Raw genomic sequence first — 57,671 nt, forward strand, 5'->3', positions numbered from 1 at the left:
GGGGCGGGCGGGGCGGCGGCCTGCGCGGGGTGGGCAGGGATCGCGGGCACCTCGGAGCCGATCGAGCCGGCTCCGGCCTGGACGGTGATGATCGCGGTGCCGACGTCGACCGTCTGGCCCTCGTCGACGAGCACGTCGACCACGGTGCCGCTGAACGGCGAGGGGAGCTCGACGAGCGACTTGGCGGTCTCGATCTCGACGAGGACCTGGTTGACGGCCACCTCGTCGCCGACCTTGACCTTCCAGGCCACGATCTCGGCCTCGGTGAGGCCCTCGCCGACGTCGGGGAGGAGGAACTGCTCTGTCATCGGGGGGACTCCTGTGGGCTCGTGCGGGCGGATGTCGCGCGCGTCAGTACGCGAGCGAGCGGTCGACGGCCTCGAGCACGCGGTCGACGTCGGGGAGGAAGAGCTTCTCGACCTTGGCGGGCGGGAAGGGCGTGTCGAAGCCGGCGACCCGGAGGACCGGCGCCTCCAGCGAGAAGAAGGCGCGCTCGGTGACGGTCGCCGCGATCTCGGAGCCGAGGCTCACGTTCGCGGACGCCTCCTGCGCGACGACGAGCCGGCCGGTCCTGCGGACCGACGCGAGCAGCGGCTCCCAGTCGATCGGGGAGAGCGAGCGCAGGTCGACGACCTCGACGCTCGTGCCCTCCTCGCCCGCGAGCTCGGCGGCCTGGAGGAGGACGGCGACCATCGGGCCCCAGCCGACCAGCGTGACCTCGGTGCCCGGGCGGACGACGCGGCTGGCGTGCAGCGGCGCGGCGGAACCGCTGAGGTCGACGTCGCCCTTGGGCCAGTAGCGGCTCTTGGGCTCGAAGAACATGACGGGGTCGTCCGAGGCGATGGCCTCCTGGATCATCCAGTAGGCGTCGTTGGGAGTCGACGGGCTGACCGCGCGCAGGCCCGCGGTGTGCGCGAAGTACGCCTCGTTGCTCTCCTGGTGGTGCTCGACCGCTCCGATGTGCCCGCCGTAGGGCACGCGGATGACGACGGGCATGGTGATCGCGCCCTCGTGGCGATTGGTCATCTTGGCCAGCTGCGAGGTGATCTGGTCGAACGCCGGGTAGATGAACCCGTCGAACTGGATCTCGCAGACCGGGCGGAAGCCGCGCATCGCGAGCCCGATCGCAGTGCCGACGATGCCGGACTCGGCGAGCGGCGTGTCGAGCACGCGCTTCGCCCCGAACTCGGCGTGCAGGCCCTCGGTGATGCGGAAGACGCCGCCCAGGGGGCCGATGTCCTCGCCCATCAGGAGGACGCGGTCGTCCTGCGTCATCGCTCGGCGGAGGCCGGCGTTGAGCGCCTTGGCCATGGACATGGACTCGAGCTGCGACCCGGTGAGGGGCGGCTGCGCGGCCGTCGTGCTGGTGTCGATCGTCATCACTCGCCTCCGAACGATTCTTCGTAGCGCTGCAGCCACGCCTTCTGCTCCTCGACGAGCACGTGCGGCTCCGAGTAGACGTGGTCGAACATGACGCCCGTGGGTGGGACCTCGAGGGCGAGGAGGCGGCGGCGGATGTCGGACGCGAAGTCCTTCGCCTCCTCGTCGACCTCGTCGAAGAAGGACTGCTCCACGCCCTCGCTCCGCAGGAACGCGGCGAAGCGGGTGATCGGATCCTTCGCGACCCACGAGGCGAGCTCGTCGTCGGTGCGGTACTTCGTCGGGTCGTCGCTCGAGGTGTGCGCGCCGATCCGGTAGGTCAGCGCCTCGATGAACTGGGGACCGCCGCCGGAGCGCGCGTCCTGCAGGTGCTTGGCGGTGACCGCGTAGCTCGCGAGCACGTCGTTGCCGTCGATCTGCACGCCGGGGATGCCGAAGCCGGAGGAGCGGAGGTAGAGGGGGCTGCGCGACTGCGTGGCCACGGGGACCGAGATCGCGTAGTGGTTGTTCTGGAGGAAGAAGACCTCGGGAGCCTGGTAGCTCGCGGCGAAGACCATCGCCTCGCTGACGTCGCCCTGGCTGGAGGCGCCGTCGCCGAAGTAGACGACGACGGCCGCGTCCTTCTCGGGGTCGCCCGTGCCGGTCGCTCCGTCGAGGGTGAGGCCCATCGCGTAGCCGGTCGCGTGCAGGGCCTGCGAGCCGAGCACCAGCGTGTAGAGGTGGAAGTTCCCGTTGGTCGGGTCGGTCGGGTCCCAGCCGCCGTGCGTCGTGCCGCGCAGGAGCGCGAGGACGCCGAGCAGGTCGATGCCGCGGATCTTGCCGACGACGTGCTCGCGGTAGGAGGGGAACACGTGGTCCTGCGGGCGCATCGCGAACGCGGAGCCGACCTGCGCCGCCTCCTGGCCGTGGCTCGGGACCCACAGTCCGAGCTGGCCCTGGCGCTGCAGGTTCGCGGCCTCGGTGTCGAAGCGGCGGACCACCGCCATCTCGCGGTAGAAGGAGCGGTGCTGCGCCTCGTCCACCCCGTCGAGGTAGGAGGCGTACTGCTCGGCCGCGGGGGTCGGCGAGAACCGCCCGTCCGCGGAGAGGAACTGGACAGTCGGCGACTCCGTGCTGGTGGCTACCACCCGACTAACCTATCCGTCTCGCGGGGTGGCCCTCGGGGAGGGAAGCCACAATCTCGGCCGCCGCGCTGAGGAGCTTGTCGACAGAGCGCGCCTCGCCGACGGAGACTCGGATCCCCTCCGGCGGGAACGCGCGGACCACGACCCCGGCGCGCTCGAAGACCTCGGCGGCCCGCGCCGTGTCCTCGCGGGTGTCGAACCAGAGGAAGTTCGCCTGCGACTCCGGGATCGTCCAGCCCTGGTCGAGCAGCGCCCGCCAGAGGTCGTCGCGGAGGCGGGTGATGCGGTGGACGCGCTCGAGGAGCTCCTCGCGGTGCTCGAGGGAGGCGACCGCCGCGGTCTCGGCGAACCGGGTGACCGAGAGCGGGATGGCGGTGGAGCGGGCGGCGTCGAGGATCCGCGCGTGGCCGATCGCGTAGCCGACGCGGAGGCCGGCGAGGCCGTACGCCTTGGAGAAGGTGCGGGCGATCACGAGGTTCGGGTAGCGGCCGAGCAGGCGGGTGCCGTCCACGGCCCGCTCGTCGTCGACGAACTCGGCGTACGCCTCGTCGAGGAGCACGAGGACGTCTCCCGGGACGCGCTCGAGGAGCGCCTCGACGTCGTCGGCGGTGGCGACGGTGCCGGTGGGGTTGTTGGGGCTGCAGACGATCAGCAGGCGGGTGCGCTCGGTGACGGCCTGCGCCATGGCGTCGAGGTCGTGGGTGTCGTCGGCGCGGAGCGGCACGCGCACGCTGGTGGCGCCCGCGGTCGTGACGAGCGAGGGGTACGCCTCGAACGAGCGCCAGGCGTAGACGACCTCGTCGCCCGGGCCCGCCGCCGCGGTGATGAGCTGGGCGATGACCGCGACGGAGCCGGCTCCGACGATCACCTCCTCGATCGGGACGCCGTACTCCGCGGCGAGCGCTGTGCGCAGGACGGTCGCCGCCGCGTCCGGGTACCGGTTGAAGTCGTCCACCTCGCGGACCCGCGCGAGCACGGAGGGCAGCGGGTCGAACGGGTTCTCGTTGGAGGAGAGCTTGAAGGCGTCGGCGGCGGCCGCGCGGCCCTGCTTGTAGGCGGGGAGCGCCAGGATCTCGGGGCGGAGGCGGACGGGAGGCTCCTGCTGGTCGGTCACCCGCCCCATGCTAGGCGGCGCGGCGGCGGGCGCCTCGCCGTTCCGCGCGCGCCGTCCCCCGCCCTCGACGGGTGTGCGCCGGGCCCCCTTCCCACCGGTCGAGTGCCGTGGGTGCGGCCCGGAGGTGCGGCCGACCCGGGTCTCGGATGCGCGAACCGCCCCACTGACCGGCGCCCACGGCGGCCGTCCCCCGATTAGGGTGCAGTGATGCGGAGTCGAGGGCGAGCCGAGCGGCGCGGGGGTGCGCGCCCGCTCCTCCGGGGCGCCACGGCCGCGATCGCCCTGCTCGTCGCCGCCGGCGCGCTCACCGGATGCACGCCCTCCGCGGAGGGCACACAGGCGACCCCGACTCTCCGGGAGACGTCCATCGACGTCGCCGCTCCCCCGGCCTACACTGCCGCGCGCGAGGCCGGCCTCGCGCTGCGGGACGACTCGCTCGCGCTCCTCACCGCGACCGACGGCACCGTCGCGGGCGCGGCCCGCACCGATCTGCTGGTGGCGATCGGATCCCTGAACGCAGCGCTCGAGGGAGTCTCGGCCGACGCCATCATCACCGCGACGACCGCGGCCGGGGAGCAGCGGACGGCGCTGGCCGAGCGCGTGCTCGGCCTCGCCACGTCGACCCTCGCCTCCGGTCGCGGATCGACGTCCCGGCGGGCGGTGCTGACCGACGCGGTCGAGCAGCTCCGGAGCGCCCTCGCCTCGGGAGCCGCGGTCGCTCCGCTGGCCGTCGCCGTGATCGAGGCGCGCGAGCCGCTGGTCCCGGAGCCGGGCAGCGGATTCGCTCCTCCTCCGCGCCCCGCGCCTCCCGCCGCTCCCCGGCCGACCACGGCGCCCGCGCCCACCCAGGAGCCGACGCCCGATCCCCCGGCTCCGGAGCCGGCTCCCGCGCCCGCTCCCGAGCCGACCGTGGCCCCGCAGCCGACGGCCGAGCCCCTGCCGCAGCCCGAGCCCACCGCGGTGCTCCCTCCGCGGACCTGCGCCGACGACCCCCGCCTCTGCACTCCTGCGCCCGAGCCGACCATCGGCGGGCCCCTCACCTGAGCCCCGGCTCGCGGCCCGCCCCGCCTGCGGGGATAGTGGAGGCATGAGCAGACTCCTCCTCGGCCTCCTGACCAACGCCGTCGCGATCTGGCTCACGACCCTGGTCGTGGCGGGCGTGCGCGTGGACCCGTACGAGGAGGGCCCCGCCGCGGCGGTCCTCACGTACCTGCTGGTGGCGGTGATCTTCGGCGTCGTCAACGCCGTCGTCGGCGGAGTGGTGCGGGTGGTCGCGTTCCCCCTGTACGTGCTGACGCTCGGCCTGGTCTCGTTCCTCGTCAACGGCCTCCTGCTGCTCCTGACCGCCTGGATCAGCGGCCTCTTCGGCTTCGGCCTCGTCGTGGACGGCTTCTGGTGGGGCGTGCTCGGCGCCCTCGTGCTCGCCCTGGTGAACTGGTTCATCGGCCTCCTCCTGCGCCCCTTCCTCCGCCGCCGTCAGGGCTGACACCGCGGGCTCGGCAGTCAGCATCGGCCACGCCGCCGCCGCCCGGGAGGCGTCGCGCGCCATCGGTGGACGGCGGCCGCGATCGGCCTGCTGTGGAGGAGCCGCGGTGCGCCATGATGGGCGGGTGACCCCCGACTCCCCTGCGCCCTCGGCCTTCGCCGTGTGCTTCGTCTGCACCGGCAACATCTGCCGGTCGCCGATGGCCGAGGTGGTGCTGCGCTCCCTGGCGGAGCAGGCGGGGCTCGGCTCCGCGATCGAGATCAGCTCGGCCGGCACCGGCGAGTGGCACCTCGGCGAGCACGCCGACAGCCGCGCCCTCGCGGCGCTGGAGCGGCACGGCTTCGACGGGGGCCGCCACCGCGCCCAGCTCTTCGACCCGTCCCGCTTCGCCGAGTTCGACCTGGTCGTCGCGCTCGACCACGGGCACGAGCGCGCGCTGCGCTCCTGGGCGCGCACCGAGGTCGACCGGCAGAAGATCCGCCGCCTGCTCGACTTCGAGCCCGGCCTCTCCCCGCAGGGCGACGTCCCCGACCCCTACTATTCCGATGCGGCGGCGTTCGACTCGGTGCTCGCGCTCATCGAGCGCGCCTGCCGGGCCCTCTTCGCCCAGATCGAACCAGGACTGCGCGGCAACCGCTCGGTCCGCCCCGACTCCACCGACGCGCGCGCCGCCCTCGCGCAGGACACCTGAGAACCGGAAGGCACCACCGCATGACCTCGCTCCCCACCCAGCCGCTGAGCCCTCTCGACGGCCGCTACAGCGGTGCCGTCTCGTCGCTCGGCGAGTACCTCTCGGAGGCGGGGCTGAACCGCGCGCGGGTGCACGTCGAGGTCGAGTGGCTGCTGGCGCTGACCGACCGCCGCCTCTTCGGCTCCGAGCCCGTCGACGCGGCGACCGCCGAGGAGCTGCGCCGCCGCGCCCGCGACTTCGGCCAGCCCGAGATCGACGAGCTGGCCGCCCTCGAGGCCCGCACCCGCCACGACGTGAAGGCCGTGGAGTACCTCGTCCGCCAGTGGCTCGAGGAGCTGGGACTGCAGCGCATCGCCGAGCTCACCCACTTCGCCGCCACCAGCGAGGACATCAACAACCTCTCCTACGCGATCGTGGTCCGCCAGGCCGTCGGCGAGATCTGGCTGCCGAAGCTGCGCTCGGTCGTCGCGTCGCTCCGGGATCTGGCCGTCCGCTACCGCGACGAGTCGATGCTCAGCCGCACCCACGGCCAGCCCGCGACCCCGACCACGATGGGCAAGGAGTTCGCCGTCTACGCGTACCGGCTCGAGCGGGTCGTCGCGCAGATCGAGGCGACGGAGTACCTGGGCAAGTTCAGCGGAGCGACGGGCACGTTCGCCGCGCACCTCGCCGCCGACCCCGGCACCGACTGGCCCGCCCTCGCGGAGGAGTTCGTCACCTCCCTCGGCCTCGTCTTCAACCCGCTGACCACCCAGATCGAGTCGCACGACTGGCAGGCCGAGCTCTACGGCAGGGCCGCGCACGCGAACCGCATCCTGCACAACATCTGCACCGACGTCTGGACCTACATCTCGCTCGGCTACTTCCGGCAGATCCCCCAGGCCGGGGCGACCGGCTCGTCCACGATGCCGCACAAGATCAACCCGATCCGCTTCGAGAACGCCGAGGCGAACCTCGAGCTCTCCAGCGCCCTGCTCGACTCGCTCGCGCAGACCCTGGTCACCTCGCGCCTCCAGCGCGACCTCACCGACTCGACCACGCAGCGCAACATCGGCGTCGCGTTCGGCCACTCCCTCCTCGCCCTCGACAACATCGCCCGCGGCCTGCTCGAGATCGACCTCGACCCGACCGCCCTCGCCGCCGACCTCGACGGCAACTGGGAGGTGCTGGCCGAGGCGATCCAGACGGTGATCCGCGCAGAGGTGGCGGCCGGCCGCTCCTCGATCACCGACCCGTACGCGCTGCTGAAGGACCTGACCCGCGGCAAGCGCCTCGGTGCCGACGACCTCGCCGTCTTCGTGCAGGGTCTCGACATCGGCGACGCGGCGAAGGAGCGCCTGCTGGCGCTGACGCCGGGCGGCTACACGGGCCTCGCCTCGTCGCTGGTCGACCGCCTGAGCTGATCCGCCGGGCAGCGAGCGCGCGGGTGCCGCCGTCCTCGAGAGCGAGCACTCCGACTCCTGCGTGCTCGCGGCGGCGCGGTCGACGGCGGCGCGATGTCGGGGGTCGCACCTAGCGTCGGCGGCATGTCAGCGTGCGCGATCGGAGGGTGCGCCTCCTCGGCCGAGACGGGCGCCCCCCTCGCGCTCTGCGCGGCGCACCTCGAGCTCGCGCACGACTGGGTCGCCCGCGAGGACGGCGTGATCGACGCCCTGCCCTCGCCGTGCGCGGCGTGCGGGTCCCGCCTGGGCGTCCGGCTCCCCTCCGCCTGGCTCTGCGCCGCCTGCGAGTGGCGGCTCGGCGATGCTCCCGACGGCGAGCTCCCGCCGCCCCGGGTCGACGTCGTCTACTACATCCGCTTCGGCGAGCGGATCAAGATCGGCACCAGCGGCAATCCCCGGCAGCGCCTCCACCGGCTCCGGCACGAGGAGCTCCTCGCGTTCGAGCGCGGCGGGCGAGCACTCGAGCAGCACCGGCACGCCCAGTTCGCCGACGAGCGCCTGGAGCGCACCGAGTGGTTCGCGCGCAGCCCCGCGCTCGACGCCCACATCGAGACCGTGCGCGCCGGGGAGCCCGACCCCTGGGCCCTGCACCGCCGCTGGCGCAGCGAGGCGCTGGCCCTGCGGCTCTGACGCGTCGGCTGCGAGCGGGCGGCTGCGACTCGACCGCTCCGACTCGCCGGCTCCCACTCGACGGTTCCCGCTCGCCGGCACTGCATCCACGGGTCCCGCTCCGCCGAGCCGGACACCGGGACGGAGCGCCGGGGAGGGCGCGCCGGGGACGGGTCCCCCGAGGACCGTCCCGCAGCCGCCGCACGACGCGCTCAGCGCCCCCAGGCGTCGACGAGCAGCGGACCACGGACATCGCGGAGCCGGTCGACCAGACGGTCCGCCAGCGCGGCCGTGACTCCCGTGGCGACCAGGTCGTGGGGGCCGAGCGGCAGCAGCTTCCCCGTGCGGATGCGCACCACCTCCCACCCGGCGGAGCGGAGCGCGCGGTCCTTCCGCCGGTCGGCCTCCTCGCGGTGCCCGACGTGCTCGAGTCCGTGACGGCCGGTGGAGTCGTACTCGATCGCGACGCGCAGCTCGCCGAGCACCAGGTCGGGCCACGCCTCGCAGTGCTCGAAGAACGGCCGCTTCAGACGGACCGCCGTGTGCGCCGGGTCGAAGACGAGCCGCTCGGCGAGGAGAGCCCGGAGCCGCGCCTCGACGGCGGAGGCGGGAGGAGGCGCGCACCGGCTCGCGAAGGGCTCGCCGACGGGGAGGTCCGGCGTCTTCGGGCACACGCGGGCGGGCCGGGCTCGGGAGCGCGCCGGGCGGGCGGCGGGGCCGGCGGACGGGACCGCGGCCGGAACGGCGGAGGCGGCGGTACGAGGGGCGGGCGGGAGCGCGGCCCGAGCGGCGGCAGCTGGAGGGGTGGATCGAGCGGACGGAGGAGTCGACGACGCGGCGCGCGCGGATCCGCTCGGGTCGGCGGGTGACGCGGACCCGCGGCCGGTGGGTGACACGGACGTCGGGAGCCCTCGCGCGATCACGGCGGGTGGCGCCAGGAGGACGAAGGAGTCGTCGTCGGGGGCGGCCGTCGGCGCGAGCACCTCGGCGAGCCGGCCGCCGATCATCGGCGCGGCCCTGGGCAGGCGCGGCGAGGCGAGCTCGGCGCAGTCGGGGCACCAGGAGGAGCGGCGCCGCTCCCGGCCGGGACGGTGGCGTTGCTCCTCGGGGGTGGCGACGAAGACATGCCCGGCGTCGCAGAGCCAGCACAGGTACACGTCGGCCGCGGGCGGGATCTGGCTGAGCACGATGCCCTCGTTGTACTCGGGCCGGTACTGCCGCACCAGGACGGGGTAGGACGCCCACGCCTCCCGGTAGGTGCCGACCGCGTAGGGGACGTCGGCGCCGCGCGAGAACCGCCGCCGCTGCCACCACCGCCCGATCGCCTCCGCCACCCTCCGCACGCTACGCGCGACCACCGACGCGGAAGCGGCGCCCGCATGCGCAGGCGGGATCTCGAGACGCCCTCCGGGCTGCTCCATCAGCATGCGCGGCGGAAGGGACTATCCGCCCGCGCGGCGTGCTCCCGGCCGACTGGGAGCGGCGGAGCCGTCCCTCGCCTAGTGTGCGGAGTCCTGCTCGTCGATGTCCGCGATCTCGGCCTCGTCCGGCTTGAAGGTCAGCGAGAACATGGCGATCGCGACGAGCACGACGATGAAGGCGACGCCGAACGAGATGAGCGCGACGACCGGCTCGCGGGTCGAGAGCATGACGACCAGGCCGACGAAGGCCGCCATCACCGCGGAGAAGCCGATGAGCTCGAGCGGGCGCAGGCGGTCCTTACGGGTCGGCTGGAACGTGCGGGGCGTGAACTCGCCGGGGTCGCGCGCCGGGGCGGCGTCGGCCGCCGAGGCGCGGTCGGCGGGAGAGGCGGGGTCGGGCTGCTGGCCTTCGGCGGTCATCGGTCTCCTCCGGAGGTCGGTGTCGTGGGGGCGACGGGATCGTGTCCGGTGGCTGCGTCGGCGCCGGCGGCCCATTTGAGCGAGAACGCCGCGATGGCGAGGAACACGGCGACCATCACGGCGTAGGCGCCGAGGAGGCCGACGGTGACGACGGGGTGGGGCGGGAGGAGTCCGAAGGCGGCGCCGAGCAGCATCGTGCCGACACCGACGATCACGGAGTCGCGGGCGGCGAGGCCCTGACCGCGGCGGCCGCTCGAGAACTCGAGGAAGCCGGAGAGCAGCGCCCAGCCGGCGACGAGGGCGACGAAGGAGAGCAGGTTGGCGACCGGGAGCGCGACGAGCGCCGCGACTCCGGCGACCAGGGTGAGCACCGCGGAGCCGAGGGCGAGCGGGCGGGCCCGGCCGCTCCAGCTGCGGAGCCCGAGGGCGAGCGAGACGGCGCCGGTCGCGATCGCGAAGCCGCCGAAGACGGCGAGGCCGAAGGCGGGCCCGTGGTCGGGCGAGAAGGTGACGACGCAGCCGGCGACCGCCGCGATCACGGCGCGCGCGAGGGGCAGGGTCCACAGGCGGCGGTCGGAGTCGGCGGCGATGGCCACGGTCGAGCCTCTCTGGGATGGAGGGAGAAGGCGTCCGGGAGCGGACGGCTGGGCGCGCGACGGCACGGCGACGCGGACTCCAGCGATTTTACGCTCCCGCGGCTCCGCCCAGGCCCGGAGCGGGGCCCGGGGCGCGATCCGGGGCGAAGTCGCAGGCGGCTCAGCCGAGCCAGACCTCCTCGACCCGCGGGAACACGGCGTCGGCGGAGAAGCGCTCGCGGAAGCGCGCCCCGGCCTTCTCGACGACCTCGGCACGGGCGTCCTCGTCGGTGATGAGCTCGGTCAGCGCGGCGGCGAGGCCCTCCACGTCTCCGGGCGCGACCACGCGGCCGCAGCCGTCGCCGAGGACCTCGGGGATGCCGCCGACCGCGGTCGAGACGACGGCGGCGTCGCGGGCGAGGGCTTCGAGGATGAAGATCGGCATCGCCTCGTCGCGCGAGGGCAGGACGGCGATGGACGCCTCGTCGAGCAGGGCGAGCAGGCGGGCGTTCTCGAGCGAGCCGAGGAACTCGATCCCCGGGACGCCGCGGTCGACGACCTCCGGCTCGCGGATCGGACCGGCGACCAGCAGGCGCCAGCCCTCCTTGCCCTCGACCTGCGCCCACGCCTTCTGCAGCACGTCGACGCCCTTGCGGTGGCTGACGACGCCGCCGAAGACGACGGTGCGGGTCTTCTCGCGCGGGGTGCCCTGCTCGAGCGCGTTGGGCACGAGGTGCACGCGCTCGGCGGGGACGTAGCGGCGGCAGATCGCCGAGGTCTCCTCCGAGAGCGAGATGATCTCGTCCGCGCTGCGCAGCACGTCCTTCACCAGGCGCGGGTGCGCGGCGGTGAAGGCGGCGAACTCACTGCCGTGCAGGTGGGCGACCGTGCGCAGTCCGAGACGGTGCGCGAGGCGGAGGAGGGACCCCTCGCGGAGGAACGAGCCGCGCTCCGAGAGGTGGACGACGATCACGGCGCCGGGCTCCCGGCGCGCGATCGCGACGATGCGGGCGGCGGCGCCGGCGGCCAGGCGGGCCGCGGCGACGTGCTCGCCCGGAGCGGTCCGGGAGGAGATCACCCGGACGTCCGAGCGCTCGAACGGCCAGCGGAGGTACCCGTTGACGACCTGCGTCATGCCTCCGGGGACCTCTCCGCTGCGGCCGACGTGGTACACCCGCGTCTTCGGGCCGGCAGGGGCTGCCGCGGCGGCCGGGCGGCTGCGGGGCGGCACGGCGAGCAGCGCCTGGATGTCGTCGCGGACGCCGCGGAGGCGCCCGCGGGCGACGAGCAGCTTCTCGAGCAGCTCGCTCCGGCGGGCGACGACGGCGGAGAAGGTCTCGACGCCGGCGGCCGGGGTCGTCCGGGACATGTCGACCGTGACGTCGTGGATCCCGATGGTCTCGAAGTGGCGCGAGGCCTTCGTCGATCCGTCCATCTGCAGGCTCACCGGGGCCGCGCCCTCGGTGAACGCCATGATGATCACGTGCAGCCGGTCGCTCATCGCGACGCGGGCCGTGCGGTAGAGCTCGCGCAGCAGGATCTCGTGCTCGTCGTGGGTGTGCGCCGGATCCCAGTCGAGGATGTCCGCGTCGAGGTCGGCGGCGAGACGGCGGGAGCGCTCGGCGTCGACGGCGACCTGCGTGACCACGACGATGTCGAGGTCCTCGCGCTCGGCGAAGCCCTTGATCGCGGCCAGCCACTCCTGCTCGGGATAGGGGCGGGCGTCCACCTCGTGGTCCTCGCGGAGGGAGAGGACCAGAACGCGCCGCTCCTCGTCGGGCTGCGCGGCGAACGCGGTCAGCTCCGCGTCGCTCGAGCCCTCGCCGTAGCCGAGGTCGGGCATGGCGGCGCCGACGCGCATGTAGCCAGCCGTCTTGTCGTCGCGCCAGCGGGTGTAGCTCGAGAGCGCCATCGAGGGCCACATGATCGCGCGGGGCAGCGGGGCGAAGTTGCGGGTGCCCACGCCGGCGCGGATCACGCGGCCGCCGCCGAGGCGCACCAGGGCGATGCCCGGGAGCATCACGAGGTGCTCCTTCATCCCGATCAGGGTCAGCTGGATCTCTCCTGGCTTGAACACCGAGTTCGCCCGGCCGGCGAGGGCCTCGCGAGCGAGCGCCGCGTACCAGCGCAGGAGCGAGCGGTACACCGTGTCGTCCGGGCCCAGGCGCAGGCCGTCGTCGTAGCCCCACGGCGAGTGGCCCACGTAGACGTGGAGCGGACCCGACTCGCGGAGCCAGTCGAGGAGCTGGCGACGCAGGATGATGTCGCCGATGTTCTCGTACTGGCCGCGGCCGACGGCGAAGATCGATCGGGCAGGTGTCACGGGCGGGCCTTTCGGAGGGGTTCGCGTGGGGGTGACCGGTGCGGAGCGGGGAGCGTCGCGGGTCTCCCCGGTCGATCCTCCTGCCGCGCTGCCGTCGTGGGCCGGGCCGGCCGGGCTCCGCAGGAGCGGGCTCGGGGCCGATGGCGCCCCGGGCAGACTAGCGCAGGCGGGCTCGGCGGCTCGAGGAGGAGTGCTCGCGTCAACAGCCGTTGGTGACCAGGAAGGCCTTGAGGAACGCGCCCGTCTGGTAGACGTACTGGTTCACCAGGTAGTCCAGGCCCATCGGCTCCCCCGAGGGCACCATCGAGAGCTCGCCGGAGTAGCAGCGCTCGATGATCATCTCGGCGCGCACGAGGTGGGAGGCGTTGGTGATCACGATGACGTGGTCCCAGCCGTACTGCTCGGCCATGTCGCGCAGCTGCCGGGCCTCTCCCTGGGTCGTGAGCGGGTCGGCGGAGTAGCAGAGGACGTCGCCGCCGGGCTCGTTGCACTTCTTGTACTTCTTGGCCTCGTAGGGAGCGTTCATCTCGCCGGGGCCGACCGAGAGCACCATCGTGTCCGTCGCTCCGGAGGTGATGATCCGGCGGGCGAACTCGACGCGCGCCCTCGTGGACGGGCCGAGCACGAAGACCGCGTCCGCCTGCTCGGGGATCGGGTCGATCGGGGGCGTGACGTAGAGCGGGATCCCGGCGCCGAAGAGGGCGAGCACCACGAGGGGGACGAGCAGGAGCCGTCCGATCACGGTGCGAGCGCGGCTCCGGTGGCGTCTCGGGCGCTCCCGGGACGGCGGGGTGGACGGGCGGTCGCCGGTCGCGGTCGTGGCCGTGTCCATCGCGTCCTCCCTCTCGTCGGGACCGCCGCTCGCCCGCGGCGGGTGATCCGCGACGCGGGTGCGACGGCGATCACCAGTGGAGAGCCCATCATCGCAGTGTTTCGGCGCGGGGTCGGCCCGGTGAACGCCCGGTCAATTCTCTCGCCCAGCGGCCCGGCCCGGGGCCGTGTCCAGAGTCGCCGGATAGGGTCGCCGTTCCTCGACCGAGCAGCACTCCCCCCCGTCCACTCCGCGGACGGGCATCCCCGGAGTCCCCTCCCGATCCGACGTCCGCCCTCCGATCCGTCGTCGACAGCGCGTGTGACCGTTCCGTGTACACGCACGCGCGGCGGTTCGCCAGTCCTTCAGCGGAATCGCTGATACAAGCCCGACCACCACGCCCGAATGGGGCACTACAACCTGAATCCGTCTCATCCAGCCACCAGTCGCAAGGCCCGTCTATAGCGTCGGGAGGACCAGCACCACCCCCTTGAGCAGCCCCCTCGAACCGCCCCCGACGCCCCCTCGAAGACCCGGAGCCGATCGTGAATCCTCAGACGACGCCAGACCCGACCCGCCCTCGCCGACGACGCGCACGCCTCTCCCTCACCACCGCTCTGATCGCCGCTCTCGGCATCCTGGTCGCCCCCCTCACGGCGCCCGCCGCCTCCGCGGCCACTCTCGACCCGGGCGCCGGGCAGAGCACGCGGATCCAGGAGACGAACTCCTCGCTGACCTACAGCGGCTCGTGGCGCACGATGACGGGCGGCGACAGCGGCGGCGGGATCAAGTTCCTCAACAGCACCGGCTCCGTCTCGTTCAGCTTCCGCGGCACCGGCTTCAGCTGGGTCAGCCGCACCACCGCCTCCGCCGGCATCGCCACCGTCACGGTCGACGGCGCGAGCACCTCGGTCGACCGGTACACGAAGACCACGGCGTACCAGGTCCCGGTGTTCACGAAGAAGGACCTCGCCGACACCGTCCACACGGTCAAGATCGCCTGGAGCGGCACGGCCAACAGCTCCGCGAGCGACAAGAACCTCGTCATCGACGCGTTCGACATCACCCGCGCGACTCCCGCCACCGAGGAGCCGACCGACGAGACCGGCGGCGGCGAGGACGACGGCCCCGTGCTCGACCCCTCCGGAGCGACCAGCCTCCTCGTGCAGGAGACCGACCCCGCGCTTCAGTACACCGGCTCGTGGAGATCGATGGCGGGCGGCGACAGCGGCGGCGGGATGAAGTACCTGACCTCCGCCGGATCGGTGAAGTTCACCTTCGTCGGCACGTCGTGGCGCTGGATCAGCCGGAAGACCTCCTCCTCCGGCATCGCCGCGGTCTCGGTCGACGGCGGACCCGTCACCAAGGTCGACCGCTACAGCTCGACCGCGCAGTACCAGGTGCCGGTCTACGAGACGACCGACCTCGCCGAGGGCACGCACACCGTGACCATCTCCTACACGGGGACGAAGAACTCCCAGTCGACCGACAAGAACCTGATCATCGACGCGTTCGTCCTCGCCGAGGACGGCCTCGCGACCGACGCCGTGGAGCTCTCCCCCCTGACCGACGGCTACACCGTCGCCTGGGACGCGCCCTTCAGCTCCCGGGTCGTCTCGTACGACGTGCACCGCTCGAACGAGGACGGCTCCGGCGACACGGTCGTCGGCACCGTCGCCGACCCGGTGCGCCAGTACCGCGACGAGACCGCCGAGGCGGGACGCGCCTACACGTACACCGTCACGGCGACCGACGACGCCGGCCGCGACTCGCGGCTGAAGGAGTCGGCCACCACCACGGCCGACCTCCTCGCCTCCCGCGCCTCGCTGCTCGCGGCCTTCGACTGCCCCGCCGCCACCAAGACGGTGTCGACCTCGGCGCAGCTCGTCACGGCCCTGACCAACCCCTCCTCCGGCGACGTCATTCGCCTGGCCGACGGCGTCTACACCGGCAAGTTCGCCCTCCGCGGCACCGCCGCCCAGCCCGGGTCGATCTGGATCTGCGGCTCGCCCAACGCGGTCCTCACCTCCGGATCCACCTCGAGCGGCACCGCGCTCATCCTGAACACGGTGAGCGACGTGCACCTCGTGGGCTTCTCGGTCCGCAGCTCCTTCCAGGGCATCCAGGTGCTCGCCAGCAAGGGCGTCCAGATGGCCGGCCTGACGGTGAGCGAGATCGGCTACGAGGCGGTCCACTTCCGCAGCCAGACCACCGACTCCCTGATCGTCGGCAGCACCATCCGCCGCACCGGCCTCGTCTCCGCCAAGTACGGCGAGGGCGTCTACGTCGGCACCTCCGACCGCAACTGGTGCGAGTACAACAGCTGCAACCCTGACCGCACGGCCCGCATCGCGGTCGTGGACAACGCGATCAGCGACACCGGCGCCGAGCCGATCGAGGCCAAGGAGGGCACCCTCGACGGCGACATCATCGGGAACACGGTCCTCGGCGGATCGCGGCTCGCCTCGGACGTCGTCTCGCTGATCCTGGTCTCGGGCAACAGCTGGCTGGCCGCGGGCAACTCCGCCGCGGGCACCACCACCTACGGCTACCAGGTGATCACCCGCGCCGACGGCTCGGGCAACGACAACACCATCAGCGGCAACCTCGCGCTGAAGACCAGCAACGCGGTGGTCTACCTCCACCAGCCGTCCAACTGGTCCACCAGCGGCAACACGCTGAGCTGCTCCAACTCCGGGAAGGACCTGATCGGGAACGTGGCCTGCACGCCGTGACCTGACCCGCTCCCCGCGCGCAGAACCGCCGCCGTCGTCCCCTCGACGGCGGCGGTTCTGCGTGTGCCCGCCTCCCGCCGACCACGCGCGAGTCGGCGGAGTCGCGCGCCAGTACGGCGACTTCTGCGGACTCGCGGGGTGAGCGGGCTCCCGGGAGCCGGTGAGGCACCTGGTCCGGCCACGGCGGGCGCTGGAGAGGGCTGGACGGGCCGGGCAGGTCCCGGGGAGTCGAGCGGGCCCGGACGGCGACGCCGCCTCCTGTCGAGTCCGCGGAAGTGGGCGGAGTCGCGCGCGAGTACTGCGACTTGTGGGGGCTCGCGGGGTGAGCGGGCTCCCGGGAGCCGGTGAGGCACGTGATCAGGCCACGGCGGGCGCTGGAGACGCTGAGGAAGGACGGACGGGTGGGCCAGGCCCCGGAGAGCCCGCGGGCCCGGACGGTGACGCCGCCTCCTGCCGAGTCCGCGGAGGTGGGCGGAGTCGTGCGCGAGTACCGCGAGTTCTGCGGGCTCTCGGAGTGAGCGGGCTCGCGGAGGGGTGGAGGGGGCTGGAGTGCCGGCCAGGCGTCGGAGGGGCCGGCTGGGCCCGGAGAGAGGGCAAGCCGGGGCCCCGCCGGGCACCGCGCAGTCCCCGGACGCGGAAGAGCGCACCGCGGCCGGGGCCGGGGTGCGCTCTTCCGCAGCGTGCGAGGACGCGATCAGACGATCGCGGGGGCCTTCTGCAGCTTGTGGCGGGCCAGGACGACCGCGCCGACCACGGGGGTGCCGGCGGTCTCGATCCAGTGCACGTCGGCGGCGGCCTGGGGCGAGTCGACCTTGCCCTCGATCAGGACGAGGACGGCTCCGTCGGCCACGCCGCGGAAGGTCGGCGACTGCTCGGTCGCGCCGAGGGTGCCGGTGACGATCAGGACGATGTCGTAGACCTTCTCGAGCTCCTCGACCAGCGCGCGGAGGGCGTCGGTCGGCATCGGCGTGCCGGCCTGGGCGCCGCCCGCGGGGAGCAGGTCGACGCGGTCGGTCGAGCGCTTGATGATCGCGTCGTCGAGCGAGGCGGCTCCGGCGAGCACCTCGCGCAGGCCCGGGCGTCCGCCCGAGGCGGAAGCGAGAGCCGAGCCCTCGGCGGTGCCGTCCACGATCACGACGGACGAGCCGAGCACGGCCAGCGCCTTGGCGAGCAGCACCGCGCTGGCGGTGTGCGGGGTCTTCTCGGACGCCGGGGCGATCGCGAAGGAGGAGTACGAGCGGGTGCGCGCGATGGCGGAGAGCTCGAACGCCACGGCCGAGTAGCGGGCCGGGATCTCGGTCGAGTTCAGCATCTCGTCGAGCTTGGTGGCCTTGACCGGGACGATGCCCAGCAGCGGCCGGTCGATCGCGGAGCGGACGTCGTCGCCGCTGCGGAGGCGGCGGTCGAGGGCGGTCATCACGATCGCCACTCCCACGCCGACCACGGCGCCGCCGAGGATGCCGAGCGCGAGCAGGACGAGGATGCCACCGGTGACCGGCAGCTCCGGCGGGAGCGCCTGGCTGAGCACCTGGAGCTGGATCTGCGGGACGGCGACGCCGTTCGTGGTGGTCGTCGGGTCGGCCCCCTTCACGGCCGCGTCGAGCTGGGCGGCGACCGCGTTCGCGATGACCGCGGCCTGCTCGGGCGAGGGGTCGGTGGCCGAGATCGTGATGACCACGGACTCCGGCTCGGCGAGGACGGTCACGCGCTTGGCGAAGTCCTCGATGGGCTCGTCGATGCCGAGGCCGTCGATGACGCCCTGCAGGACGGTGTCCGAGGTGCCGAGGGCGACGGAGGTGACCGTGGCCTGGGAGGCGGCGCTGTTGGCCGCGACCCGGTCCGCGGTCGAGAGGACCCCGGACGAGGAGACCGCGACGTACACGCGTGCGTCCGCCTTGTACTGCGGGAGGAGGACGGCGTTGAGTACCAGGGCCGCCACGGCGCCGAGCAGAGCGAAGGCGACGATGTAGACCCACCTCCGGCCGATGCCGGCGAACAGTCCGTTCAAGGTCATGGTGTGTGGTGTCCCTTTCGTCGACTGCACCGGAGTGCAGGGGGTCTGACTGTAGCGTCGTGATGTGTCGTCCGCGTTGCGCGGAACCGGCCGCGAGGTTTCGCGCGGGAGCGGTGGATCAGAGGTGGGCCTGCAGGAAGGCGAGGATCGCCTTCTTGTTGTTCGGGGTGTTGTTCTGGAGCCCGTGGTGGCCGGAGCCGTCCACGCCGACCTCGGACGCCACTCCGGCGTCCTGCAGGGCGACCTGCATCGCGTCGGCCTGCTCGACCGGGACGAGCTCGTCCTCGGAGGTCAGCCAGATCTGCGGGGCGTCCGTGGAGTCGACCGAGGTGATCGGCGACGCGGGGATGCTCTGCGGGCAGGTCGTCGAGTCGATCTCGTCGCAGTCCAGGTAGGAGAGGATCTGCTCCTTCGCCTCGGGCACCGGCGTGCCCAGCGACATCCCGGTCTCGGTCATGTCGGCGACCGCCGAGAAGGCGACGACTGTCTTGACCCGCGAGCCCTCGGTGAGGGAGCCCTCGCCGAGCGTGCCCATGGTCGCTCCGATGATCGCTCCGGCGGAGCTGCCCATCACGCCGATGCGGGCGGGGTCGAGGCCGAAGCGCGTGACCTGCGCGGGCTCGCGCAGCCACTTCACGGCGGCCTGCGCGTCCTCGATCTGGCCGGGGTACCGGCTGTCCTGGAGGAGGCGGTAGTCGACGGAGACCGAGACGAAGCCGCGCTCGGCGTAGTACTCGCAGAGCTCGGTCATCCCGCCCTCGTCGCGGGCGCCGTCGACGAACCCTCCGCCGTGCAGCATCAGCAGCGCGGGGCGGTCGGTGCCGCCCGCGGTGGGGAGGCAGGCGTCGGCCTTCAGCGAGACGCCGTCGACCGAGCGGTACTCGATCGCCTTCTCCGTCGTGAAGCCGTCGGGCGTGCGGACGGGCTCGGGCTGCGAGGAGCAGCCGGCCAGCCCGAGGGCGACGGCCACGACGGCCGCCAGGACTCCGGCTCTGCGTGCTCGTGTCGTCTTCACTCGTGGGACTCCGCTCTCTTCTTCTCGTAACTGGGGGAGGTGCCGGGCTCATCGGCCGGGACCGCGACGGGATCGGAGACGACTCCGGGGCCGCGCGCAGGGACGGGCACGGGCTTGCGCCGCTTGCCGGGGCCGCCGAGGGCGGCCGGGGGGACGTAGATCCACTTGACCTTCGAGAGGTAGCGGGTCACGAAGAGCGAGAGGACGACCGCGAGCACCATCACGACCAGCAGCAGCGGCACCTCGAAGCCGCCGATCTCGGAGCGGTCCTCGGGGAGGATCACCCGCAGGATCGTGATGGCGATCACGATGAAGTAGAGGTGCAGCAGGTAGATGTGCAGGCTGCGCTCGCCGCAGATCGTGAAGAAGTTCAGGAATCGCACTCGGGAGAGGGCCCGCGACACGAGGATGCCCATCGCGACGGCGGCCATCTGGCCGGCGAGGGCGAGGAACGGCACCCAGCGGATCGGGAAGAGGAAGAGCACCGCGCTCAGCACGACGAAGACCGGAGTGACGTAGAGGAACGCGCGGCTCCCCTTCTGCTCGACGAAATCGATGATCCTCTTCGAGTAGAGCGTGCCCACCAGGAAGAAGACGAACAGGGCGCCGATGCGGTTCCAGCCCACGTTGGTCGTGTTGAGGAGACCGGTGGTGAACATCGTCCCCATCACCGCGGCGAGGGCGACCTGCACGCGGTGGTCGACCTTGCGCAGGAGCCACGCGCCGAGCGTGAAGAGCACGAGGCCGTAGATGAACCAGTAGCTGCTGCTGGGCCAGAAGAACAGCAGGAGCAGGTTGAGCGGGTCGGTCGCGGGGAGCTCGCCGAGTCCGCCGTTCGCGAGCGGCACGACCAGGTAGAAGGCCATGCGGATCACGGACCACACCACGTAGAGCCAGAGCAGCGGGTACAGCCTGCGGCGCCAGAGGTCGCCGAAGCTCCAGGTGCGGATGCGCGAGCCGAAGAGACCGGACACCAGGAAGAAGAGGGGCATCGGGAACAGCTCGAACACGACCTTGATGCGGCCGAGAGTGTTCTCGACCCCGATGTCACCGAGGTACAACGACGTGTGGTAGTACACGACCATCAGGATGGCGGCACCCTTGGCGAAATCCACCCATTCGCGTCGGGCCCCGCCCGCAGGCTTCAGCAGCTTCATTCTCTCCCCCTTGTGCCCGGTCGTACCGCTCGTGAATTCCATCCGAGGTGAACAAGGCTCAGAGAAGGACGCAGGCTCGGTCGCAGAATGCGACCGAGGATCAAGACTAAGCGTGTATCGTCCGCGCCGCACATTCGGCGGAATAGTGACGAGGACTCGATTGCCGGGAAGCGCACTCCGGCCTCTCCGCTCACCGGGGAGACGACGGTCACCGGCGTCCGTTCCCGGCGCTCATCGCCGCACGGTAGAGCGCGGGCGCCGCGGCGGCGAGCCCGAAGAGGACGGAGCGCTTGAGGTCGCGCCGGCGCACGAGCGCGACCAGGTGCCGGAGCCCCGCCTCGTCGTGCGCGGCCCGCCAGAGCCGGTCGGCCTCCTCGGGGCTGTGCGCGCCCGAAGTGGCGTCCTTGAAGCGGGAGAGCAGGGAGAAGCGCGCGCGGTAGTAGGAGTAGTCCTGCGAGTCGAGGATGCGCGGGTCGAGCCCGCGGGCCGTCCGCTCGATCACGGCGGCGAGTCCGGCGAGCGAGTCGGCGCGCTTCGCGCCCGAGCGGATGATCGAGCCGGAGCGGAGGCGGTACTCGTAGACGGAGTCGGGGACGACGACGACCTCGTCGGCCGCGGCGAGCAGCTGCGCGACCTGCGCCTGGTCCGAGTGCTGGCGGATCCGAGTGAAGTCGATGCCGTCGAAGAGCTCGCGGCGGAACAGCTTGTTCCAGAGGTGCCCGGTCAGCTCCCCGACCAGGAGCGCGGTGAAGGCGCCCCGGCCCGAGAGCGCGAGCGGGCCGCGCAGGGAGCCGACGGGCGTGGATCCGGTGGCGTCGACCGTGACCGCCTGGGCGACCACCACGTCGGCGCGGCCCGCCTCCCCCGCGGCGAGCATGGCCTCGACCGCGGTCTCCGGCCACTCGTCGTCGGCGTCGACCAGCCAGACCCATTCGCCGGCGGCCTCGCCGACGGCGCGCTCGCGAGCGGCGGCGACGCCCTGGTTCTCGTCCTGGCGGAGGTAGCGGATCCGCTCGTGCTCCTCGGCGAACGCGCGGCCGATCGCCTCGGTCCCGTCGGTCGAGGCGTCGTCGACCACGAGGATCTCGAGCTCGGCGTGGGTCTGCCGCAGCAGGCGCTCCAGGGCGGAGGCGAGGTGCGCCTCCTCCTGGTGCGCCGGGACCACCACCGAGACGAGGGTCACTTCTGCCCCACGACCCGGCGGAGCACCGTCTCGAGGTCGCGGCCGCTGGACTCCAGCGAGAAGCGGTCGAGCCAGCGGTCGATGCCGGTGATCTCGAGCTCGCTCGCGCGGATCAGCGCGTCGGCGAGGTCGGAGGCGGAGGGGGTGAGCGCGAGCTCGCCGGTCAGGCCGGGGACGATCGCGTCCGCGACTCCGAGCGCCCCGGACACGGCGACCGAGGGGACGCCGGCGGCGGCCGCCTCGACCAGCACGTTGCCGAAGCCCTCGCGCAGCGACGGGAGCAGCACGACGGCGTTCTCGTCGAAGTGGTGGAACCAGTCCTCGACCCAGCCCATGTCCTGGAAGTCCACGCCGCGCGCGGTCGCCTCCGCCTTCATGCTGCCGAGCAGCGGGCCGCCGCCGAAGGAGACGACCTTCGCGGGGATGCCGCGGCGCTCCAGCTCCTCGGCCGCGAGGATCGCGAGCTCGGGGCGCTTCTGGACGACGAGGCGGCAGGGCAGCACGATCTGCAGGCCCGCCGCAGTGCCGGGGGTGCGCGAGACCTGGCGGGAGCGGTCGACCTTGGCGGTCGCCGGGTTCGGCACGACGGTGCAGCGCTCGCCCGAGACGCCGAAGCCGGCGACGAGCTCGCCCGCGACGGGGTGCGAGATCGCGATGACGTGGTCGGCGCGGCGGTAGAGCGTCTTGGCGAGCCCGAGCTGCACCTTCTGGGTCCTCGAGAAGCCCGGGATGCCGAGCGAGACGAGGTTGCGCTCGCTCACGATGGTCTTCGGGCGGTCCGCCTTCGCGGTCATCTCGGCCGAGGCCAGGAGCACGATGTTCGGGTAGCCCTGCAGGGCGACCGCGACGTCGGGGGTGCGGCGGCGGAACAGCTCCTTGAGCATCCGCGCCTTGCCGACGTGGCCCTTGCCCTCGCCGATGCGGTGCAGCACCGCGCCCTCGGGGAGGTACTCGTCGGTGCCCTTCACCGAGGTGGTGACGACGTCGACGTGGTGGCCCTGCTCGAGGAGCCAGCCCATCCAGGTGCGGGCGACGAACTCGGCCCCGCCGCCGTGCAGCGACGTGACGACGAACATGATCCGCATGCGCGGTCCCTTCTCCTGCGCCGCGCTCATCGCACGACCTCCGCGCCGAGGCCGCGGGTGTTGAGCGCCGAGAGGCGGCGCACCTCGGGCATGGCCGCGTCGATGGTGGCGCGCACGCCGCCGTCGCCCGGCTCCGCGAGGATGCGGTCGATCACCGGGAGGACGCGGTCGGCGAAGCCGGGGACCGGCTCGACGCACAGCTGCGGCAGGCCGATGAGGCGCATGATGCCCTCGACCTTGCCCTGGGTGGCGAGGGTGATCGCGGGGACGCCGAGCGAGAGCGACATGATCGCGAGGTGCATGCGGCCGGTGACGGTCAGCAGGGCGTCCTCGGCGAGGCCGCGGATCTCGGCGGGCATGAGCACGCGGTCGACGACGGTGACGCCCTCGGATCCCACGCGCTCGGCGACCGCGCGGACGGCCACCTTGTCGTCGCCGATGGGGCGGGAGACGTGCGGGAGGAGCACGACGTGCACGCCGGCGGCGCGGAGGCGGTCGACGATGCGCTCGTACTCCGGCACCTGGTCGACCATGCCGGCGACGAGGGCGCTCGCGTTCACGAGCGCGAAGGGGACGCCCTCGGGCAGTCCCAGCCCCTCGCGGAAGCTGCGGTCGCGGGTGCGCGCCGAGAAGACGATGTCCGTGACCTCCTCGACGCGCTGCACGCCGATGCTCCGGGCGCGCTCCGCCGAGAGCGGATCGCGGAGCATCGGGACGACGCCGGCGCGTGAGGCGGCGATCAGGGAGCGGCGGGCGGCGAGGCGGGCCGCCGCGTTCCAGGAGAAGCCGAGGATGCGCGTGGGCACCCCTGCCTCGGCGGCCGCCTGCGCGAGCAGGGAGCGGCGGACCGAGCCGCGGAGGCTGTACTTGCCGTCCATCATGTCGGCGCCGACGACCGAGACCGAGCGGGCGCGGCGGATCAGCGCGGCGTAGGCGCGGAGGTCGGCGGCGTGCGCGTCGCCCACTCCGTAGACCAGGTGCGGGAGCTCGACGACCTCGACCCGGTCGGCCTGCTCCTCGGGGATCACGACGTCGCCGGCGTAGCGCTGGACGACCACGACAGGACCGGTGGTGTTCTCGAGGAACGCCTCCAGCATCGCCTGGTCGCCGATGTTGCCGCTGCCGGGAGCGGCGATCACGAGGTGCGACTCGGGCTCGGGTCGGAGGTCCGCGAGGGCGGCGCGGAGCACCGCCGCGTCGCGGCGGGCGGGCAGGCGGGTCGTCGTGACGAAGTCCTTCTTCCAGGACTTGACGACGCCGAGCTTGAGTTTCATCGATCTCTTTCGGTGGGGGGAACGGCGGCGGGAGGCCGCTCGGAGTCGGGGGTGCCGGCCGTGACGGCTCCGTCGACCAGCGCGCTGTCACCGGTGGGGCTGGTGGCGTCGACCGTGGCCGGGGCGGGAGCGGCGGCCGGGCGGCTGCGGCGGAAGTGGCGGCGCAGGTCGGCGAGGCCGAGGATCTGGCGGCGGAACGCGGGGAGGATCAGCATCCAGAGCCCGACCCCGACCAGGACGGCGGCACCGCCCACGAGGAGGCGGAGGACGGGCTGGTCGGCGGCGATCCAGACGGTGGAGAAGGAGGAGCCGACCGTGATCGAGCCGAACGCGATGCCGCTGCGGAGGCCGTTGGTGAACATCTCGCGGGCGGGGGCGTCGGAGGTGCGGCCGATCCAGATCAGCGCGATCGGCCAGGTGAGGGCGAGCGAGCCGGCGTACGCGACCGCGACGCCCGTCACTCCCCAGTTGGACCCGAGCAGGATCAGGACGACCATCAGCGGGCGGGTCGCCAGGCTGTACCAGACGCTCTGGCGCACGAGGCCCTTGGAGAGGAACACCCACCAGGAGCAGTACGCCGTGGCCTGGAAGAACCCGGCCACGAGCAGGATCTGGAAGATCGGGACCGAGGCGAGCCAGCGCTCCCCCAGCAGGATCCGGATGACCGAGTCGGACTGGGAGCCGAGGACGGCGAGCACGAGGCCCATCACCGTCAGCATCGCCGACTGGCCGAAGAGGATGAACGTGCGGAACCGCTCGCGCTCGTCCTGCAGCTTGGAGAGCACGGGCAGGGCGACGCGCTGCGCCGGGGCGTTGAGCTGCTGCAGCGGCAGCATCATCAGCTGGAACGCGCGGTTGTAGAGGCCCAGGTCGACCGGGCCGAAGCGCGCGCCGATGATGACGGAGTCGACGTTCTTGCTCGCGTAGGTCAGCGCCTGGGTCGCGAAGACGCCGCCTCCGTAGCGGAGGAAGTGGCCCATCGCCTCGCCGCGGCGGTAGCGGCCGGGACGCCAGCCCGTGATGAAGACCAGCATCAGCACGCCGATGAGCGGCTGCACGACCTGGCTCGCGGCCAGCGCCCAGTAGCCGGCGCCGCCGAGCGCCATCAGCACGCCGACCACGAGGCCCAGCACCTGGCCGACGATGTCGACCAGGGTGAGCTTCACGAAGCGGAGGTGCCGGGCGAGGTCGGCGCGGAACTGCGTCGAGATCCCGTTGAGGAGGAACGTCGAGGAGAGCACGACGGTCAGCAGCTGGAGCCGGTCGTCGCCGTAGAGGGCGGCGATCGGCCACGAGGCCGCGATGACCAGCAGGGTGAGGGTGAGGCCGATGCCCGCGTTCATCCAGAACAGGTTGCTCTTCTGGCCCGGCGTGATCTCCTTCGCCTGGATGGCGGCGGAGGAGAGGCCGAAGTCGCGGAAGATCTCGCCGATGCCGATGATCGCCGTGACCATCGCGAGCAGGCCGTAGTCGGCCGGCGCGAGCAGGCGCGCGAGGACGACGATGCTGCCCAGCTGGACGGCGATGCGGATCGCCTGCCCGCCGATCGTGACGGCGGCGCCGCGGCTCGCGGAGCGGCCGAGGCTCGGAGACGGCTTCTGCGTGGTCCCGGTCATCGGGTCGAGCCCTTCTTGGTGGCGATCGCGCCCTCGTAGGCCTTCTTGAGCTGGAGTCCGAGCACGTCCCAGTCGCGACCGGAGAGGGCGGGGAGCCCCTCCGGCGGACGGGTGCGCGTGCGCTCGAGGGCGGAGGTGATCAGCTCGGGCGTGAGATCGCCGTCGTACTCGATCACCCAGTCGCTGCCGACCTCCTCGGCCAGGGCCGTGTTCGTGGGCGTGCGCGGCACCAGGATCGGCCGGCCGAGCGAGAGGGCGACCAGGATCGAGCCGGAGTTGTGCATCTCGCGGTAGGGCAGGACGATCAGCTCGGCCCGGCCGATCTCGTCGACCATCTCGGCGTCGTCGACCCGGCGGAGCGTGGTGCGCACCCGGGTGTCGCGGGCGGCCCGCTCCTCGACCAGCTCGCGCTGGCCCGTGCTGGGGCTGCCGACCACGTGCAGGGAGAGGGAGTCGTCCTCCACGCCGCGGAACACATCCATCAGCTCGACGACGCCCTTGTACGGGCGGATGATGCCGAAGTAGAGGACGCGGCCGTGCTCGCGCTCGGGCAGCGGGTGCTGCGCGAACTGGTCGCGGTAGTGGCCGTGCAGCACGGTGACGGCGGGCGCCCGGCCGGGAGTGACGGTCGTGGGGTTCAGGCGGACGAACAGGTCGGTCGCGCGGTCGATCCGGGCCAGCGAGCGGCGCTCGGCGGCGGGACCGAGCTCGTGCGGGTGCAGGTTGTGCACCGTGCGCACGAGCGGGATGCGCTGGAGCGCCAGGCGCACCAGCAGCACGTCGAGGGCGCGGCGGCGCAGGAAGCGGTGCAGCGGGCTGCGGCCGCGGATCATCAGCTCGGGCCAGTGCACGTGCAGCACGTCGTAGTCGGCGAGCAGGGCGCTGCGCCAGGAGAAGAACAGCAGCTCGACGCCGGGCGCGAGGCCGTCGACGATCGAGTCGACGTACTGCGTGGTCGAGTCCGGCGGCGCGAGCGACTGCTGGACGACGAGCGCCGCCGGCGACGAGTCGTTCCTGCGCGAGCGGCGGCTCACCGCTCGCCCCGCATCCCGACGGCCATCGGCGCGTCGAAGATCCGCGCCCCGAGGGGCTGGCGCATCCGGATGCCCTTCGAGAAGTCGGGGACGTGCACCGGGTTCAGGCAGATGATGACGAGGAAGCCCAGGAGCAGGTGGCTGGGGCGGACCGCGTCGATGGCGTTGTAGCCGGCGAGGCAGACCATGAAGCCGAGCAGACCCGCCGCGGGGCCGACGTCGCGACGGCTGAGCGTGGCGCCGAACATCGCGGCCACCATGATCACGAAGAACAGCAGGCCGGGGATGCCGACGCTGATCAGCAGCTGCAGGAACGAGTTCTCGATGACCACGTCCGAGAACCGCCTGCCGCTGATCCCGGACGTCGCCGCTCCGGAGCCGAGCCAGTGCGTGAGCTCGGCCGCCTTCAGCGACACGGTCACCGCGAGGTCGCGGGCGCCGGCCGAGATGGAGGCGTCGAGGTTGTTGTTGCGGGCGGTGACGGGCTCGAAGTTCAGGACTCCGACGCCCGCGATGAGGCCGGCGATCAGGATCGAGCCGGGCCGGAGTAGCGAGCGGTCCGGGTTGAGGAAGCCGACGGCGACGAGCGCGACGACGACCGCGACGGCGATGGCCGCCATCGGTCCGCGCGAGACGGTCGCGACGACACCGCCCGAGGCCAGGATGCCCAGCAGCAGGTCCGACTTGCGGGAGCCCTGGAGCCAGGAGCCGAAGGCGAGCCCGGCGCCCACGGTGAGGAAGGTGCCGGCGAGCAGCGGGTGGCCGAAGGTGATCTCGGCGCGGTAGAGCGACCAGTGCTGGTCCTGCTCGTAGCCGAGGGCGCCGTAGACGGCACCGAGGATCGGGGAGCTCTGCGCGACCAGCTCGAGGGCGGCGTAGAGGGCGAGCAGCCCGGAGAGGATCACCCACGTCTTGCGCAGCAGCACGGCCTCGCGCTGGGCGTCGAAGACGAGCATCGGCACGCCCACGCAGATCGCGAAGCTGAACAGCCATGAGACGCCCTCGCTCGCGAAGGAGCTGCGCACCGTCGCCACGGCCGACCAGAGCATGAGGGCGATGAACGCGAGGATCACCACGGCCCGCCACGGGGAGAGCACGAGCTCGCGGGTCCACGCCTTGACGGGGGCGCGCCACAGCTCGGGAGCGAGCCCGCGCCGGATCGCCCAGATCACGAGGATGACCGCCCAGAGCGTCATGCGGAACGTCAGGGTCGAGGGGGTGAGCGGCGTCGGGACGAGCGCGAAGAACGCGAGCGCCATCGCCGGCAGCCAGTGCGCGGGGACCCGCAGCAGCACGTAGGCGCCGACGATGCCGCCGACTCCGGCGGCGATCACCAGGAGGCCGGTGGCCGGCTCCCGGGTCGAGAAGATGTACCCCATCCCGAGGACGATCACCAGGGCGACCGAGAAGAGCGCGCCGACGAGGAGTCGTCGCGGGAGGATGTCGATCACGTCAGGGAGTCCTTCTGGCGTCGGAGCGGAGTGGTGGAGGAGGGGGCGGGCGGTGCGGCGCTCACGGGAGTGGTCCCGTCGGCCTCGATGAGGATCGCGATGCCCTCGCGAGCCGCCTCTCGGCGGCTGGGACGCCTGCGATGCCGTGCCCTCCTCCTCCACTGCTCGACCCTGGCGCCGACCCCCGGGGAGGAGGGGTCGCGTCGGTCCTGCCGCGGATCAGGCGGGGCCCTCCTGGAGCCAGCGGCGGAAGGTCTCGACCGAGTCCTTGTTGGTGAAGGGCGGGACGGTGTGGCCACCCTTGAAGCCGTCGCTGCTGTGATACGCGATCGTCGCCTCCTTGGCGACGGGGAGCGCGAGGCGGCGGAGGCGTCCGCCGTGCAGCTCGGCAGGAGCGAGCTGGTCGGCCGTGCCGGCGCTGACGCGAAGACGCATGCCCTGCCAGGCGGACTGCGGCAGCCGGGCGGGGTTGGTCGCGCGCATCAGCGCCCGGTCTCCGCCGTACACCGCGAGGACGCGGTTCGGCTGGCTGTCGTCGCGCGCCGCGAGGTCCTCGACGTCGAAGACGCTGCTGGCGTGGTACGCCCCGTAGATGTTCGGCACCATCTTCTTCGCGTAGGCCCAGCACATCATCGCTCCGCCGCCGGAGTTCGAGCGGAGGAAGCTCCCGCGGACGTTCCAGAGACTCTGCACCCAGGCCGTGGCGGCCGTCTGCACGGCGAGCGCCGTGGGGTTGGTGTAGTTGCTCGGGCCGCCGAAGTTCGGGCAGATGCTGACGAAGCCCAGATCGACGAGCGGATCGGCCGAGTAGTTGTACGCATTGTAGAGCGCCGTGTAGGCGCTGCCACTGGCGTGGTAGAACCACGCCACCGGAACCGGGGAGCCGGATCCCGGCTTCGCCGAGTGCGGGACGAAGAGCTGAGTGAGGTCGTTGCCGATCTTCACGTCGATGACCTCGTACGGCTTCTTGCCGTTCCTCGAGAAATTGGTGGCGAGGCGCGAGACCTCGCCCGGGAGCCTCGGGATCACGCTGTAGTTCGGCGCGGCGAGCGCCGGGGTCGCCACCAGCGCGGAGGCGGTCGCGGCGGCTCCGACAGCGGAGGCGGCGAGCAGGAGGCGGCGCGAGAGGCCGCGCGGGGTGTCAGTCATATCGAGAATCCTTCGGAGCTTTCGCCATCAGTGTCGAGTCGGCCGACCATTCCGAATTCGACGCACATGAAGTGACGTCCGGCCCCCCAACCCATTCGAGAGTGTACGGGCCGCGGATGACGCGTGGATGTCGTTCTCATCACGTCTGGTCGCTCGGGCGGGGATCAGCGGGAGGAGGGGAAGAGTCGGCGGGAGAGGCCCGAGGACTTCTCGGCCGTCTCGTGCACCACGAAGGGCACGGCGGAATCGGCGGAGACGACCCGCCTCGCCGCGGCGAGTTCGAGCGTCTCGCGGGAGAGGCCCTCGATGTCGACGGTGACCGCGAGGCCGGAGTCGGCCAGGCGCGTGGCGATCTGCACCTGGTGGTCGTCGACGTGCTCGCCGAACGAGGCGCGGCGCGGAACCAGGATCGGCACCCGGCCCTGCTCGATGGCGCTGAGCGCGGTGCCCACTCCCCCGTGCGCGATGACGACGTCGGCCGCCTTCATCGCGGCGTTGAGCTCGTCGTGCGGCACGGAGTGGCGGCCGTCGATCCCGAGACCGGAGACGTCGTTCGCCCCGGTCTGCCAGAGCACCTCCACGCCCTCGAGCAGCGGCGCGAGCGCGGCGAAGAAGCGGGGGAACGGGTAGCCGTCCTGCGTGCCGACCGAGACCACGGCGCGGCGGATCGGCTGCGGGACGACGTCCTCGACGCGGTAGGTGTCGAAGATCGAGCCGCCGAAGCTCCAGCGGTCGTCGGCCCACGAGCGGTACTGGGTGTAGGTCGAGACGGCGGGGACCCGGGCGAGGATCCGACCGGTCATCGACGGGCCGAGCACGCGGGCGGCGCTCTCGATGTAGTGCGCGGGGATGCCGCGCGAGGCCGCGAGCGGCAGGAAGGAGAGGGCGGGGCTGGCGCCGGTGCTGAAGACGGCGTCGAAGGACCCGCGGGCCAGCAGGGAGCGGCCGATCATCGCGTTGCGGAGCACCGGCACCACGGCGCGGGGCGGCGGATCGGCGAGGTGGGTCACGCGCCGGTCGGCGAGGAGGGTGCGGCTGAGGGCGCTGTCGACGGTCGCCCAGTGCTGCTCCTCCGGGTCGACTCCGAGGAGCCCCGAGAGCGCGAACATCTCCTTGAGATGCCCGCCGCCGGAGCAGACGAAGAGATACGAAGCCATACGCGCCTTCACTGGTGATGATCGGGATAACAGGCGTGTGGATGATCGATCGTCCGCCGAGAACGACCCCCCGGTCCCTGGTGCAGAAGTCGCCCGATCATAGCAGGGAGGGTCTCCGAGGGGCACTTCTCTGAGAGAACTGTTCACCTCGCCGGAAAGCGATAGGGGCTCATTCGACAGGCGATATCCGCTCACTTCTCCGGAGGGTGGAAAGCGATATCCGCTCGACTCGGAGATGACCGGGAACGCCCATCGAGCGCTCGATACCGGACTGGCCGATTCCCGTCGATCACCTGCACCGCACGGGCCGCGCGCGTAGCGTCGGACCACCGGCGCAGAGGCCGGTCGACCCAGGAGGAGCGCCATGAGCGACAACGAGCAGAACAGCCCCGTGATGGACGGAGCCGAGGACGCCAGCAACGACGAGAAGCTCGGCGGCCTGATCGACCAGGTCGAGCACGACCACGGAGCCGAGGGCGCCGGCGCGATGGCCGACGCGCTCCGCGACCGCGCCGACGAGACCGACACCGAGATCACCGAGGAGTCGGACGCGTCCGGCCCGGTCGAGGACAGCGGCACCGCCCAGGTCTGAGCGACGGGGCCCGGAGGACGACTCCGGGCCCCGCTCCCTGATCGCTGGGGAGAGCGGTGGGCCCTCCGGATCGCTCGTCAGAGCGGCCCGGCGAGCGCCGCCCGATGTGCACCGGAGCGGCCCGGTGAGCGCCGCCCCACCCCCAAAGCCCTGTTTGACGGTGCGGGAGCCGCCGGTCACCATGGCCGCATGTCCTCTCTCGACGAGCTGCGCGCCACCGCGCATCCGATCCGCCTCCGCCTGCTGTCCCTGGTGACGGGAGCGGCGATGAGCGCCGCGGAGGCCGCCCGCGAGCTGCAGCTGTCGCAGGCGACGGCGAGCTACCACTTCCGCGTGCTGGAGCGCGCCGGGCTCGTGGCCGTCGTCGAGACCGTGCGCCTGCGGGGCGGCGAGGCGAAGAGGTACCGGCACGAGGCCTCCGGAAGGCCCTTCGACGTGACCGCGTCGGTGGACGCCGGGCCGGAGGAGGAGCGGGACCTGCACCTCGAGGCCCTGATCGAGGAGCTCCGGCGGCGCTCGTCGAGCCGGGCGGACGGTCCTCAGCTCTCGACGGACGCGGAGCTCTGGGTCGACCCCGAGGTCTGGCGGCGGGTGGTGCGGCACGTCGGGGAGGCGTCCGCGCTGCTGCACGCGGCGGCCCGGCCGCCGAGGACCCCCGGGACCGCGCCGGTGTCGATGACGACCGCGATGTTCCCGCTCCGCCGGCCGTGACCCGCGACGGGCGCGGGCCGCTGGCGTACGGTCCTCTCGCCCACGGCCCCTTCCGCTGGCTCCTCGCCGCCCGCACGACCGGCGTCCTCGGCAACGCCGTCGCTCCGATCGCCCTGGCCTTCGCCGTGCTGGACCTGACGGGCTCGCCGACGGACCTCGGACTCGTCGTCGCCGCGCGCTCCCTCGCCAACGTCGCCGTCCTGCTGCTCGGCGGCGTCCTCGCCGACCGGATCCCCCGCTCCGTGATCCTCGTAGGCACCTCGCTCGCGGCAGCAGCCACTCAGGCCGCGGTCGCCGTGACGGTGATCACGGGGACGGCGACCGTCGCGGCCCTGGTCGTGCTCAGCGTGCTCAACGGCGCCGTCGCGGCGATGAGCCTGCCCGCCGCGGCCGCCCTCGTCCCCGAGACGGTGCCGGTCGGCGAGCTCCGCCCGGCCAACGCCCTGCTCCGCCTGGGCCTGAACGCCGGGAGCATCGTCGGCGCCTCGGGCGGGGCCGCGCTCGTCGCACTGGTGGGTCCCGGGTGGGGGCTGGCGGTCGACGCCGCGGGCTTCGCCCTGGCCGCGGTCCTCTACTCCCGTGTGCGGCCGCCGCGGACGGTCCGCTCGGGCCAGGGCGCCTCCGCCCTCGCCGACCTCCGCGAGGGGTGGCGGGAGTTCACGAGCCGGCGCTGGGTGTGGATCGTCGTGGCGCAGTTCACCGCCGTCAACGCCGCGTTCGTCGGCGCGACCACGGTCCTCGGCCCGGTCGTCGCCGACCGGTCCTTCGGCCGAGCGGCATGGGGACTCGTGATCGCCGCGCAGACCGTCGGCCTGGTGATCGGGGCCGTGATCGCGCTGCGCTGGCGGCCCCGCCGTGCGCTGGGGGCGGGCGTCGCCCTCATGGCGGTGACGGCCGTCCCGGTCGCCGCCCTCGGGATCCTCCCGGCGCTCCCCGCCCTCCTCCTCGCCTTCGCCCTCGGCGGAGTCGCGCTCGAGATCTTCGCCATCGCCTGGGACCAGACGCTGCAGACCCACGTCCCCCGCGAGGCGCTCGCCCGGGTCTACTCCTACGACATGGTCGGCTCCTTCCTCGCCGTGCCGCTCGGGGAGGCGCTCGTGGGCCCGCTCGCCGACCTCGTCGGGCTCGACCGCACCCTGCTCGGCTGCGCCGCGGTCGTCCTCGTCGCCTCGCTCCTCGCGGCCTCCAGCAGGAGCGTCCGCGGGGTGGGCACGGACCGTCCGCGGCCGGAGACGCTCTAGCGCGTCACGGGAGGCGCGGGTGAGGGGACGACCGGTCGGAGGTGCCGAGGATCGCGGCCGCGACCGACCCGGGGGCCTCGCGCTGCACGAAGTGGCCGACGCCGTCGAGCTCGATCAGCTCCCGGCCTGCGGAGAAGTACCGGCCGTTCGCCCGTGCGAGGGCGGGCGTCTCGCAGCCGTCGGCCGTCCCGAGGAGGAAGGTCGTCGGCGCGTCGATGCGCGGCCAGGCGTCGAGGGCCTCCTGCGCGGCGCGGTACACGGCCCGGCCGGGCGCCTCCCCGGCGCCGTGCCGGTAGTAGTCGACGACCGTGTCGGCGAAGCCGCTGGTCGCCGTCGCCGCGAGGACCTCCTCCAGGGCCTCCGGCGGGAGGGAGCCCGGAGGCGACCACTCCCGCCAGGCCCAGCGGACGAGCTGCGCCGGGTCGCCCCGGAACGCCTCCGCTCCCGCGGCCGTGCAGAGCCAGTAGCGATACCAGGCCGCGGCGGCGTCGTCGAGGACCTCGCCGCCGCTCAGCTCGCTCGACGGTCCGTACGCGGTGGCGAGGGTGACCAGTGCGCCGACCCGCTCGGGCGCGAGCGCCGCGACGGCGTGAGCGGTCCGCGCTCCCCAGTCGTGGCCGACGAGCACGACAGGCCCGAGGTCGAGCGCCTCGAGGAGATCGAGCAGGTCGGTGGCCAGCGCGGCCACCTGCCCGGACCGCGCCCCGGGGTCGACGACACGGGTCCGCCCGCCCCCGCGCAGGAAGGGGCGCACCACCCGGAGCCCGGGGGGAAGCAGCTCCAGGACGCCGTCCCAGGTGGCGGGGACGTCGGGGAAGCCGTGCACGAGCACGAGCGGAGTGCCGTCCACCGGTCCCTCGTCGAGGGAGTGGACGTCGGTGAAGCGCGTGGACAGGACGCGCGCACCCGTCCCCTCCCGCTCCGGCCCGTCCGAACGGGAGTGCCGCGGCCCGCTCACGGGCGGTAGAGGGAGTCGACGGGGACCTCGCGGCTCGAGCCGTCCCGGGTGGTGATCGTGACCTGGTCCCTTCCCGGAGGTGTGCGGACGGAGTGCGCTCCCGCGTCAGTCGGCGAAGATCGCGCCGACCGGCTCGCGCTTCTCGGCCTGGAAGCGGTCCTCGGCGCGGCCGAGAGCCCAGTAGGCCGAGAGCGAGAGCGCCCGGCGCTCCACGCCCCACTCGTCCTGCAGGAGGGCGCGCAGCTGCTTCATCGCCGTGCGCTCGCCGTGCGCGAAGACCTCGAGCACGCCCTCGAGCCTCGGCTCGGCCCGCACGGCCACGACCAGCGCCCGGCCGGCCTCGAGACCGCCGCGGTGCAGCCAGCGCACCTCCACTCCGGCCGGAGCGGGAAGATCGAGCTCGTCGGCGGCCGAGTCCACCTCGATCAGGACGAGGCCGCGGGCGTGCGCGGGCATCCCTTCGAGGGCGGAGGCGATCGCCGGCAGAGCGGAGTCGTCGCCGAGCAGCAGGTGCACGACCTCGGGGTCGGCGCTCGGCGACCAGGCGCCGCCGGGCGCGGAGAGCGCGATCCGGTCACCGGGAGTCGCGGCGAGCGCCCACGGTCCCGCCACCCCTTCGTCGCCGTGCACGACGAAGTCGACGGCGATCGAGCGCCGCTCGAGGTCGACCGAGCGGACGGTGTAGGTGCGGCGCACGGGCAGCTGCTCGGGGGCGACGCTCGCCCGGAGCGCGTCGAGGTCGAAGGGCGGCTGGAGGTCGGAGCCGCGCGGCGGGAGCAGGAGCTTCACGTAGCGGTCGGTCGCGGCGAGGCGCTCGGGGTCGGACTCGGTGAGGAACGCGTCGAGCCCGTCGCCGCCGAGGTGCACGCGGACGAGGTGGCCGGTGAGGCGCTCGGTCCGCAGCACGGTGAGCACGTGCTGGCTGCGGGCACGGCGCGGGCGGTCGGGGGACGGGGCGGCGTCGGTCATCCGTCCAGCATGCCCGGTCGTGCTCGGTGCGGGCCGAGTGCAGGCCGCTCGCGGGCGGGCGGGCGTCGAGGGGTCACGATCGGTCGCTTCGGGAGGGCGGAAGGAGCCGTTCGTGACGCATCGGAGCAGGCCGGGACGTCGCGGCGGCGCCGAGCGCGAGGCGGCGGCGCGGGCGCGCGTGCGGACGAGCGGGCGTCGAAGGGTCACGAACGGTCGCTTCGGGAGGACGGAAGGAGCCGTTCGTGACGCATCGGAGCAGGCCGGGGCGAGGCCGGGGCATCGCGGCGGGGATCCGCGCGAGGCGGCGGCGCGGGTGGGCGCTGATCCGTCGCTCACGGCCCGCGGAGGAGCGCAGGACGGGCCGTTCGCGACGGATCGGCGCGGGCCGGGCGCGACTGGGCGCCGCATGCGGAGCGAGCGCGGGCCTGCCGGAGGGCGCCGGGCGTCGATCCGTCACGAACGGCCCGTGCGGGAGGACGGAACGGGCCGTTAGCGACGGATCGGAGCGGGCGGCCGGAGGCCGGGCCGACGGAGCGGAGCGGACAGCAGCGCACGTCGGCGGAGCGGGCGGCGCCGCGGCCGGTCAGCGACGGGTGGGAGCGGGCCGCCGGAGGCCCGGACCGACGGAGCGGAGCGGACAGCAGCGCACGTCGGCGGAGCGGGCGGCGCCGCGGCCGCCCGTGGGCGGGGCGGGCGGCGCCGCGGCCGGTCGGCCCGGCGGACGGCCGGTGGCGCGAGGTGCGCTCGCGCGGGGCGCGGCGGCGGGGGCGCGCCTACTCTCGCGGGATGACTGCGACGGCTCCGCGACTCCGGCACGACCGACTGGTCGCCCCCGACGTGCTGCGCGGAGTGGCGGTGGCGGCCATGCTCGTCGCGCACGCGATGCCGCTCGTGCCGAGCGCGCGCACGGGGGTCGTCGGGTTCCTGGCGTGGAACGTCAACGATCTCGCGTCGCCGCTGTTCGCGCTGGTGATGGGGATGTCGGCGGCCCTGGTGCTCGCGCGGCCCGGTGCCTCCCCCGGGCGGGTGCTGCTGCGGAACGCGATCCGCGGCGCGGTGCTCGTGGCGCTCGGCGTCTGGCTCGAGACCTGGGGCAGCTGGATCGCGATCGTGCTGCAGTACCTCGGCGTCGTGCTCGTGCTCGGCACGCCGCTGCTGCTCCTCCGCTCCCGGACGATCGCCGCGCTGGCCGCCGTGCTCGCGCTCGCCGCCGGGCCCGCGAACGCCGCGGTCGCCGCCGCCGCATCCGGCTCTCCGCTCGCCCTCTGGCTCTTCACCGGGCCGAGCTACCGCGCGACCAACCTGCTCCCCTTCTTCCTCCTCGGAGCCCTGCTGCTGCGGCACGGCGCGCAGCGCGACCGGCTGCTGCCGGCGCTCGCGGCGGTCGCGGTCGTCGCGTACCCGGTGCGGCCGCTGGTCGCGCTCCTGCTCGGCGTGGAGTCGCCCTCCGGCAGCCTCCCGGACACCCTGCACGACCTCGGGCTCGTGCTCCTGGCCTACGTCGCGGTGGTGCTGTCGACCACGTCGCGCTCCCCCGCTGTCCAGCGGCTGCTGGTGCCGCTCCGGGCGATCGGCACGCTCGCGCTCTCGGTCTACGTGCTGCAGGTGGCTCTCGTCGCAGCGCTCGCGCGGGCGGGCCTCGGCTACTCCGCCGACACTCCGCTCGCCGCTCTCGCCCTCGTGCTCGGTTCGTGCACGGCCGCCGTGCTGTGGTGGCGGTTCCTCGGTGCCGGCCCCGTCGAGCGGCTGACGGCGCGGCTCACCGGGCTCGTGCCGCGCTGAGCCGCCCGGCGGCCCGGACGAAGCCCGCGGCGAGGACCTGAATCCGCGGCGAGGACCTGAGCCCGCTGCGGCCCGCGGCGAGCTCGCCTGAGCTCTCAAGGTCCGCGGCGACCCCGGCTGATCCCTCAGAGCCCGGCAGCCCGCACACGAGCGCGGGCCGCCGGGCGTCCCCTCCCTCAGCGCGCGAGCGCCGACGCCTCCTTCGCGAGGGCCGGGCCGTGCGCCGCGAGCACCAGGTCGCGCACCGCGGTGGCCGGGAGCGACGCGGCTCCGGCCGGAAGCAGGTCCGCGTCCGAGGCCAGCACGAGCGGAGTGTCCGCCGACGAGGACGGCAGCCTCCCGTGCGTGCCGCGCACGAGCGACGCGTCCAGGGGCACCAGGTTCATCGCGTAGCGCAGCCCCAGCGCCTTCTTGGCGAGGTTGCCCGCCGCCTTCGCCTTCACCAGCGGGTCGGCCGGATCGAAGAAGAGCTCGGCCGGGTCGTAGCCGGGCTTGCGGTGGATGTCGACGCCGCGGGCGAAGTCGGGCGCGCGGTCGTCGTCGAGCCAGTAGTAGTAGGTGAACCACGCCCCCGGCCGGGCGACCACGACGAACTCCCCCGAGCGCTCGTGGTCGAGGCCGTAGCGGGCCTGCGCCTCCCGGTCGAGCACCTCGTCGACGCCGTCGAGCCCCTCGAGGATCGAGCGCACCCGCGGCAGGTCCGCCGCGTCCTGCACGTAGACGTGGGCGACCTGGTGGTCGGCGACGGCGAACGCGCGCGACGTCCACGGGTCCAGCTGCTCGCGGCCGTCCTGCACGTAGACCTCGAGCAGGCCCTCGCGGCGGAGCGCCCGGTTCACGTCGACCGGGGTGTCGGCGTCGGCGATCCCGTACTCGGCGACCACGATCACCGACGCGCCCAGCGCCTCCGCGTCGTCGAGCAGCGGAGCGAGCACCACGTCGAGCTCCGACGCGGCCCGGCGCGCCTCGGGCGAGTCCGGTCCGAAGCGCTGGAGGTCGTAGTCGAGGTGCGGCAGGTACGCCGTGGTCAGCTCGGGCGGGCCGGAGCCGTCGCCCGCCAGCACGTGCCGGGTCGCGTCGACCATCCACTGGGTCGAGCGGAGCGACGCGGTCGGCCCCCAGTACTGGAACAGCGGGAAGGCGCCGAAGCGCGAGACCAGCTCGTCGTGCAGCGCCGGCGGGCGCACGTACGCGTCCGGCGACTTGCGGCCGTCGGCGTGGTAGATCGGGCGCGGAGTGACGGTGACGTCGGTCGTCGCCCCCATCGCGTACCACCAGCCGATGTTGGCCGCGCGGTACGGCTCCCCGCTCAGCCGGCGTGCGGTCTCCCAGACCTTCTCCCCCGTGACCAGGCGGTTGTGCTGGCGCCACAGGTGCACCTCGCCGAGGTCGCGGAAGTACCAGCCGTTGCCGACGATCCCGTGCTGCGCGGGCATCGAGCCGGTGAGCATGGTCGACTGCACGCTGCAGGTGACCGCGGGCAGGACCGTGTCCAGCGGCAGGCGCCCGCCCCCGCGGGCCAGCCGCGAGAGGCGGGGCATGTCGGCGAGCGCCGTCGAGGTCAGCCCGACCACGTCGAGCAGCAGCACGGGCCTCACAGCGCCGCCGCCTGCGGGAGGAGGGGCGCCAGCAGCGCCTCTCGGGAGGCGGGCGTGAGCAGGTGCGCGGCCGCCCAGGCGAGCTCGGCGCCGATGCCCGTCGAGAGGTCGCTCGGGGCGTCGGCGAGCACCGACCAGGTGTAGGTCTCGACGTCGAGGTGGATCTCGTCGTACGGCCAGGCGGCGTCGACCGCCGAGACCGCCTCCGCCAGGACGGCCGTGGTCGCCGAGAGCGGCGCCTCCGGCCGGTGGTGCAGCGGCACGTGGAAGTGCACGCGCCACGGGCCGGTGCCGGGGAGCGTGTCCAGCGCCTCAGGCAGGTCGTCGACGCGGAGCACTCCGTCGATCCCGTTCTCGCGGGTCTGGTGCAGATAGCGCTTCTCGACGAACGGGGTGAGCGCGGCGCGGCCCGAGGGGTCCTCCAGGTGGAGCGCGGCCGAGGCCTGCACCTTGACCACGCGCAGGCCCGCGTCGCGGATGCGGCGGACGGCCGAGGCCGGGTCGGCGAAGGAGACGGCGAGGTGGCAGGTGTCGAGGCACACGCCCACGTACGCCGGGTCGACCACTCCGATCCGCGGGTGCAGCCAGTCGACGACGTCGTCCACGGTGTCGAGGATGCAGCCGGGCTCGGGCTCGATCGCCAGGCGGATCGCGTGGCCGGTGGAGCGGCGCAGGTCGCGCAGCTCCTCGACGAGCCGGGCGAGGTTGCGGCAGGCGGCCTCGTCCTGCTCCCGTCCCCAGCCCTCGCGCCAGCCCAGCGGCAGCGTCGAGATGCTGCCGTCGGCGCCGGCGGGCAGCAGGTCGGCCAGGATCCGCGCGCAGTCGATCGTGTACTGCAGGCGCTCCGGCGTGGTCCAGTCGGGGCGGTAGACGTCGAGCTTCACGACCTCGGCGTGGAACGCGGCGTACGGGAACGCGTTGAGCGTGCGCACCTCCAGGCCGTTGCGCTGCAGGGCCGCGCGGAGGACGGCGCGGTCCTCGGCGCTGGCGACCAGGCGGGCCGCGAGGTCGCGAGGGATCCACAGGCCGACTCCGACCAGGGCGAGCCCGGCGGCCACGCGCGCGGGTCCGGCGTAGACGTCGAGCTGGCGGACGACTCCGGCCAGGTCCTCGGCGGGATGGACGTTGGTGCAGTAGGAGAGGTGCATCACACGACCTCCGCCACGCGCGGGGCGCCCCGGAGCACGGAGTTGCCCTCGAAGGTGCGGCCGGCCGACTCCTGCACGTCGAAGCCCGCGACGGGCGAGAGGTCCAGGCGTCCGCTCTGCCCGTAGAACTCGACCGGGTTCTGCCAGAGCAGCCGGTCCACGTCGCCCGCGCTGAAGCCGGCGACGAGGAGGAGGCGGCCGGTCTTCGCGGTCGTGAGCGGGTCGGAGCGGCCCCAGTCGGCGGCGGAGTTGACCAGCACGCGGTCCAGCCCGATCCGCTCGACCAGCGTCACCAGGCGGGTCTCGTCCATCTTCGTGTCGGGGTAGATGGAGAAGCCCATCCAGCAGCCGGAGTCGCGGACCGCGTCGACGGTGACCTCGTTGAGGTGGTCGACGAGGACCCGCCCGGGCTCGAGCCCCGAGTCGGCGACGACCTCGAGGGTGCGGCGGGTGCCCGACTCCTTGTCGCGGTGCGGGGTGTGCACCATCGCGGGGAGGCCGTGCTCGCCGGCGAGCTCGAGCTGCTGGCGGAAGACCTGGTCCTCCTCGGGGGTGAGCGAGTCGTAGCCGGTCTCACCGACGGCGACGACGCCGTCCTTGGCGAGGTAGCGGTCGAGCTCGGGCAGGACGGCCCGGCAGCGCGGGTCGTTCGCCTCCTTCGGGTTGAGCCCGATGGTGCAGTGGTGGCGGATGCCGAACTGCGCGGCGCGGAAGCGCTCCCAGCCGATCAGGGCGTCGAAGTAGTCCGTGAACGAGCCGACGTTCGTGCGCGGCTGGCCGAGCCAGAAGGAGGGTTCGACGACCGCGCGGACGCCGGCGTCGAACATCGCCTGGTAGTCGTCGGTGGTGCGGGAGGTCATGTGGATGTGCGGGTCGAAGATGCGCATCGTCGCGCCTTTCTCATCGGTGGTGGTGCCCCGCGGTCGGGGCGGCGTTCGGGGGCGGTCAGCTCGGCAGGAGCACCGCCAGATCGTCCGGGAGCGGGCGCCCGGCCGCGCGGCGCTCGTCCGCGAAGCGGCCGGCCATCGCGCGCAGCTCGGCGTCGCTGCGCTCCTCCAGCCCGGCGACCGCCGCGAGCGGGACGCCGAGGAAGACGAGCTTGAGCACCCCGTGCCGCCAGGCGTGCGCGTCGAGGTGGCGGCGGGCGAAGGAGCCCATCGCCGCGGCGACGAGCCGGGTGTCGTTGGCGCGCAGGGCGTCGGCGGTCAGCTCGAGGCCGGCGAGGGTCGTCGCCGGTCCCGGGTCGACGAGGACGTTCAGTCCGGCCAGCACTCCGCGGCGCTCGGCGCCGTCCCCGCCGCGGTAGAGGCGGAGGAGGAGAGCGGCCAGGTCGTCGTCGCCGAGCGCCTCCGCGGCGGCCTGCACCAGGGCGGCGCGGGCCGCGTCGTCGTGCGTGCCGTGGACGAGGCCGTGCGGGTCCTCGGCGGGCCGGAGCGGCTCGCGTCCGGCCTCGCGGCCCGCGGCGGGGAAGAAGCGCTCGATCCGCGACGGGCACTCGAGGACGGCGGAGCGGGCGGCCGCGGTCCACGGGTGCTCGGCGTGCGAGGAGGCGCCGCCGAGCGCCTCCTCCATCGCCGCGAGGCTCGCCACGGCCAGGCGGGGCGCGTCGTGCGAGTGCCGGGGCAGCTCGACGGCGGCCATCCCGCGGTAGCCGATCTCGGCGAGGGTCGCGAAGGCGGCCGCGAGGTCGAGCGATCCGGTGCCGAGCTCGAGGTGCTCGTGCCGCTCCGGGAGCATGTCGTCGACCTGCACGTTCAGGAGCAGGTCCCCAGCGCTGCGGAGGGCTCCGACCACGCCGTCCGGCTCCACCACGACGCAGTGGCCGAGGTCGACCGTCAGCCCGACCGACTCCGGGTCGCCGAGCTCGCGGCGCAGCAGCAGCGCGTCGGCGACCGTCTCCACCAGCATCCCCGGCTCGGGCTCGACGGCCAGCCGCACGCCGTGGCGCTCGGCCGTCGCGACGACGCCGCGCATGCGCTCGACGAGCAGCCGCCAGGCAGCGGCCGCATCGGCGCCCGCCGGCACGACCCCCGACCAGAGGGAGACGGCGTCGGCGCCCAGCAGCGCGGCGATCTCGATCGCGCGCTCGAGGAAGCGGACGCGGGGGCCGGCCTCCTCGTCGACCAGCGTGGGGCGGTGCTTCGCGAACGGGTCGAGCAGGTACCGCGCGCCCGTCTCGACGACCACGCGCAGGCCCAGCTCGTCGAGCCGCGACCGGAGCGCCAGCGTCCGCTCGCGCCAGTCGGCCGCGAAGGGATCGAGGTGCGGGTGCCCGAGGGTGAGCGCGACGGCGCGGTACCCCGCGGCGTGGATCACCGTGAGCGCGTCGTCGAGGGTGTGGTCGGCGAAGCCGTTGGTGCCGTAGCCGAGGACGGGTCCGGTGGCGCTCATGTGATGTCCGCCGTCCGCGGGCGGCGGAGCAGGAGGGAGCCGAGCGCGTCGAGCGCGAGCAGCGCCGCCCCCAGCTCGGGACGCTTCAGACCGGCGAGCGCGGCCTGCAGCGGGATCATCCCGGTGATGCCCGCGCGGGTCGCCGTCCGCGCGGCCGCGGCCGTCGGCGTCCGCACGGCCTGCAGCTGCGCGGTGAGCACGAGCAGGAGCCAGCGGCCGAGGCCCGCGGCGACGACCGCGGCGGGGGCGGCCCGGCGCTCGGCCAGAGCGCCGGCCGCGGTGGACAGCGCGATCGCCGCGGTGCCGGCCGAGACCGCTCCCGCCGTGACCGGAGTGGTGCCGTGCACCTCGCCGCGCGAGAGCACGGTGACGCCGAGCGTGTGCGCGGCCACAGCGGCGGAGGCGGGGGCCGCCGCGCGCACGCCGTCGACGCCCGCACCGAGCAGCACGTCGAGACCGCGGCAGGCCGCCATCACGACCGGGCCCAGCGGAGTCGGCTTCGCGAGCAGGTCGTACGACCAGATCCCGGCCGCGAGCGGCAGCGAGAGCGCGAGCGAGCGCCGCCCGTCCACGACGGCCGCCACGGCGATCCCCGCCGCGGTCAGCGCGGCCGCCGTGCCCAGCGCCGCCGAGCGCCGGATGCGCCCCGAGGGGATCGGCCGCTCGGGCCGCTCCCGGGCGTCGAGCTCGGCGTCCGCGTAGTCGTTGAGCGCCATGCCCGCCGAGTAGAGCAGCGCCGAGGCTAGCGGGAGCGCGACCGTGCGCGCTCCCACTCCGCGGCCCGCCCACGCTCCGCCCGCGACGGTGTCGCCGATCACGGTCAGCGCGGCCTTCGCGCGGACCAGCTCGAGGTAGTCGCGCAGCTCAGCCATCGCTCCGCGTCCCGCTCGTCACCGGGGTGCGGCGCTCGGCGACGAGGGCGCCGGTGCGGGCGGACCAGGCCACCAGCTCGGCCGTCTGCTCGGCGAAGCCGTGCACGTCGCTGCCCCACGGGTCCTTGAAGAAGAAGCCGAGCTCGCCGACGGGGCCCGAGACGCCGGCCTCGTCCGCGAGCGCCAGCAGGCGGGCGAGGTCGAGGATCAGCGGCGCCGCGAGTGCCGAGTCGTACGCCGACCAGATCGTCTGCACCGTGATCCGCGAGCCGAGGAATCCCTCGGCGTGCACGTGGTCCCAGGCGGTCTTGACGTCGCCGAGGTCCGGGACGTTGTCGATGTGGAGCGGAGTGACGACGTCGTCGCCGAGGAGGCTGCGCAGTCCGCGGTTCTTCGAGACGAGCTTCGAGCGCACCGCCTCCGGGTCGGCGAGGGTCTGCCCGTCGCCGCCGCCGAGGAGGTTCGCGCCCGCCCACGAGAGCACGCGCATCCCGCGCGCCGTGAACATCGGCGCGAGCACGCTGCGGAGCAGGGTCTCCCCCGTCTTGCCGTCCTGGCCGGCGATCGGGATCCCGGCCTCGGCGGCCCACTCCTCCAGGGCCGGCAGAGCCAGCGCGGTCGAGGGAGTGAAGCAGGCGTAGGCCGCGCCCGCGACGACGGCCGAGAGGGCGGCGATCGAGCTCGGCGGCAGGAGGCGCTCGCCCGGACGCGCCAGGGCGGCGCGCAGAGCGGCGAGGTCGTGGAACTCGGGACGGTCGGCCGGCAGCACCTCGGTCGAGGCGACGTCGATCACGACGACCCGGGCGAGGCCGTGGCGCTCGCGGAAGGCGACGATGTCGGCTGCCCGGCGGTCGATCTCCTCCTGCTGCGACGCGGCGTCGGAGGGGGCGAGGCGGATCTCGGCGTCGGTCGCGTCGATCCGGTCGGCCACCTCGGCGACGACCGAGGTCGGGAACATGCCGCCGGCCGCGAGGCCCGTGGCCTTCTCGAGCAGCGGGGTCGGCGAGACGTCGTGGCCGCCGATGACGATGTCGGCGAACCCGGCGAGCGGGACGTCCTCGAAGGCGGGGGTCGCGGTGGCGCAGCCCGAGCTGGGCGCGGCTCCGGCGGCGATGGCGTGCAGGCCCACGGCGGCCGTGGTGGCGACGCTGCCCCGGGCCCCGATCAGCCAGAGGCCGATGCGCCCACTCGATCGGGGGGCGCCTGTGGTGGTGGTGTCGGACGAGGTCATCGTTCTCTCCTGTCTGGAAGGGCTGGCTGAGCGGCGATCGTCGGGGCGCACCCGGGCGATCGGAGTGGGGAGGGGCCGCGGCCGGGCGCGCGTCGCGCCTCCGGCCGGCCGTGTTGCGCAGGACCCGCACGCAGGGCCCGCCGAGATTGCGCAACCGTGCGTCGACTGGTTTCCTCAGGTGTGCTGTCCCCCGAACCCGTCCTCCGGGCCGAGAGAAGGAGCTGAGCGTGGCCGAGCGCGCGGGTACCGCGACCGGCGACATGCTGAGGCTGTTCGCCGACGGTCGACCGCGCACCCGCGCCGAGCTGGTCGAGGAGACGGGCCTCGCGCGGACCGCAGTGATGACGCGCCTGGAGCAGTTCTTCGAGCTCGGACTGATCGCGCACCTCGACCGCGCTCCGTCGACCGGCGGCCGTCCGTCCGCGCGTCTCGTCTTCGACCCGGCCGTCCGCTCGCTCCTGGCCATCGACCTGGGCGCGGCGCACTCGACCATCGCGCTGACCGACTTCGACGGCCGCATCATCGCCGAGCGCCGCGAGGAGCTCGACATCGCGCAGGGCCCCGTGGCGGTGCTCGGGCACGCGCTCGACGTCTGCGACGGGATCCTCGCCGCGGCCGGGGTCGACCGCTCCGCCCTCGCGGGCATCGGGGTCGGCGTGCCCGGCCCGGTGGAGCACGCGAGCGGCCGCCCGGTGCGCCCGCCGATCATGCCCGGCTGGGACGGCTTCGACATCCCCGCCTTCGTGCGCCGGCGCTACGACACCACGGTGCTCGTCGACAACGACGTGAACCTGCTGGCGCTCGGTGAGCGGGCCTCGCGCTTCCCGCACGCCCTCGACCTGATGTTCGTGAAGGTCGGCACCGGCATCGGCGCGGGCATCGTCTCGTCCGGGCTGCTCCAGCGCGGAGCCCTCGGCTCCGCGGGTGATCTCGGCCACGTCCAGGTGCCGCGCACGGCCCCGGCCGCGGCGGGCGGTCAGGAGGGGGACCTCGAGGCGGTCGCGGGCGGCTCCGCTCTGGCCGCCGGGCTCGCCCGGGCGGGCCGCGACGTGCAGTCGGTGCGCGAGCTGATCGACCTGCTGAAGGCGCGCGATCCCGAGGCCGTCGAGGCGGCGCGGATCGCGGGACTGCAGCTCGGCGAGGTGCTGGCCACCTGCGTGAGCCTGCTGAACCCCTCCGTCATCGTGCTGGGCGGCGCGGTCGCCCTCGCCAGCCCGGAGATCCTGACGGCCGTGCGCTCGGTGATCGACGAGCGCTCCCTCCCCCTCGCGACGCAGCGGCTCGACGTGGTGACCGCCGAGCTGGGCGGCAGCGGGGGCGTACGCGGTGCCGCGCTGATGCTGCGCGGGCACCTGCTCAGCCCCGCCGTGGTGGACGGCTTCCTCGAGCAGCTGCGCGCCGAGGGGCGGGCGGTCCGCTAGAGCGGCGGCCTCGCGCCCGGAGGCGGCGGGCCGCGCCGGCGCGATCCCCCGCGGACCGCGTCGGCCGCACCCGGTCAGGAGCGGACCTCCGCGCGGTCGGCGTCCTCCGGCTGGGCGCCGAGAGCGGCGGCGACGGCGGCGTCGATGCGCGCCTGCTCCCCCGCGGCCCGGCGGCGGCGGCGGACGACGGTCAGCACGATGAGCCCGATGAGCAGGGCGAGGAGGAGCACGGCGCTCCACGGCACGGCCGCGGCCGAGGTCTCGGCGGTGGCGACCGGCACGTCGGGGACGACGACGGCGGAGTCGGCCTGCGCGGCCTGGTCGGCGGTGACGACGGTGCCCGAGAGCGCGGCGCGGGCGGTCGCGACGAAGAGCGGCCAGACTCCGGCGACGGTCACGGTGCGCGAGACGGAGGTTCCGGGGAGGAGCTCGGGCAGCGGCTCCGGGTCGGTCGCGGACACCGGCGCGAGGCCGAAGAGGCCGGCGACGCTGATCTCGGCGCCCGGCGCGATGCGGGTGTTGCCCGCGTTGGTCACGGTGTAGTCGACGGTCGCGGAGCCGGGGGCGAAGGGGTTCCAGCCGCCCTCGTACGAGACGGCGAGGCCGTCGATCGACAGGCGCGGGGCGAGCTCGCCGCCGACGCGGAGGTACATCCGCGAGCCCAGGCGCCGGTCGACCGAGACTCCGGTCTCGCCCTGCACCAGGATCGAGGAGACGACGCCCGCGGCGTAGTCGCCCGGGGTCACGTCGTCGGGGACGACGACCTCGAACGGGACCTGCACGCTCTCGCCGGCGGGCACGGTGACCTCGGGCTCGGGGAACGCGATCCAGCTGCCGAGCTGCGTCGAGGGCTCCGCGGCGGGGAGCAGGTCGAGCTGGCCGGCCTCGGTGATGAAGCCGTCGGAGCCGTAGACGCGGAACGTCTGCTCCTCGTCGTCGTAGTTGGAGACGATCAGGGCGTCGCTGAGGCGGCCGCCGGGATCGAGGGCGTACGCGTAGTTCGGCCGCTCGCTGCCCTGCTCGGTGTCGGCGGGGCGCACCCCCCAGGTGACCGGCGTGGAGGCGGGGTCCGCCTCCTGGGCACCCGCCTGAGCCGAGAGGCCGCCGGCTGCGAGGAGCGTCATCAGCAGCAGGGCGGCGGTGGTGCGGGAGGTGCGTGGCATGAGCGACATCGATCAGGCTTCCGTTGCAAGGGGGGATGCCTCCCCGCGGGACGCCGCTCCGGTACGCGGCACGCCGAGCGGGGCGGACCGGAGTGGCGTCTCGCGGGGAGACGGGGGGAGGGTGGGGCGGCCCGGAGGCCGCCCCACCGGTGCTAGCCGAGCGCGGTGAGCGTCAGCGTCGCGGTGTAGGTGCCGGTTCCGACCGAGAGCGGGAGCTTCAGGTCGAGGTCGGCGCCCAGGACCGAGGATCCGGTCGGGTGCTGCGCCGCGGCGGAGCCGAGGACGCGGGGCGTGGCGAGGCCGTTGCCCGAGTCGAACCCGGAGGGGACGGCTGCGCCGGCGACGGCACCGCCCGTGTTCTCCAGGACCTCGGGGGTCCAGCCGAGGTGCTTGCCCGAGAACGTCTTCTCGCCGGAGCGGAAGTCGCTCAGCTGGCCGGTGACCGACCAGGCCGGGCCGTTGAGGCGGGTGTCGGTCACGCGGACCGGCACGAGCTCACCGGAGGCGGCGAAGTGGTCGCCCTGCTCCTCGGCGACGCCGAGGTTCACCAGGTTGCTGGTGCCCTCGAGCGTCCAGGTCAGCTCGCCCTTGTTGGCCTCGGGGACGATGACGGCCACGGCCTGGTCGCCGGCCGCCGCAGCGCCCGCCGCCGTTCCCGTGAAGGTGCCGTCGACTCCGGCGGCGGTGTTGCCCGCGCCGAAGTTGACCGCCGGCGCGTTGTCGGCGAGCGCGATGCGCCCGCCGACCGTCGAGCCCGCGAGCTGGACGTTGCCGGAGTTGCCCGAGAGCGTGAGGTTCCCGCCCACCGTGTTGCCGAGGGCCGAGGCCGAGCCGTCCTCGTTCGCGCCCAGGAGGACGCCGCGCGAGGAGCCGGTGACGGCGAGCGAGCCGCCGACGATGGCGCCCTGCACGTTCACGCCGAAGTCGCTGCCGGCGAAGGTGGCGTCGCCGCCGACGCTGGTGCGATCGACGTCGACGTAGTTCGCCGCGTCGGTGCTGACCGAGCCGTCGACCGAGAGGTCGCTGAACTCGACGTCGATCCCGCCGGCCTCGACCATGCCGCCGACCGTGAGGTCGCGCAGGTAGAGGAAGCCGTTGCGGCTGCCGTCCGAGAACGAGACGACGTCTCCGCCGACGCTGGTGCCGTCGATCGAGATGCCGTACGCGTCGGTGCCGATGACGTCGCCGCCGATGGTCGCCGAGGTGGCGTCCAGCCAGGCGTCGTCGCCGACGATGACGTTGCCGGTGACGGTCACATTGCCGAGCACGCAGGTCTGGCCCGCGCCGACGTTGAGGTCTCCGGTGATCGTCTGGTTCCCGAGCTCGGTGGTGCAGTCCGTCGTCGCCGCGAAGGCGGACGGTGCGGCGACCATCGCGAGGGAGGCGGCCGCGAGGACCGCCGTGGGCGTCTTCCACTTCATGGGGGTTCTCCTCGGTGCGCTCGTGCGCGTCGTGCTGGTGGTGGTGCTGTCGGTGCGGCGCGCGCGGCGCGAGGTGCGCTCAGCCACGGAGCGCAGCGATCGCGGAGTAGCTGCGGGAAGCGGCCTCGAGGGAGTTCCCCGTGCTCGGCGGCGTCGCCAGCGTGGGAGCGGTGTCCTGCTCCCAGACGCCGAAGCGCTGGCCGCGGTCGCGCAGCTCCGAGAGGAACGCCTGGTAGGGCAGGTTGCCCGCGCCGAACTCGACGATGTCGTAGCCGTTGGTGTTGGCGTTGTTCGTCTTGCCGTCCTTGAGGTGCAGGATCGGGTAGCGGCGCGGGTTGCGCTTGATGTAGTCGAGCGGCTCGAAGCCCGGGTAGAGCTTCTTGCCGACGTACGCCCAGTAGACGTCCATCTCGAGGTACACGTGACGCGGGTCGGTGTTGTCGTAGAAGAGGTCGTACAGGCGGGTCTTGGGGTCGTCCGTGGCGAACCCGAACTCACCGGCGTGGTTGTGCTGGTAGAGCTTCATGCCCGCGGCCGAGACCTGCTGGCCCCACTTGTTCCACTCCTCCGCCGCGGCGAGGTAGCCCGCCTTGGTGTTGACGTTGGTGGGCGCGTTGCCGGTGCCGAGGTGCGGCGTGCCGAGGATCTGCGCGATCTCGATCTGCTTGCCCAGCTCCGAGCGGAGGAGGTTGGTGCCGACGTGCGAGCCGACGGCGCGGAGGCCGTTGTCGTCGAGCAGCTGGCGGATCTGCTGCGGGGTGATCGCTCCGACGTTGCCCTGGGTGTACCCGGCGAACTCGATCTCGCTGTAGCCGATGCGGCCGAGCTCCTCGAAGACGGCCCGGAAGCCGAGCGACGAGACCTTGTCGCGGACGCTGAAGAGCTGGATGCCGATGCGGTTGATCGGGACCAGGCGCGTGGATCCGGACGAGGGCGCGGGGGCGGCCGTCGCGGGCGCCGCGAGGGCTCCCGCTCCGACGCCGACCGCGACGGTCGATGCGGCCAGGGCCGTCATCAGCGAGCGCCGGCTCATCGGCTTGGCCGTGATGGATGCGTGGTGGTGGTGCATCATTTCTCCTTCGAAATGGCAGATGGTGCAGGGGGTGGGGGGCCGGCCGGCCCGGTCGAGCCGGCCGGCCCCTGCGCGGGGGCTACTGCTGGACGGTGAGGTTCAGCAGCGCCGACGCGGCGTTGGTGTCCGCCGTGGCGGTGTGGGTGACGGTCAGCTTGTAGCTGCCCGCCGCGAGCTTCGGGAGCGTCACCACGACGTGCCCGTTCTCGTCGAGGGTCCCGGTGAGCATCGCGACGGTGGAGAGGTTCCTCTTCACCATCACGCTCACCTGACCGGTGCCGGCGACACCCGTCGAGGACTTCGCGTCGACCGTGACCTGCGCGCTGGCGCCCGGCTTGACCGGGTTGGGCGAGACGGTCGCGGTGAGCTCCGAGGCGGCCTTCGAGACGATCAGGCGGGCGGTGCCCTCCGAGGCCTTGAAGGTGGCGTCCGAGCCGTACGCCGCACGGAGGGTGTGGGTGCCGGCGCCGAGGGTCTTCGGCAGGGCGAAGGTCGCCTTGCCGTCCTTCAGCGTCGCGCGGCCCAGCTCGGTGGCGCCCTCGTACAGGACGACCTCTCCGCCGGGGTTCCCACCCTGACCGGTGACCGTGACGGTCGCCTCGCCCGGTGCCCCGAAGGTCACGCGGGGAGCCGAGAGCGCCACGGTGGTGGTCGACGCGGCGGTCGGGGCGTTCGCCGCGGCCAGGTCGATCGTGAACTTCACCGTGCCGACCGCCGAGACGTTGCCGCCGGTGTCGGTGGCGCGGTACTGGATCGTCCGGGCGCCGTTCGTGGTGAACGGGACCGTGTACGCGCCGTTGACGGCGCGGACCGTGGTCCACGTCGTGCCGTTGTCGGCGGAGTACTGGACGGTGGAGAGCGCTCCGTTGTCGGTGGCGGTGAGGCCGAGGGTCACGGGCTTGTTGTAGACGCCGCCGACGCCCGCAGGCGCTGCCGGGTCGAGGGTCGCCGCGACGGTCGGAGCCGTCTTGTCACCGGCGCCGACACCCTGGAAGGTGAGGGAGTCGAGCGACAGGCCGCTGGGCGAGGTCACGTAGAGCGAGCCGGTGCCGCGGGGGACGTTGGTGCCGAAGGGGACGAGGACGTCCTTCCAGCCGGCTCCCGCGGGGATGGTCGCTGTTCCGAAGGGCGCTGCGTCGGCAGCGTTCCAGCGGAGGTCGACGGTGCCCTCACCGGTGGCGCGGACCACGACGCCGGTCAGGTTGGCGAAGTTCACCGGGTCCCAGCGCAGGAAGGATCCCGCACCGAGTCCGCTGACGGCGTTGCCGCCGCTGGCTGTGGTGTCCGCGTAGGGCAGGACGCCCTCACGGGCGGCGTGCTCCGCCTCCTGCGTCTTCGGGTTCAGCCGCAGCGTCGCCTCGGCCGCAGCCGGGGGCAGGCCGTTGAAGCCGCCGTCCGTGTAGGTCACGACGACGGTGCCGTACAGCAGCGCGCCGGGGCCGTGCTCGGGCGAGTCCTTGGACGTCGGGAACGCTCCCTTGGCACCGGTGCCGGTGACCTCGGGGTGGGCGTGCTCGTCGTGGCCGAGGCCGTAGGTCCAGCCCACGCGGCTGCTGACGATCTGGTCGCCGTCCTCAGCGTCCTTGCCGGTCACCTGGTAGGGGATCGCGTCGCCCCAGCTGAAGAACGAGCCGTTGCCGGGCGTCTGGATCTGGATCTGCGGCGCCTGGTTGCCGACCGAGATGACCCGCGAGGTCAGGCTGAACTTGCCCTTGGCGTCGGTGACGCGCAGACGGGCCGTGAACTGTCCGAGCTCGGTGTAGGTCTTCTTGACGGTCACTCCGGTGGCGTCGAAGGTGCCGTCGCCGTCGAAGTCCCAGTCGTAGGTGAGCGCGTCGCCCTCGGGGTCGGTCGATCCCTTGGCGTCGAACGTGACCTCGAGCGGGGTCTGCGAGGCGGACAGGGGGGTCGCGGTGAAGCGGGCCTGCGGCGCCTTGTTGCCCTCGGCGTAGTCGATCCGGTACAGGCCCGCGTCGGGGTTGGCGCGGAAGAATCCGTCGCCGTACTCGATCACGTACATCGACCCGTCGGGGCCGAACTCCATGTCCATCGGGTTGTCGTGGATCGGCTGCGCGGCCTGGCTGAGCGCCGCGTTGGGGAGGAAGTCCTCGATGTGCGTGACCGCGCGGTCCTCATCGAGCGTGAACGCCGCGATGTAGTCCTGCGAGAACTCGCCGAAGAAGGTCTTCTTGTCCCAGTACTCCGGGAACTTCGACGTCGAGGTGTTGTCCGCGTCGAAGTGGTACACCGGTCCGCCCATGGGGCCCTGGCCGGTGCTGGTCCCGAAGTTGACGAGCTCGTCGAACGGCTGGTCGCCGGGGTTGTCGCCGTAGTAGACGGTCGCCGCCTTGGCGTCCGGGATGTCGACCAGGCCGGTGTTCCAGCGCGAGTTGTTCTTCAGGTTCTCCGGGTCGAAGAAGCCGCGGGGCGTCGACGTCTCGAAGTTCCACTCGTTGTACGGCGCGTTGGGTCCGTGGACGTAGGGCCAGCCGGAGTTGTGCGGCTCGTCCAGTCCGGTCGCGTTCCACTCGACGAGGCCCATCGGGCCGCGGACGCCGTCGGCCGCAGCGGCCTTCGTGGCGTCGGGGCCGTAGTCGCCCCAGGAGAGGGTGTTCGTCTCGGCGTCGACGTCGATCTTGAACGGGTTGCGGACGCCCATCACGAAGATCTCGGGGCGGGTCTTCTCGGTTCCCACCGGGAAGAGGTTGCCCTCGGGGATCGTGTACGAGCCGTCCTCCTGCACGGTGATCCGGAGGATCTTGCCGCGGAGGTCGTTCGTGTTGCCGGCGCCGCGACGCGAGTCGAAGCCCGGGTTCATGCGGGGCGCGTCGTTGTTCGGCGCGAAGCCCGCGGCACCCGGAGCGCTCGCCGGCGTGTTGTCGCCGGTGGAGAGGTACAGGTTGCCGTCGGCGTCCCAGTCGAAGTCGGCACCCACGTGGCAGCACTGCCCGCGCTGGGTCTCGATGTCGATGATCTTCTGCTCGCTCGCGAGGTCGAGGCCCGAGCCGGTCCACTTGAACCGGGAGAGGCGGTTGATGCCCTTCCACTGGTCCCAGTAGCTGTCGGTCGCGCCCTCGGGCAGCATGTTCGGGGCCGCGCCGGTCGGGGTGTTCCCGGGGGGCGCGTAGACGAGGTAGACCCACTTGTTCTCGGCGAAGTCGGGGTCGATGCCGACGGACTGCAGTCCGTCCTCCGAGTTCTGGTACACGGGGATCGTGTTGACGACACGGGTGGTGCCGGTCTTGGGGTCGGTGTGGCGGATCTCGCCGTTCCGAGCGGTGTGGAGGACCGACTTGTCCGGGAGGACGGCCAGGTCGAGGGGCTCGCCGACGTTCTTCGTCAGCAGGACCTTCTCGTAGTTGCTCCAGTCGAGAGCGGATGCTCCGCCCTCGGAACCGTGGTCCACTCCGTCGTGGGCCGAGGCGGGCAGGCCGAGGGCGGTGAGTCCGGAGACCGTCACCATCCCGGCGATGCCGAGTGCGAGAAGACGCCTGATGCTTCTTCTCGAGGATCGCTTACCATTCATGCGTGATGTGATTCCTTCAATGAGGTGTTCATCGCAGAGGCCGGGTCCGTCGCTGTCCGCACGACTGAGCGGATCCGGTCTCCTCCTGTCCGGCCCTGGGGCCGGTGTCTTGCACTCCTCCTCCTCTCGCGGATGCCGGTGGCGCTGCGCTGCGGGTCGTCAGTGATCCCGGGGCGGCGCCGAGGTGGGGGCCGGCGCGGGATGGTTCCCGCGCCGACCCGGGCTGGTGGGGCCGATCAGGACTCGAAGGCCGAGGGCAGGTACTCGGAGACGTTGTCCTTGGTGACGACCGGCGCGAAGAGCTGGATCTGGCGCGGGACGCCGAGCGAGCTGGTGTCGGCCATCGACTTGTTCTGCTCGACGAGGCGGGCGAGCTTGATGCCGTCCGCGGCCTGGGTCGAGGGGTAGACGACCGTGGCCTTGACGACGGAGTCGTCGGCCTCGATCGCGCGCATCACGTTGGCCGAGCCGGCGCCGCCGACGAAGAGGAACTCGTCGCGTCCGGCGGTGTCGATCGCCGCGAGGACGCCGACGCCCTGGTCGTCGTCGTGGTTCCAGATGGCGTCGATCTTCGGCGCGGCCTGGAGGAGGTTGGCCGCGGCCTGCTCTCCGCCCTGGACGGTGAAGTCGGCGGCGACGCGGTTGTCCACGTCGAGTCCGCAGCCCTCGAGCGCGTCCGAGAAGCCCTGGCTGCGCTCCTGGGTCAGCGGGAGGGAGTCGATGCCGGCGATCTCGGCGACGACGGCGTCGGGGTTGTCGCCGAGCTCCTCGCAGATGTAGGTGCCGGCGCTGACGCCCATGCCGTAGTTGTCGCCGAGGATGGTCGACCGGGCGGCGAAGGGGCTGGAGAACTCGCGGTCCACGTTGATGACGGTGATGCCCGCCTCCATCGCCTGGGTGGCGACCTGCGTGAGCGCCGCTCCGTCGATCGGCAGGAGCACGATCGCGTCGACTCCGTCGTTGATGAAGGTCTCGACCTGGCTGATCTGGAGGTTGACGTCGTTGGTGCCCTCCGCGGTGCGGAGCTCCACGTCGTCGTACTTCTCGGCCTCGGCGATGGCGGCGCGGCTGACCGCGCCCATCCAGCCGTGGTCGGCGGCGGGAGCGGTGAAGCCGATGACGACGTTGTCGCCGGAGGCGTCGTTGTCCGAGGCGGCCACGGCGGCGGCGGTCCCGCCGGAGGCGGCGTTGCCGGTCTCGACCGGGGCGTTCGAGATGCAGCCGGTGAGCATCAGCGCGACGGCGCCGAAGGCGACGCCGGCCGAGCCGAGTCGGGCGGTGCGGGAGAGGCGGCTGCGGGTGAAGGGGCGTGCGGGCATGGAAGTGATCTCCTTCGATCGATCCGAGGGGTCCGAGGGCACACGTGTCCTCGGAGAGGTGACCTGAGTGGTCGGGTGGGTTGCTGTGTGTGGAGGAGCGGGGCCCGAGCCCCGGGGTCAGGACTTCCTGCCGCGGGCGGCGAACCGCTGCTGCAGCAGGACGGCGGCGACGATGATCGCGCCCTTCGCGACGGCCTGAGTCGAGGTCGACATGTTGTTCTGCGTGAACACGTTGGTCAGGGTCGTGAAGATGAGGACGCCGAACACGGTGCCGACGATGGTGCCGCGGCCGCCGGCCAGCAGCGTGCCTCCGACGACGACCGCCGCGATGGCGTCGAGCTCGTAGAGGAGGCCGTTGGTCGAGCTTCCGGCGGTGGTGCGGGCGAGCATCATGACGGCGGCGATGCCGGCGGTGAGCCCGGCGAGGCCGTAGACGTACATGGTGTGGCGGCGGACCTTGATGCCGGCGAGACGGGCCGCCTCCGGGTTGCCGCCGACCGCGATGGTGCGGCGGCCGAAGGTGGTGCGGTTGAGCAGGATCCAGCCGGCGACGGCGACGACCACGAAGATCAGCACGAGCACCGGGATGCCGAGCACGTCGGCGCGGAAGAAGTCGAGGAACGGCGTGACCGTGACGACCTGCGTCTGGCGGTTCGAGATCAGCTCGGCGAAGCCGCGGGCGGCGACGAGCATCGCCAGGGTCGCCATGAAGGCGACGACCCGGCCGTAGGCGATCAGCGCGCCGTTGATGAGGCCGCAGACGAGGCCGACGACGACCGCGGTGAGCACGATCACCAGCCAGGAGGTGTTCGCCGCGTAGTACTGGGTCGAGACCGTGCTCGCCCAGACCGTCGCGAGCCCCATCACGGAGCCGACCGAGAGGTCGATGCCGCCGGAGGTGATGACGAACGTCATGCCGATGCTCAGCACGCCGATGACGGCGGCGAGGCGGAGGATCGTGAGCACGTTGTCGACGCTGGCGAAGCGCTCCCCCGCGGTCGCGAATCCGACGATGCAGAGGATCACCAGCGCGAGCAGCAGCCCGACGTTGCGGCCGAGGGAGCCCTGCATGAGGCGGGCCATCCCGGAGCGGGAGTCCTTCGAGGGCACGCCCCCGGAGGAGCCTCCCGTCGCGGCCGACGCGTGACGGGCGGCGTCCTCCTGCGGACCGCCGATCGACGGCGACGCGGTGTCGAGCTGTCCGCTCACGCTGCACTTCCTTCCATGACGAGATCGAGCACGCGGTGCTCGTCGATCGAATCGGCCGGGCCCTCGTGGACCACGGCGCCGTCGGAGATCACGAGCACTCGGTCGGAGAGTCCGAGGACCTCGCCGATCTCGCTGGAGACCACGAGCACGGCGGCGCCGTTGGTCGCGAGGTCCCTGATCAGGGTGTAGATCTCGGCCCGTGCGCCGACGTCGACCCCGCGGGTCGGCTCGTCGAGCAGCAGGACGCGGCAGCCGCGCACGAGCCAGCGGGCGAGGAGCGCCTTCTGCTGGTTGCCTCCGGAGAGGGTGCGGGCGTCGCGGTCGACCCCGGAGGGCCGCAGGTCGAGGGAGACCGCCTGCTCGGCCGCCGCCGCGCGCTCGGAGCGCTCGTCGAGGAAGCCGCGCTTGGCGAAGCGGTCGAAGGTCGAGAGGGTGATGTTGCGGTAGACCGGCTCGTCCAGGAGCAGGCCCTGGCTCTTGCGCTCCTCCGGGCAGAGGCCGATGCCGGCGTCGACCGACGAGGTGACGGAGCCGGCGCGCAGGCGCTTGCCCGCCACGCTGACCGTCCCGGTGCTGGCGCGGCGCGCCCCGTAGATGGTCTCGAGGATCTCGGAGCGGCCGGAGCCGACCAGCCCCGCGAGGCCGACGACCTCGCCGGCGCGGATCTCGAGGGAGACGTCCGAGAAGGAGCCCTGCAGGCCCAGCTTCTCGACCTTCAGCAGCGTCTCGGCCTCGACGTCGAGCTCCTGGCGGTCCGGGAAGACGTACTCGACGGCGCGGCCGGTCATCAGGGTGATGAGCTTCGAGGTGGGGGTGTCGGCGACCGCGAGGTTCTGCGCGACGGTCGCGCCGTCCTTGATCACGGTGATCCGGTCGCCGATGGCGCGGATCTCGTCGAGGCGGTGCGAGATGTAGACGATGGCGACGCCGGAGGCGGTGAGCTGGCGCACCACGTGGAAGAGGTTCTCCACCTCCTCGGAGTCGAGCACCGCGGAGGGCTCGTCCATGATGATGACCCGCGCGTCGTGCGAGAGGGCGCGGGCCATCTGCACGATCTGCTTGCCGGCGGCGGAGAGCGTGCCGACCTCGCGGTTCGGCGAGATCTCGGAGTGGCCGAGGCGCTCCATCAGCTCGCGGGTGATCCTCGTGGCCTTCGCCCGGGCGGTGAAGCCGCCGCGGGAGAGCTCGTGGCCGAGGAAGATGTTCTCGGCGACGGAGAGGCCGTCGACGACGTCGAGCTCCTGGTACATCGTCGCGATGCCCAGGGCGAGGGCCGCCGTCGGGGACGGGATCGTGACGACGTTCCCGTCGACGAGGATCTCGCCCTCGGTGGGCTGGTGGGCCCCGGCGAGGGTCTTGATGAGGGTGGACTTGCCGGCGCCGTTCTGGCCGAGGAGGCAGTGCACCTCACCGGGTCGGACATCGAGGTCGACGCCGTCGAGAGCACGGGCGCCGGGGAAGACCTTCACGATGCCGCGCATCTGCAGAAGCAGCTGCTGAGACTCGTCGGAGGTGCGGGGAAGAGGCTGTGCAGCAGTGCTGCGGGGGTCTGCGGTGACCATGCGGATGAAGCTACTTCCACTTACGTCGCGGGTCAAGCAAAAGTTCTGAACCGATTCGAAGGCGGTTCGGGTGATCGCCCAGTCCCCCGGAGGGCTTCCTGCTGCCGCGCCAGGGCAGGGATCCGCGGGATTACGCGACATCTGACGGCGGCTGTTGAGACATTCTGTCCGTGATAGAGCGCTCTCCGAACCCTATGAACGTGCTCATGTTCGTGCAGCCCGGGCGCGTCGCCCCGGAGGCGGTCTCGCCGAGCGCGGTAGCGCCCGCGCCCCGACCCGTGGCAGGGTCGTACGGCCGACGAAAGGACGACGATGTCGAACGACCGAGCCCTGCGCGTCGCGATGGTGGGGACCGCCTTCATGGGCCGCACCCACTCGCACGCCTGGCGCACCGCCTCCCGCTTCTTCCCCCTCCCCCTCCGCCCCGAGCTCGCCGTGCTCGTGGGGAGCAACCCCGACTCGACCGCGGAGCGCGCCGAGCGGCTGGGCTGGAGCGAGGCCTCCACCGACTGGCGGGCCGTCATCGCCCGCGACGACATCGACCTCGTCGACATCTGCACCCCGGGCGACACCCACGCCGAGATCGCCATCGCGGCCCTCGAGGCCGGCAAGCACGTGCTGTGCGAGAAGCCCCTGGCCAACTCCGTCGAGGAGGCGGAGCGGATGGTCGCCGCGGCCGCCGCCTCCGGGAAGGTGGCGATGTGCGGCTTCAGCTACCGCCGCACCCCGGCCCTCGCCCTCGCGAAGCGCTTCATCGAGGAGGGCCGCCTCGGCGACATCCGGCACGTGCGCGCCCAGTACCTGCAGGACTGGCTGTCCGACTCCGAGGCGCCGCTGACCTGGCGCCTGCAGAAGGAGCGCGCCGGCTCGGGCGCCCTCGGTGACATCGGCGCGCACAGCATCGACACCGCCCAGTGGCTGACCGGCCGCGGCATCACCTCGGTCTCGGCGACGCTGCGCACCTTCACCACCGAGCGCCCCGTGCTCAGCGAGCAGGTCGGCCTCGGCGGCCGTGCCGGTGCCGACGCCCCGCGCGGCGCCGTGACCGTCGACGACGCCGCGGCCTTCACCGCCTCCTTCGAGGGCGGCGCCCTGGGCGTCTTCGAGGCGACCCGCGTCGCGACCGGCCGCCGCAACGCCAACCGGATCGAGGTGAACGGCGAGCTCGGCTCGATCGCGTTCGACTTCGAGCGGATGAACGAGCTCGAGTACTACGACG

General features: G+C 73.1%; 47 protein-coding genes (1 of these 47 running past the window's edge). 12 read left to right on the forward strand and 35 right to left on the reverse strand.

Annotated elements, in window-relative coordinates; genetic code table 11:
* The 4 genes from C5C69_RS10225 to hisC form a co-directional block, all read right to left on the reverse strand.
* Positions 1-308: biotin/lipoyl-containing protein (locus C5C69_RS10225; RefSeq protein ID WP_308558134.1), on the reverse strand; the 308-nt coding region annotated here is incomplete at its 3' end.
* 43 nt (positions 309-351) lie between these two features.
* Entirely contained in the window at positions 352-1,317 is a 966-nt protein-coding gene (locus tag C5C69_RS10230) for an alpha-ketoacid dehydrogenase subunit beta (protein ID WP_181028888.1), read from the reverse strand.
* Positions 1,318-1,379: 62 nt separating this feature from the next.
* On the reverse strand, positions 1,380-2,507 hold the full coding sequence (locus tag C5C69_RS10235) for a thiamine pyrophosphate-dependent dehydrogenase E1 component subunit alpha (RefSeq protein WP_104226633.1): 1,128 nt from the start codon (positions 2,505-2,507) through the stop codon (positions 1,380-1,382).
* A gap of 4 nt (positions 2,508-2,511) precedes the next feature.
* Positions 2,512-3,627, reverse strand: coding sequence for a histidinol-phosphate transaminase (hisC, locus tag C5C69_RS10240; RefSeq protein ID WP_104233552.1), 1,116 nt, complete (start codon positions 3,625-3,627; stop codon positions 2,512-2,514).
* Between the two features lie 198 nt (positions 3,628-3,825).
* On the opposite strand from hisC, the gene C5C69_RS10245 reads away from it, so the two are divergent.
* The 5 genes from C5C69_RS10245 to C5C69_RS10265 all read left to right on the forward strand — a co-directional run bounded on the left by C5C69_RS10245 (position 3,826) and on the right by C5C69_RS10265 (position 7,867).
* Positions 3,826-4,662: a hypothetical protein gene (locus C5C69_RS10245; RefSeq protein WP_104233551.1), complete on the forward strand. Its 837-nt coding sequence runs from the start codon at positions 3,826-3,828 to the stop codon at positions 4,660-4,662.
* Positions 4,663-4,705: 43 nt separating this feature from the next.
* A complete protein-coding gene (locus C5C69_RS10250; protein WP_104226630.1) occupies positions 4,706-5,104 on the forward strand; it encodes a phage holin family protein in 399 nt (132 codons plus the stop codon).
* 124 nt (positions 5,105-5,228) lie between these two features.
* Positions 5,229-5,795, forward strand: a complete 567-nt coding sequence (locus C5C69_RS10255) for a low molecular weight protein-tyrosine-phosphatase (protein ID WP_181027248.1) — start codon at positions 5,229-5,231, stop codon at positions 5,793-5,795.
* 20 nt (positions 5,796-5,815) lie between these two features.
* A complete protein-coding gene (gene purB / locus C5C69_RS10260) occupies positions 5,816-7,198 on the forward strand; it encodes an adenylosuccinate lyase (RefSeq protein ID WP_104233550.1) in 1,383 nt (460 codons plus the stop codon).
* Positions 7,199-7,321: 123 nt separating this feature from the next.
* Positions 7,322-7,867 (forward strand): GIY-YIG nuclease family protein, encoded by a 546-nt coding sequence (locus C5C69_RS10265; protein ID WP_104233549.1) that lies wholly within the window; start codon positions 7,322-7,324, stop codon positions 7,865-7,867.
* Between the two features lie 191 nt (positions 7,868-8,058).
* On the opposite strand, the gene C5C69_RS10270 is transcribed toward C5C69_RS10265, so the two are convergent.
* The 5 genes from C5C69_RS10270 to C5C69_RS10290 all read right to left on the reverse strand — a co-directional run bounded on the left by C5C69_RS10270 (position 8,059) and on the right by C5C69_RS10290 (position 13,417).
* Entirely contained in the window at positions 8,059-9,180 is a 1,122-nt protein-coding gene (locus tag C5C69_RS10270) for a hypothetical protein (protein WP_104257848.1), read from the reverse strand.
* A gap of 165 nt (positions 9,181-9,345) precedes the next feature.
* Positions 9,346-9,687, reverse strand: a complete 342-nt coding sequence (locus tag C5C69_RS17250) for a hypothetical protein (protein ID WP_258059435.1) — start codon at positions 9,685-9,687, stop codon at positions 9,346-9,348.
* On the reverse strand, positions 9,684-10,283 hold the full coding sequence (locus tag C5C69_RS10280) for a DUF308 domain-containing protein (protein ID WP_104225185.1): 600 nt from the start codon (positions 10,281-10,283) through the stop codon (positions 9,684-9,686). Before C5C69_RS10280 ends, C5C69_RS17250 begins: the two co-directional genes overlap by 4 nt.
* Before the next feature lie 160 nt (positions 10,284-10,443).
* The gene (locus C5C69_RS10285; protein WP_104226626.1) at positions 10,444-12,585 is read right to left on the reverse strand and encodes a glycosyltransferase family 4 protein; all 2,142 of its coding nucleotides are present in this window, start codon (positions 12,583-12,585) and stop codon (positions 10,444-10,446) included.
* Between the two features lie 199 nt (positions 12,586-12,784).
* Positions 12,785-13,417, reverse strand: a complete 633-nt coding sequence (locus C5C69_RS10290; RefSeq protein ID WP_104233546.1) for a YdcF family protein — start codon at positions 13,415-13,417, stop codon at positions 12,785-12,787.
* A gap of 524 nt (positions 13,418-13,941) precedes the next feature.
* On the opposite strand from C5C69_RS10290, the gene C5C69_RS10295 reads away from it, so the two are divergent.
* A complete protein-coding gene (locus C5C69_RS10295; RefSeq protein ID WP_104257849.1) occupies positions 13,942-16,131 on the forward strand; it encodes a hypothetical protein in 2,190 nt (729 codons plus the stop codon).
* 694 nt (positions 16,132-16,825) lie between these two features.
* On the opposite strand, the gene C5C69_RS10300 is transcribed toward C5C69_RS10295, so the two are convergent.
* The 11 genes from C5C69_RS10300 to C5C69_RS10350 form a co-directional block, all read right to left on the reverse strand.
* Positions 16,826-18,145 (reverse strand): Wzz/FepE/Etk N-terminal domain-containing protein, encoded by a 1,320-nt coding sequence (locus C5C69_RS10300; RefSeq protein WP_104255871.1) that lies wholly within the window; start codon positions 18,143-18,145, stop codon positions 16,826-16,828.
* Between the two features lie 118 nt (positions 18,146-18,263).
* Positions 18,264-19,160, reverse strand: coding sequence for an alpha/beta hydrolase (locus tag C5C69_RS10305; RefSeq protein ID WP_104257850.1), 897 nt, complete (start codon positions 19,158-19,160; stop codon positions 18,264-18,266).
* The gene (locus tag C5C69_RS10310; protein ID WP_181027202.1) at positions 19,157-20,317 is read right to left on the reverse strand and encodes an acyltransferase family protein; all 1,161 of its coding nucleotides are present in this window, start codon (positions 20,315-20,317) and stop codon (positions 19,157-19,159) included. Before C5C69_RS10310 ends, C5C69_RS10305 begins: the two co-directional genes overlap by 4 nt.
* A gap of 208 nt (positions 20,318-20,525) precedes the next feature.
* On the reverse strand, positions 20,526-21,500 hold the full coding sequence (locus tag C5C69_RS10315; RefSeq protein WP_181127049.1) for a glycosyltransferase family 2 protein: 975 nt from the start codon (positions 21,498-21,500) through the stop codon (positions 20,526-20,528).
* The gene (locus C5C69_RS10320; protein ID WP_181067812.1) at positions 21,497-22,585 is read right to left on the reverse strand and encodes a glycosyltransferase; all 1,089 of its coding nucleotides are present in this window, start codon (positions 22,583-22,585) and stop codon (positions 21,497-21,499) included. Before C5C69_RS10320 ends, C5C69_RS10315 begins: the two co-directional genes overlap by 4 nt.
* 26 nt (positions 22,586-22,611) lie before the next feature.
* The gene (locus tag C5C69_RS10325) at positions 22,612-23,859 is read right to left on the reverse strand and encodes a polysaccharide pyruvyl transferase family protein (RefSeq protein ID WP_104233543.1); all 1,248 of its coding nucleotides are present in this window, start codon (positions 23,857-23,859) and stop codon (positions 22,612-22,614) included.
* Positions 23,856-25,475, reverse strand: a complete 1,620-nt coding sequence (locus C5C69_RS17400) for a lipopolysaccharide biosynthesis protein (protein WP_104237959.1) — start codon at positions 25,473-25,475, stop codon at positions 23,856-23,858. Before C5C69_RS17400 ends, C5C69_RS10325 begins: the two co-directional genes overlap by 4 nt.
* The gene (locus C5C69_RS10335; protein ID WP_104249973.1) at positions 25,472-26,509 is read right to left on the reverse strand and encodes a glycosyltransferase; all 1,038 of its coding nucleotides are present in this window, start codon (positions 26,507-26,509) and stop codon (positions 25,472-25,474) included. Before C5C69_RS10335 ends, C5C69_RS17400 begins: the two co-directional genes overlap by 4 nt.
* A complete protein-coding gene (locus tag C5C69_RS10340) occupies positions 26,506-27,960 on the reverse strand; it encodes an O-antigen ligase (protein ID WP_104257852.1) in 1,455 nt (484 codons plus the stop codon). The genes C5C69_RS10335 and C5C69_RS10340 overlap by 4 nt, the downstream gene beginning before the upstream one ends.
* Before the next feature lie 219 nt (positions 27,961-28,179).
* Positions 28,180-29,109 (reverse strand): S9 family peptidase, encoded by a 930-nt coding sequence (locus C5C69_RS10345; RefSeq protein WP_104257853.1) that lies wholly within the window; start codon positions 29,107-29,109, stop codon positions 28,180-28,182.
* Positions 29,110-29,273: 164 nt separating this feature from the next.
* Positions 29,274-30,266, reverse strand: coding sequence for a glycosyltransferase (locus C5C69_RS10350; protein ID WP_104260670.1), 993 nt, complete (start codon positions 30,264-30,266; stop codon positions 29,274-29,276).
* Between the two features lie 364 nt (positions 30,267-30,630).
* Here C5C69_RS10350 and C5C69_RS10355 point away from each other — a divergent pair, with 364 nt between their 5' ends.
* The 3 genes from C5C69_RS10355 (at position 30,631) to C5C69_RS10365 (ending at position 32,810) form a co-directional block, all read left to right on the forward strand.
* On the forward strand, positions 30,631-30,858 hold the full coding sequence (locus C5C69_RS10355) for a hypothetical protein (protein WP_104222474.1): 228 nt from the start codon (positions 30,631-30,633) through the stop codon (positions 30,856-30,858).
* Positions 30,859-31,047: 189 nt separating this feature from the next.
* Entirely contained in the window at positions 31,048-31,569 is a 522-nt protein-coding gene (locus tag C5C69_RS10360) for a helix-turn-helix domain-containing protein (RefSeq protein WP_104222473.1), read from the forward strand.
* A complete protein-coding gene (locus C5C69_RS10365; RefSeq protein ID WP_258067517.1) occupies positions 31,566-32,810 on the forward strand; it encodes an MFS transporter in 1,245 nt (414 codons plus the stop codon). Before C5C69_RS10360 ends, C5C69_RS10365 begins: the two co-directional genes overlap by 4 nt.
* 4 nt (positions 32,811-32,814) lie before the next feature.
* Here C5C69_RS10365 and C5C69_RS10370 read toward each other — a convergent pair whose 3' ends face one another.
* On the reverse strand, positions 32,815-33,768 hold the full coding sequence (locus C5C69_RS10370) for an alpha/beta fold hydrolase (protein ID WP_104257855.1): 954 nt from the start codon (positions 33,766-33,768) through the stop codon (positions 32,815-32,817).
* A gap of 105 nt (positions 33,769-33,873) precedes the next feature.
* Positions 33,874-34,737 carry a siderophore-interacting protein gene (locus C5C69_RS10375; protein ID WP_104233536.1) on the reverse strand — a complete coding sequence of 288 codons (864 nt, stop codon included), beginning with the start codon at positions 34,735-34,737 and terminating at the stop codon, positions 33,874-33,876.
* A 786-nt stretch (positions 34,738-35,523) separates the two neighbouring features.
* Between C5C69_RS10375 and C5C69_RS10380 the strand changes: the two genes are divergently transcribed.
* Positions 35,524-36,519 carry a DUF418 domain-containing protein gene (locus C5C69_RS10380; RefSeq protein WP_104257856.1) on the forward strand — a complete coding sequence of 332 codons (996 nt, stop codon included), beginning with the start codon at positions 35,524-35,526 and terminating at the stop codon, positions 36,517-36,519.
* A gap of 176 nt (positions 36,520-36,695) precedes the next feature.
* Here C5C69_RS10380 and C5C69_RS10385 read toward each other — a convergent pair whose 3' ends face one another.
* Genes C5C69_RS10385 through C5C69_RS10410 form a run of 6 tightly spaced genes read right to left on the reverse strand, consistent with a single transcriptional unit; the run spans position 36,696 to position 43,759 of the window.
* Positions 36,696-38,117 carry an alkaline phosphatase family protein gene (locus C5C69_RS10385; RefSeq protein ID WP_104233534.1) on the reverse strand — a complete coding sequence of 474 codons (1,422 nt, stop codon included), beginning with the start codon at positions 38,115-38,117 and terminating at the stop codon, positions 36,696-36,698.
* The gene (gene eboE, locus C5C69_RS10390) at positions 38,114-39,265 is read right to left on the reverse strand and encodes a metabolite traffic protein EboE (protein ID WP_104226604.1); all 1,152 of its coding nucleotides are present in this window, start codon (positions 39,263-39,265) and stop codon (positions 38,114-38,116) included. Before eboE ends, C5C69_RS10385 begins: the two co-directional genes overlap by 4 nt.
* The gene (locus C5C69_RS10395) at positions 39,265-40,152 is read right to left on the reverse strand and encodes a TatD family hydrolase (RefSeq protein WP_104222466.1); all 888 of its coding nucleotides are present in this window, start codon (positions 40,150-40,152) and stop codon (positions 39,265-39,267) included. Before C5C69_RS10395 ends, eboE begins: the two co-directional genes overlap by 1 nt.
* Before the next feature lie 58 nt (positions 40,153-40,210).
* Positions 40,211-41,656 carry an EboA domain-containing protein gene (locus C5C69_RS17260; protein ID WP_104257857.1) on the reverse strand — a complete coding sequence of 482 codons (1,446 nt, stop codon included), beginning with the start codon at positions 41,654-41,656 and terminating at the stop codon, positions 40,211-40,213.
* Positions 41,653-42,528, reverse strand: a complete 876-nt coding sequence (locus C5C69_RS10405; RefSeq protein WP_219812364.1) for an SCO3242 family prenyltransferase — start codon at positions 42,526-42,528, stop codon at positions 41,653-41,655. The genes C5C69_RS17260 and C5C69_RS10405 overlap by 4 nt, the downstream gene beginning before the upstream one ends.
* Entirely contained in the window at positions 42,521-43,759 is a 1,239-nt protein-coding gene (locus C5C69_RS10410) for an inositol-3-phosphate synthase (RefSeq protein WP_104226602.1), read from the reverse strand. The genes C5C69_RS10405 and C5C69_RS10410 overlap by 8 nt, the downstream gene beginning before the upstream one ends.
* 227 nt (positions 43,760-43,986) lie before the next feature.
* On the opposite strand from C5C69_RS10410, the gene C5C69_RS10415 reads away from it, so the two are divergent.
* Complete coding sequence (locus C5C69_RS10415) at positions 43,987-45,180, forward strand: ROK family protein (protein ID WP_244229502.1); 1,194 nt, start codon at positions 43,987-43,989, stop codon at positions 45,178-45,180.
* Between the two features lie 74 nt (positions 45,181-45,254).
* Here the strand turns inward: C5C69_RS10415 and C5C69_RS10420 are convergent, their stop codons facing one another.
* The 7 genes from C5C69_RS10420 to C5C69_RS10450 all read right to left on the reverse strand — a co-directional run bounded on the left by C5C69_RS10420 (position 45,255) and on the right by C5C69_RS10450 (position 56,371).
* Positions 45,255-46,343 (reverse strand): hypothetical protein, encoded by a 1,089-nt coding sequence (locus C5C69_RS10420; RefSeq protein WP_146076959.1) that lies wholly within the window; start codon positions 46,341-46,343, stop codon positions 45,255-45,257.
* 152 nt (positions 46,344-46,495) lie between these two features.
* Positions 46,496-47,764 carry a hypothetical protein gene (locus tag C5C69_RS10425; protein ID WP_104226600.1) on the reverse strand — a complete coding sequence of 423 codons (1,269 nt, stop codon included), beginning with the start codon at positions 47,762-47,764 and terminating at the stop codon, positions 46,496-46,498.
* A 79-nt stretch (positions 47,765-47,843) separates the two neighbouring features.
* A complete protein-coding gene (locus tag C5C69_RS10430; RefSeq protein ID WP_219813837.1) occupies positions 47,844-48,833 on the reverse strand; it encodes a sugar phosphate isomerase/epimerase in 990 nt (329 codons plus the stop codon).
* Positions 48,834-48,915: 82 nt separating this feature from the next.
* A complete protein-coding gene (locus C5C69_RS10435) occupies positions 48,916-52,362 on the reverse strand; it encodes a PQQ-dependent sugar dehydrogenase (protein WP_146083623.1) in 3,447 nt (1,148 codons plus the stop codon).
* 236 nt (positions 52,363-52,598) lie between these two features.
* On the reverse strand, positions 52,599-53,681 hold the full coding sequence (locus C5C69_RS10440; protein WP_104222461.1) for a substrate-binding domain-containing protein: 1,083 nt from the start codon (positions 53,679-53,681) through the stop codon (positions 52,599-52,601).
* Between the two features lie 117 nt (positions 53,682-53,798).
* On the reverse strand, positions 53,799-54,764 hold the full coding sequence (locus tag C5C69_RS10445; RefSeq protein ID WP_104222491.1) for an ABC transporter permease: 966 nt from the start codon (positions 54,762-54,764) through the stop codon (positions 53,799-53,801).
* A gap of 122 nt (positions 54,765-54,886) precedes the next feature.
* Positions 54,887-56,371, reverse strand: a complete 1,485-nt coding sequence (locus C5C69_RS10450; RefSeq protein ID WP_219812366.1) for a sugar ABC transporter ATP-binding protein — start codon at positions 56,369-56,371, stop codon at positions 54,887-54,889.
* Positions 56,372-56,764: 393 nt separating this feature from the next.
* Here C5C69_RS10450 and C5C69_RS10455 point away from each other — a divergent pair, with 393 nt between their 5' ends.
* Positions 56,765-57,671 carry the 5' portion of a Gfo/Idh/MocA family protein gene (locus C5C69_RS10455; RefSeq protein WP_104233530.1) on the forward strand. It continues 266 nt past the right edge of the window, so 907 of the gene's 1,173 nt are visible here — the first part of the coding sequence; its start codon is at positions 56,765-56,767; its stop codon lies off the right edge, out of view.

It is taken from the genome of Rathayibacter sp. AY1C7 (genome assembly GCF_002931865.1).
Taxonomy (GTDB): Bacteria; Actinomycetota; Actinomycetes; order Actinomycetales; family Microbacteriaceae; genus Rathayibacter.

Bases quoted from the DNA above. Each gene is read 5' to 3' on its own strand.
- C5C69_RS10230 (WP_181028888.1), bottom strand. From the start codon at position 1,317: ATGTCCATGGCCAAGGCGCTCAACGCCGGCCTCCGCCGAGCGATGACG.
- hisC (WP_104233552.1), bottom strand. From the start codon at position 3,627: ATGGGGCGGGTGACCGACCAGCAGGAGCCTCCCGTCCGCCTCCGCCCC.
- C5C69_RS10245 (WP_104233551.1), top strand. From the start codon at position 3,826: ATGCGGAGTCGAGGGCGAGCCGAGCGGCGCGGGGGTGCGCGCCCGCTC.
- C5C69_RS10250 (WP_104226630.1), top strand. From the start codon at position 4,706: ATGAGCAGACTCCTCCTCGGCCTCCTGACCAACGCCGTCGCGATCTGG.
- purB (WP_104233550.1), top strand. From the start codon at position 5,816: ATGACCTCGCTCCCCACCCAGCCGCTGAGCCCTCTCGACGGCCGCTAC.
- C5C69_RS10265 (WP_104233549.1), top strand. From the start codon at position 7,322: ATGTCAGCGTGCGCGATCGGAGGGTGCGCCTCCTCGGCCGAGACGGGC.
- C5C69_RS17250 (WP_258059435.1), bottom strand. From the start codon at position 9,687: ATGACCGCCGAAGGCCAGCAGCCCGACCCCGCCTCTCCCGCCGACCGC.
- C5C69_RS10290 (WP_104233546.1), bottom strand. From the start codon at position 13,417: ATGGACACGGCCACGACCGCGACCGGCGACCGCCCGTCCACCCCGCCG.
- C5C69_RS10300 (WP_104255871.1), bottom strand. From the start codon at position 18,145: ATGACCTTGAACGGACTGTTCGCCGGCATCGGCCGGAGGTGGGTCTAC.
- C5C69_RS10310 (WP_181027202.1), bottom strand. From the start codon at position 20,317: ATGAAGCTGCTGAAGCCTGCGGGCGGGGCCCGACGCGAATGGGTGGAT.
- C5C69_RS10320 (WP_181067812.1), bottom strand. From the start codon at position 22,585: ATGCGGATCATGTTCGTCGTCACGTCGCTGCACGGCGGCGGGGCCGAG.
- C5C69_RS10325 (WP_104233543.1), bottom strand. From the start codon at position 23,859: ATGAAACTCAAGCTCGGCGTCGTCAAGTCCTGGAAGAAGGACTTCGTC.
- C5C69_RS17400 (WP_104237959.1), bottom strand. From the start codon at position 25,475: ATGACCGGGACCACGCAGAAGCCGTCTCCGAGCCTCGGCCGCTCCGCG.
- C5C69_RS10345 (WP_104257853.1), bottom strand. From the start codon at position 29,109: ATGACTGACACCCCGCGCGGCCTCTCGCGCCGCCTCCTGCTCGCCGCC.
- C5C69_RS10350 (WP_104260670.1), bottom strand. From the start codon at position 30,266: ATGGCTTCGTATCTCTTCGTCTGCTCCGGCGGCGGGCATCTCAAGGAG.
- C5C69_RS10355 (WP_104222474.1), top strand. From the start codon at position 30,631: ATGAGCGACAACGAGCAGAACAGCCCCGTGATGGACGGAGCCGAGGAC.
- C5C69_RS10360 (WP_104222473.1), top strand. From the start codon at position 31,048: ATGTCCTCTCTCGACGAGCTGCGCGCCACCGCGCATCCGATCCGCCTC.
- C5C69_RS10375 (WP_104233536.1), bottom strand. From the start codon at position 34,737: ATGACCGACGCCGCCCCGTCCCCCGACCGCCCGCGCCGTGCCCGCAGC.
- C5C69_RS10380 (WP_104257856.1), top strand. From the start codon at position 35,524: ATGACTGCGACGGCTCCGCGACTCCGGCACGACCGACTGGTCGCCCCC.
- eboE (WP_104226604.1), bottom strand. From the start codon at position 39,265: ATGCACCTCTCCTACTGCACCAACGTCCATCCCGCCGAGGACCTGGCC.
- C5C69_RS10395 (WP_104222466.1), bottom strand. From the start codon at position 40,152: ATGCGCATCTTCGACCCGCACATCCACATGACCTCCCGCACCACCGAC.
- C5C69_RS17260 (WP_104257857.1), bottom strand. From the start codon at position 41,656: ATGAGCGCCACCGGACCCGTCCTCGGCTACGGCACCAACGGCTTCGCC.
- C5C69_RS10405 (WP_219812364.1), bottom strand. From the start codon at position 42,528: ATGGCTGAGCTGCGCGACTACCTCGAGCTGGTCCGCGCGAAGGCCGCG.
- C5C69_RS10410 (WP_104226602.1), bottom strand. From the start codon at position 43,759: ATGACCTCGTCCGACACCACCACCACAGGCGCCCCCCGATCGAGTGGG.
- C5C69_RS10420 (WP_146076959.1), bottom strand. From the start codon at position 46,343: ATGCCACGCACCTCCCGCACCACCGCCGCCCTGCTGCTGATGACGCTC.
- C5C69_RS10425 (WP_104226600.1), bottom strand. From the start codon at position 47,764: ATGAAGTGGAAGACGCCCACGGCGGTCCTCGCGGCCGCCTCCCTCGCG.
- C5C69_RS10430 (WP_219813837.1), bottom strand. From the start codon at position 48,833: ATGCACCACCACCACGCATCCATCACGGCCAAGCCGATGAGCCGGCGC.
- C5C69_RS10435 (WP_146083623.1), bottom strand. From the start codon at position 52,362: ATGAATGGTAAGCGATCCTCGAGAAGAAGCATCAGGCGTCTTCTCGCA.
- C5C69_RS10440 (WP_104222461.1), bottom strand. From the start codon at position 53,681: ATGCCCGCACGCCCCTTCACCCGCAGCCGCCTCTCCCGCACCGCCCGA.
- C5C69_RS10445 (WP_104222491.1), bottom strand. From the start codon at position 54,764: ATGGCCCGCCTCATGCAGGGCTCCCTCGGCCGCAACGTCGGGCTGCTG.
- C5C69_RS10450 (WP_219812366.1), bottom strand. From the start codon at position 56,371: ATGCGCGGCATCGTGAAGGTCTTCCCCGGCGCCCGTGCTCTCGACGGC.